The 57,671-nt window shown below is 61.7% G+C and carries 50 protein-coding genes, 5 tRNA genes and 1 riboswitch (1 of these 56 running past the window's edge); of the genes, 14 read left to right on the top strand and 41 right to left on the bottom strand.

The annotated features are described in order from the left end of the window. A protein-coding gene (locus tag AOC05_RS07920) for a class I SAM-dependent methyltransferase (protein ID WP_335337613.1) crosses the window boundary here: on the bottom strand, positions 1-1,111 show its 5' portion. 71 nt of this gene lie to the left of the window's left edge; 1,111 of the gene's 1,182 nt are visible here — the first part of the coding sequence; its start codon is at positions 1,109-1,111; its stop codon lies beyond the left edge, outside the window. A gap of 184 nt (positions 1,112-1,295) precedes the next feature. Here AOC05_RS07920 and AOC05_RS20315 point away from each other — a divergent pair, with 184 nt between their 5' ends. Both AOC05_RS20315 and AOC05_RS20320 read left to right on the top strand, forming a co-directional pair. Next, on the top strand, positions 1,296-1,772 hold the full coding sequence (locus AOC05_RS20315; protein ID WP_250636039.1) for an MIP/aquaporin family protein: 477 nt from the start codon (positions 1,296-1,298) through the stop codon (positions 1,770-1,772). Between the two features lie 62 nt (positions 1,773-1,834). Next, complete coding sequence (locus AOC05_RS20320; protein ID WP_250636040.1) at positions 1,835-2,248, top strand: MIP/aquaporin family protein; 414 nt, start codon at positions 1,835-1,837, stop codon at positions 2,246-2,248. 3 nt (positions 2,249-2,251) lie between these two features. On the opposite strand, the gene AOC05_RS07930 is transcribed toward AOC05_RS20320, so the two are convergent. The 16 genes from AOC05_RS07930 to AOC05_RS08005 all read right to left on the bottom strand — a co-directional run bounded on the left by AOC05_RS07930 (position 2,252) and on the right by AOC05_RS08005 (position 18,058). Next, positions 2,252-2,647, bottom strand: coding sequence for a YchJ family protein (locus AOC05_RS07930; protein WP_062006767.1), 396 nt, complete (start codon positions 2,645-2,647; stop codon positions 2,252-2,254). Further along, complete coding sequence (locus AOC05_RS07935) at positions 2,644-3,396, bottom strand: FadR/GntR family transcriptional regulator (RefSeq protein ID WP_062006768.1); 753 nt, start codon at positions 3,394-3,396, stop codon at positions 2,644-2,646. The genes AOC05_RS07930 and AOC05_RS07935 overlap by 4 nt, the downstream gene beginning before the upstream one ends. 191 nt (positions 3,397-3,587) lie before the next feature. Then, a tRNA-Ala gene (locus AOC05_RS07940) sits at positions 3,588-3,663 on the bottom strand. A 51-nt stretch (positions 3,664-3,714) separates the two neighbouring features. Beyond that, a tRNA-Ala gene (locus tag AOC05_RS07945) sits at positions 3,715-3,787 on the bottom strand. Between the two features lie 103 nt (positions 3,788-3,890). Next, positions 3,891-4,646 (bottom strand): histidine phosphatase family protein, encoded by a 756-nt coding sequence (locus AOC05_RS07950; RefSeq protein WP_062006769.1) that lies wholly within the window; start codon positions 4,644-4,646, stop codon positions 3,891-3,893. 33 nt (positions 4,647-4,679) lie between these two features. Next, entirely contained in the window at positions 4,680-5,135 is a 456-nt protein-coding gene (gene rsfS / locus AOC05_RS07955; RefSeq protein ID WP_062006770.1) for a ribosome silencing factor, read from the bottom strand. Positions 5,136-5,160: 25 nt separating this feature from the next. Further along, positions 5,161-6,699, bottom strand: a complete 1,539-nt coding sequence (locus AOC05_RS07960; RefSeq protein ID WP_157374934.1) for a hypothetical protein — start codon at positions 6,697-6,699, stop codon at positions 5,161-5,163. Between the two features lie 7 nt (positions 6,700-6,706). After that, entirely contained in the window at positions 6,707-7,315 is a 609-nt protein-coding gene (nadD, locus tag AOC05_RS07965; protein WP_062006772.1) for a nicotinate-nucleotide adenylyltransferase, read from the bottom strand. Positions 7,316-7,373: 58 nt separating this feature from the next. Continuing rightward, positions 7,374-7,622 carry a hypothetical protein gene (locus AOC05_RS07970; protein WP_154605490.1) on the bottom strand — a complete coding sequence of 83 codons (249 nt, stop codon included), beginning with the start codon at positions 7,620-7,622 and terminating at the stop codon, positions 7,374-7,376. A 157-nt stretch (positions 7,623-7,779) separates the two neighbouring features. Continuing rightward, positions 7,780-9,069, bottom strand: coding sequence for a glutamate-5-semialdehyde dehydrogenase (locus AOC05_RS07975; protein WP_062006774.1), 1,290 nt, complete (start codon positions 9,067-9,069; stop codon positions 7,780-7,782). Positions 9,070-9,089: 20 nt separating this feature from the next. Then, positions 9,090-10,241 (bottom strand): glutamate 5-kinase, encoded by a 1,152-nt coding sequence (proB, locus tag AOC05_RS07980; protein WP_062006775.1) that lies wholly within the window; start codon positions 10,239-10,241, stop codon positions 9,090-9,092. Positions 10,242-10,245: 4 nt separating this feature from the next. Continuing rightward, positions 10,246-11,838, bottom strand: coding sequence for a GTPase ObgE (gene obgE, locus AOC05_RS07985; RefSeq protein WP_062006776.1), 1,593 nt, complete (start codon positions 11,836-11,838; stop codon positions 10,246-10,248). 165 nt (positions 11,839-12,003) lie between these two features. Beyond that, positions 12,004-12,261: a 50S ribosomal protein L27 gene (rpmA, locus tag AOC05_RS18830; RefSeq protein ID WP_082357843.1), complete on the bottom strand. Its 258-nt coding sequence runs from the start codon at positions 12,259-12,261 to the stop codon at positions 12,004-12,006. A 60-nt stretch (positions 12,262-12,321) separates the two neighbouring features. Then, a complete protein-coding gene (rplU, locus tag AOC05_RS07995; protein ID WP_062006778.1) occupies positions 12,322-12,630 on the bottom strand; it encodes a 50S ribosomal protein L21 in 309 nt (102 codons plus the stop codon). A gap of 315 nt (positions 12,631-12,945) precedes the next feature. After that, positions 12,946-14,535 carry a bifunctional hydroxymethylpyrimidine kinase/phosphomethylpyrimidine kinase gene (locus tag AOC05_RS08000; RefSeq protein ID WP_062009527.1) on the bottom strand — a complete coding sequence of 530 codons (1,590 nt, stop codon included), beginning with the start codon at positions 14,533-14,535 and terminating at the stop codon, positions 12,946-12,948. Next, positions 14,526-14,624, bottom strand: a riboswitch (TPP riboswitch). Its footprint overlaps the gene before it by 10 nt. 110 nt (positions 14,625-14,734) lie before the next feature. Continuing rightward, positions 14,735-18,058, bottom strand: coding sequence for an Rne/Rng family ribonuclease (locus AOC05_RS08005; RefSeq protein WP_062009529.1), 3,324 nt, complete (start codon positions 18,056-18,058; stop codon positions 14,735-14,737). A 386-nt stretch (positions 18,059-18,444) separates the two neighbouring features. Between AOC05_RS08005 and AOC05_RS08010 the strand changes: the two genes are divergently transcribed. Beyond that, complete coding sequence (locus AOC05_RS08010) at positions 18,445-19,074, top strand: vitamin K epoxide reductase family protein (RefSeq protein ID WP_062006779.1); 630 nt, start codon at positions 18,445-18,447, stop codon at positions 19,072-19,074. 67 nt (positions 19,075-19,141) lie between these two features. On the opposite strand, the gene ndk is transcribed toward AOC05_RS08010, so the two are convergent. From ndk to AOC05_RS08045, 7 genes are all read right to left on the bottom strand, one after another. Continuing rightward, positions 19,142-19,558, bottom strand: a complete 417-nt coding sequence (gene ndk, locus AOC05_RS08015) for a nucleoside-diphosphate kinase (protein WP_062006780.1) — start codon at positions 19,556-19,558, stop codon at positions 19,142-19,144. Positions 19,559-19,607: 49 nt separating this feature from the next. After that, entirely contained in the window at positions 19,608-20,039 is a 432-nt protein-coding gene (locus AOC05_RS08020; protein WP_062006781.1) for a DUF4233 domain-containing protein, read from the bottom strand. Positions 20,040-20,042: 3 nt separating this feature from the next. After that, complete coding sequence (locus tag AOC05_RS08025) at positions 20,043-21,425, bottom strand: bifunctional folylpolyglutamate synthase/dihydrofolate synthase (RefSeq protein WP_062006782.1); 1,383 nt, start codon at positions 21,423-21,425, stop codon at positions 20,043-20,045. Next, on the bottom strand, positions 21,426-24,698 hold the full coding sequence (gene ileS, locus AOC05_RS08030; protein ID WP_062009531.1) for an isoleucine--tRNA ligase: 3,273 nt from the start codon (positions 24,696-24,698) through the stop codon (positions 21,426-21,428). 334 nt (positions 24,699-25,032) lie between these two features. Continuing rightward, on the bottom strand, positions 25,033-25,788 hold the full coding sequence (locus tag AOC05_RS08035) for an SDR family oxidoreductase (RefSeq protein ID WP_062006783.1): 756 nt from the start codon (positions 25,786-25,788) through the stop codon (positions 25,033-25,035). Positions 25,789-25,797: 9 nt separating this feature from the next. Continuing rightward, on the bottom strand, positions 25,798-26,145 hold the full coding sequence (locus AOC05_RS08040; protein ID WP_062006784.1) for a DUF488 domain-containing protein: 348 nt from the start codon (positions 26,143-26,145) through the stop codon (positions 25,798-25,800). A 134-nt stretch (positions 26,146-26,279) separates the two neighbouring features. Then, positions 26,280-26,831, bottom strand: a complete 552-nt coding sequence (locus AOC05_RS08045; protein WP_197277912.1) for a MepB family protein — start codon at positions 26,829-26,831, stop codon at positions 26,280-26,282. 70 nt (positions 26,832-26,901) lie between these two features. On the opposite strand from AOC05_RS08045, the gene valS reads away from it, so the two are divergent. The 3 genes from valS (at position 26,902) to AOC05_RS08060 (ending at position 30,959) form a co-directional block, all read left to right on the top strand. Further along, positions 26,902-29,523: a valine--tRNA ligase gene (valS, locus tag AOC05_RS08050; protein ID WP_062006786.1), complete on the top strand. Its 2,622-nt coding sequence runs from the start codon at positions 26,902-26,904 to the stop codon at positions 29,521-29,523. Positions 29,524-29,806: 283 nt separating this feature from the next. Beyond that, positions 29,807-30,061, top strand: coding sequence for a hypothetical protein (locus tag AOC05_RS08055; protein WP_062006787.1), 255 nt, complete (start codon positions 29,807-29,809; stop codon positions 30,059-30,061). A gap of 10 nt (positions 30,062-30,071) precedes the next feature. Continuing rightward, the gene (locus AOC05_RS08060; protein WP_157374935.1) at positions 30,072-30,959 is read left to right on the top strand and encodes an FHA domain-containing protein; all 888 of its coding nucleotides are present in this window, start codon (positions 30,072-30,074) and stop codon (positions 30,957-30,959) included. 59 nt (positions 30,960-31,018) lie between these two features. Here the strand turns inward: AOC05_RS08060 and AOC05_RS08065 are convergent, their stop codons facing one another. From AOC05_RS08065 to AOC05_RS08095, 7 genes are all read right to left on the bottom strand, one after another. Then, entirely contained in the window at positions 31,019-32,650 is a 1,632-nt protein-coding gene (locus tag AOC05_RS08065) for an MFS transporter (RefSeq protein WP_062006789.1), read from the bottom strand. A gap of 183 nt (positions 32,651-32,833) precedes the next feature. Then, positions 32,834-33,457 (bottom strand): DsbA family protein, encoded by a 624-nt coding sequence (locus tag AOC05_RS08070; RefSeq protein ID WP_062006790.1) that lies wholly within the window; start codon positions 33,455-33,457, stop codon positions 32,834-32,836. A gap of 65 nt (positions 33,458-33,522) precedes the next feature. Further along, on the bottom strand, positions 33,523-34,809 hold the full coding sequence (gene clpX / locus AOC05_RS08075) for an ATP-dependent Clp protease ATP-binding subunit ClpX (protein ID WP_062006791.1): 1,287 nt from the start codon (positions 34,807-34,809) through the stop codon (positions 33,523-33,525). 182 nt (positions 34,810-34,991) lie between these two features. Then, a complete protein-coding gene (locus tag AOC05_RS08080) occupies positions 34,992-35,666 on the bottom strand; it encodes an ATP-dependent Clp protease proteolytic subunit (protein ID WP_062006792.1) in 675 nt (224 codons plus the stop codon). 33 nt (positions 35,667-35,699) lie between these two features. Beyond that, positions 35,700-36,320: an ATP-dependent Clp protease proteolytic subunit gene (locus AOC05_RS08085; RefSeq protein WP_082357844.1), complete on the bottom strand. Its 621-nt coding sequence runs from the start codon at positions 36,318-36,320 to the stop codon at positions 35,700-35,702. A 280-nt stretch (positions 36,321-36,600) separates the two neighbouring features. Continuing rightward, positions 36,601-37,974, bottom strand: coding sequence for a trigger factor (gene tig / locus AOC05_RS08090; RefSeq protein ID WP_062006793.1), 1,374 nt, complete (start codon positions 37,972-37,974; stop codon positions 36,601-36,603). Positions 37,975-38,062: 88 nt separating this feature from the next. Then, positions 38,063-38,135, bottom strand: a tRNA-Pro gene (locus tag AOC05_RS08095). Between the two features lie 150 nt (positions 38,136-38,285). Here AOC05_RS08095 and AOC05_RS08100 point away from each other — a divergent pair. Continuing rightward, positions 38,286-38,356: transfer RNA gene (locus AOC05_RS08100), tRNA-Gly, on the top strand. Positions 38,357-38,413: 57 nt separating this feature from the next. Here the strand turns inward: AOC05_RS08100 and AOC05_RS08105 are convergent. From AOC05_RS08105 to AOC05_RS08115, 3 genes are all read right to left on the bottom strand, one after another. After that, complete coding sequence (locus tag AOC05_RS08105) at positions 38,414-39,391, bottom strand: Fpg/Nei family DNA glycosylase (RefSeq protein ID WP_062006794.1); 978 nt, start codon at positions 39,389-39,391, stop codon at positions 38,414-38,416. 47 nt (positions 39,392-39,438) lie between these two features. Further along, on the bottom strand, positions 39,439-39,912 hold the full coding sequence (locus AOC05_RS08110; protein ID WP_062006795.1) for a ribose-5-phosphate isomerase: 474 nt from the start codon (positions 39,910-39,912) through the stop codon (positions 39,439-39,441). A 71-nt stretch (positions 39,913-39,983) separates the two neighbouring features. Next, positions 39,984-40,976 carry a hypothetical protein gene (locus AOC05_RS08115; RefSeq protein ID WP_062006796.1) on the bottom strand — a complete coding sequence of 331 codons (993 nt, stop codon included), beginning with the start codon at positions 40,974-40,976 and terminating at the stop codon, positions 39,984-39,986. A gap of 243 nt (positions 40,977-41,219) precedes the next feature. On the opposite strand from AOC05_RS08115, the gene pepN reads away from it, so the two are divergent. From pepN to AOC05_RS08140, 5 genes are all read left to right on the top strand, one after another. Beyond that, on the top strand, positions 41,220-43,769 hold the full coding sequence (pepN, locus tag AOC05_RS08120) for an aminopeptidase N (protein WP_062006797.1): 2,550 nt from the start codon (positions 41,220-41,222) through the stop codon (positions 43,767-43,769). Between the two features lie 228 nt (positions 43,770-43,997). Then, entirely contained in the window at positions 43,998-44,816 is an 819-nt protein-coding gene (locus AOC05_RS08125) for an SGNH/GDSL hydrolase family protein (RefSeq protein ID WP_062006798.1), read from the top strand. Between the two features lie 55 nt (positions 44,817-44,871). After that, entirely contained in the window at positions 44,872-45,342 is a 471-nt protein-coding gene (locus AOC05_RS08130) for an OsmC family protein (protein WP_062009533.1), read from the top strand. Positions 45,343-45,473: 131 nt separating this feature from the next. After that, the gene (locus tag AOC05_RS08135) at positions 45,474-46,214 is read left to right on the top strand and encodes a mechanosensitive ion channel family protein (RefSeq protein ID WP_231687226.1); all 741 of its coding nucleotides are present in this window, start codon (positions 45,474-45,476) and stop codon (positions 46,212-46,214) included. 125 nt (positions 46,215-46,339) lie between these two features. Then, a complete protein-coding gene (locus AOC05_RS08140; protein WP_082358155.1) occupies positions 46,340-46,858 on the top strand; it encodes a globin in 519 nt (172 codons plus the stop codon). Between the two features lie 91 nt (positions 46,859-46,949). Here the strand turns inward: AOC05_RS08140 and AOC05_RS08145 are convergent, their stop codons facing one another. Then, positions 46,950-47,618 (bottom strand): hypothetical protein, encoded by a 669-nt coding sequence (locus AOC05_RS08145; protein ID WP_062006799.1) that lies wholly within the window; start codon positions 47,616-47,618, stop codon positions 46,950-46,952. Continuing rightward, positions 47,615-48,193 (bottom strand): acyl-CoA thioesterase, encoded by a 579-nt coding sequence (locus AOC05_RS08150; RefSeq protein WP_082357847.1) that lies wholly within the window; start codon positions 48,191-48,193, stop codon positions 47,615-47,617. Before AOC05_RS08150 ends, AOC05_RS08145 begins: the two co-directional genes overlap by 4 nt. 115 nt (positions 48,194-48,308) lie before the next feature. Here AOC05_RS08150 and AOC05_RS08155 point away from each other — a divergent pair, with 115 nt between their 5' ends. Next, positions 48,309-49,217, top strand: a complete 909-nt coding sequence (locus AOC05_RS08155; protein WP_062006800.1) for an acyl-CoA thioesterase — start codon at positions 48,309-48,311, stop codon at positions 49,215-49,217. A gap of 144 nt (positions 49,218-49,361) precedes the next feature. On the opposite strand, the gene ettA is transcribed toward AOC05_RS08155, so the two are convergent. The 3 genes from ettA to AOC05_RS08170 all read right to left on the bottom strand — a co-directional run bounded on the left by ettA (position 49,362) and on the right by AOC05_RS08170 (position 52,316). Continuing rightward, positions 49,362-51,044, bottom strand: a complete 1,683-nt coding sequence (gene ettA / locus AOC05_RS08160) for an energy-dependent translational throttle protein EttA (RefSeq protein WP_062006801.1) — start codon at positions 51,042-51,044, stop codon at positions 49,362-49,364. A gap of 63 nt (positions 51,045-51,107) precedes the next feature. After that, a complete protein-coding gene (locus tag AOC05_RS20090) occupies positions 51,108-51,611 on the bottom strand; it encodes a DUF6993 domain-containing protein (protein ID WP_231687203.1) in 504 nt (167 codons plus the stop codon). Positions 51,612-51,641: 30 nt separating this feature from the next. Further along, on the bottom strand, positions 51,642-52,316 hold the full coding sequence (locus tag AOC05_RS08170; protein WP_082357848.1) for a single-stranded DNA-binding protein: 675 nt from the start codon (positions 52,314-52,316) through the stop codon (positions 51,642-51,644). Positions 52,317-52,493: 177 nt separating this feature from the next. Here AOC05_RS08170 and AOC05_RS08175 point away from each other — a divergent pair. Further along, positions 52,494-52,566, top strand: a tRNA-Arg gene (locus tag AOC05_RS08175). A 451-nt stretch (positions 52,567-53,017) separates the two neighbouring features. Here AOC05_RS08175 and AOC05_RS08180 read toward each other — a convergent pair. Both AOC05_RS08180 and aspT read right to left on the bottom strand, forming a co-directional pair. Next, a complete protein-coding gene (locus AOC05_RS08180) occupies positions 53,018-54,613 on the bottom strand; it encodes a bifunctional aspartate transaminase/aspartate 4-decarboxylase (protein ID WP_062006803.1) in 1,596 nt (531 codons plus the stop codon). 22 nt (positions 54,614-54,635) lie between these two features. Then, a complete protein-coding gene (aspT, locus tag AOC05_RS08185; protein ID WP_062006804.1) occupies positions 54,636-56,345 on the bottom strand; it encodes an aspartate-alanine antiporter in 1,710 nt (569 codons plus the stop codon). Positions 56,346-57,671 lie beyond the last annotated feature (1,326 nt).

The following is a 57,671-nucleotide window of genomic DNA, read 5'->3' on the forward strand; positions in this document are numbered from 1 at the left end:
GTTGCTCGAGCTGGGCACGGTAGTCCAGATGCCGGTTGTAGACGGTCCACAGCTCCCCACCCGGCGCCAGCACCCGGGCCGCGGCGTCAAAGAGTTTCAAGGCAATGCCTGCGTGGACCGTAGCACCCACATGGAAGGGCGGGTTGAGCACCACGAGTTCAGCCGATGCGGGCGCGAAACCTTCCATGGCGTCATCGCGGACGGACGTGATCCTCCCGTCCAGTCCATTGACCAGCGCCGTCGCCTCCGTGGAGGCCACGGCGGAGGCCGACTGGTCCGTTGCTGTGACCTGCAGCCCCGGCCGCGCCGTTGCCAGGGCTGCGGCAATGGCACCGTTGCCGCAACCTAGGTCGATGGCGGTCGCGGCACCCGGGCGCATCTGCGGTTCAAAGTCCAGGAGGAAGCGGGTGCCGATATCGAGTTTAGTGCCGGCGAACGTCGCCCCGTGGGCGCACAGGGTCAGGCCCAGGGCCTGGTTGAATTCGCTGTGGGGGAAGCTCGACGCCGGCGCATCCTCTCGCGGGCCGCTCACCACCAGTGGGCGGGACTTGCGCCAGGCCCTTCCCGGGATCACCTGATTGAAGTAGTGCCCGAGCACGGTGTTCATGGCCAGTGTCATGTGCTTGATCCGGCCGCCGGCGATGATCTGTACGTCGGGGGCAGCGTGGGCGTTGATGAGCTCGGCGGTCTCGGCTAGTTCCTCCAGGCTGCGGGGCAGTTGCCAGAGCACCACCGTGGCACCGGCGAAAAGTTCGCCGTTCAGGGCCATAGAGGTGAAACTGCCCTCGAGTCCAAGTCGTTGGGCATTGGCGGCTAGTGCCAGCTCCCCGGAAATTCCATCCTGGTTCACTTTGATACCGGACAAGCCATGGATTTCCGCCGCACCCAAAGTCAGCGCGCCGTACCGCTCCCCCACAATGGCAACCGAACCCACGTCGGTCCCAGCGGCCACAGCGGCAAGGGCCGAACTGGCCGTGGTGAGGATCAGCTCGTCGGTGGCGTCGTGGGCAAAGAGGTTCTCCGCCTCAATGTCGGGGAAGCGGCGCAACTGGGCAAAGTCGAATCCTGCCAGGTCCGGTGTGCCGGGTTCGCGGTCCTGCATGCCGTCCATGGTGCCCTCTCGTCGAACCCCTGCGCGGGGCACCCCTCCAGTTTAGCCGCGCCGGGCCCAGACACGGGAAGGTGGCGGTGTGACCAAGGGAACATGTGCGTTGACTCACATTTGGCTTAGAATCAAGGCAATCACTTCAGTCACGGATATGTCGCCACCATCGACGACTCAAGGGATGGAAGCCATGAGTGAAATATCGCCACTGCGCAATGCTATTCGCAACGGGAGCGGCCTGAAACGAATCGGCGGCCTATGGGGTGAGGTGCTCGCCGAGTTTCTGGGCACCTTTGTTTTGATTTGTTTTGGTGATGGGGTGGTGGCTATGGCTGTCGTCGCCCTGCCGGGCAGCGGCCGCACCGCCACGGACACCACCATTTTTGCCGCAGCCGGGGACTGGCTGCTGATCACATGGGGTTGGGCGTTTGCCGTGGCATTGGGCATCTATGTGGCGGGTGGGGTGACCGGCGCACATTTGAACCCTGCGGTGACACTGGCGTTTGCGGTACGCAGAAAGTTCGCGTGGAAGAAAGTGCTTCCCTACGTCGGCGCGCAGGTGGCAGGCGCCTTTGCCGCCGCCGCCCTGCTCTACCTGCTGTACTTCAACGCCATTGATGCGTTCAATGCAGCGGCCAAGACGGGCCGATCGGATCCCGGGGGCTGACCACGTTCTCAATTTTCGCAACTTTCCCTGCGCAGTACTTCAACGGAAACCTGACCATCCCGTTGGTCGATCAAATTGTTGGCACAGCGTTTCTGGTGCTGTTGATAGCGGCCATCGTTGATATGCGGAACCTGGCCGTCCAGGCCAATCTGGGGCCGCTGATGATCGGCCTCGCCGTTGCCGCGATTGGCATGTCGTTTGGGGCCAATGCCGGATACGCCATCAACCCCGCCCGTGATTTTGGCCCGCGGCTGTTCGCGTGGATGGCCGGGTGGGGGGACGTGGCCTTGCCAGGTTCAGTGGATGGCTCGTTCAGCTGGTACTTTTGGGTGCCCATCGTTGGGCCGCTGATCGGAGGCGTGATTGGCATCGTGCTCTACGACTGGTTCATTGGGGATGTTCTCCACGCACGCCGGGTATTGGCCGAACAGGCAGAACCTGGTCCCGGCACCCCGGAAGTGCCGGAGAGCCTCTAGGGTTCATGCCAGCGAGAGGGCTTGGACGTACAGCCATTGCCGGCCCGTGCGCACAAAACTGCTCGTCTCGCTGAAGCTCTCCCGGAGGTTCCGGTACCTGTAGTGTGCGCGGAAGCTCACCTCACCTTCGGTGTCCAGCGGGCCTCCGGCACAGGTGTCAAGGATGTCCAGTCGATACCATTGCTGCCCCGGATCCAGCTCAAGCACCGCCGGACGGTACGCCGGGTGCCAGGTCACCAGCAAGTAGTCCACATTACCCGTGGCGAAAGCCGTGAAGCGCGAACGCATCAGGGCCTGCGCCGTGGGCGGAAAGGATGTGCCCACTGCGTTCAGGAATTTGGCGCAGCAGTCACCGAAGGTATCCCCGCTTTGGCAGGGGCAGCGGTCCTCGAGGTTCATTTCAGTTGCCTTCCCTGAGGCTGTTTCTGGGCACTTGTTTGGGTGTGGAACCACTCGATGTGGTTACTCAGCGCTGCCGCGGCGCCATCGCCGTCGTGCCGTTGCACTGCGGCCATGATCTGCTCGTGCTGGGCGCGCAGGGTTGGCACAGTTCGCTGCCACTTCTCATCGCTGTCGATGGCCTCACTGACGTAGCTTTGCACGGCGAAGCGTAGTGACTCCATCATGGCCGTGACAACGGCGTTGCCAGCCAGTGAACTGAGCAGCACATGGAATTGTGCATCCAGCGCATGGAAATCCTCCCTCCCCAGTTCGGGTCCGGACATGGCCTCGAGGAGTTCGCGCAGCTTGGCCAGTTTGCCGGTGTCGTGCTCCTGCCCGGCGGCTTCCTTCGCGGCCCAGCTTTCCAACATGGTGCGGGTCTGGACGATGTCGGCGACGGGAAAGTGGCTCGTGGCCATGTGCATCCGCAACGTCGAGCCCAGCCCCGCCGACGGGTTGGCTATCACGACGGTGCCGGAGGTGGGTCCGGAGCCGACGGCCGTGCGCACCACGCCCATGACGTCCAGGATGCGGATGGCGTCGCGCACGGAGGCCCGGGAGATGCCGTGGATCTGGGCCAGGGCGCGCTCCCCGGGAAGCTGGTCCCCGACCTTGATCTTGCCGTCCCGCAAATCAGCCTCGATGCTGTGGAGCACGGACTCATAGCTGCGGGCAGTGGGGGCGGGTTCGGGATCTGGCGTGGACACTGCACCATTGTGCCATTTTTTGATGACCGCGGGGACGAAAAGTGCCCGCCGGATTCTGGGGCCGCCTCGACGCAATCCTGGCCGCGGCGTCAGGATGGCTGGCCGGGGCGTTGCGCCTCACATTCTCCGGCCAGGGCAAACAAAAGGCTCCGGCCACTCCCGTAAGGGAATGGCCGGAGCCTTTTTCGTATTGGTGGAGCTGAGGGGACTCGAACCCCTGACCCCCTGCATGCCATGCAGGTGCGCTACCAGCTGCGCCACAGCCCCCAACACTTACTATCTTTCACAAAAACCACCACAAAACACTTGCGCGTTTCGTGGAGCTGAGGGGACTCGAACCCCTGACCCCCTGCATGCCATGCAGGTGCGCTACCAGCTGCGCCACAGCCCCAAACTTGCTGCATTTCCACCCTTGACCAATCGGTCGTAGCCGGAGCAACTCGTCTATCCTAGAACACGTGTTGGCCCGGTGCCAAATCGAGGACGTCCGGGTGTCAATCCTCGACTGGTTCGGCCAGGTCCTCAGGAGCCTCGTAAGGTTCCGGCAGGGTGCCCACGTTGTGTTCAGTCAGGCGCCAATGCCATTCGTGGGCAGCCGTTGAGGATGTCTGGACGGCCTCTATCACCGACCAATGACAGTTGGAAAGCCCCGAAAGGGTCCGCCAAAGATGTTCGGGCAAGCCCATGATCTTTGCCAACGCCACACGTGTTGCCCCGCCATGGGTTGTCACCACCAGTGTGCCGCCCTCGGGAATGGTGGAGGCGTGTTCAAGAATGGCGGCCACCATGCGCTCAGCCACTTCCACCCTCGTCTCTCCCCCACCAGCCCGCACCTGCGGCTCGTCCCGGGACCAGCGTTGGATCTCCTGCGGATAGGACCCTTGGATCTCCTCGAAAGTCAGACCCTCCCATTGGCCGCCAAATGTTTCACGCAACCGCGAATCCACCACCACCTCACCTCCTGTCAACTCGGCGAGCGACTCGGCGGTACTCCGGGCTCGGGACAAGTCTGAGGAGAGGATCCGCACAGCGGGTTCCACCGCGCCCATGCTGCCCGCAAGCTTGCCTGCCAGCAGTCTTGCCGCCCTGCTGGCTTGAAGAACTCCCACCTCGTCCAGGGGTATGTCCCTTTGCCCCTGAAATCGCCGTGCAGCGTTCCAGGACGTGCGTCCGTGCCGCCAAAAGATAACCCGCCGGCGTAAACCGGCGGGCTGCAGAATTGACGACGTTGCTGAAGCGGAACCAGTCATGGTCAAGCAACTTTCTCTCGTCGCGTAGGCAAACTACTTTGCGTCTGCGGCTTCGTTCGCTGCGGCTTCGTTGGCATCTTCCGCGTTTTCCGTGTCTTCTGCGGTGGCGCGCTTGATCGACGGGTCCGACTCGGGCAGCTGCAAGTCGATGACAGGGCAGTCGGCATAGAGTCGCTCGAGGGCGTAGAAGATCCTGTCCTCTTCGTGCTGGACGTGCACCACGATGTCTGCGTAGTCCAACAGGACCCAGCGGCCACCTGAACGTCCTTCACGGCGGACCGGGCGCATGCCGAACTTGTGTAGCTCATCCTCGATGCCATCAACGATGGCATTGACCTGACGCTCCGTGGACGCCGAGGCGATGAAGAAAATGTCGGTAATGGCTAGGCGTTCGCTGACATCCAGAGCGATCAAATCCTGTGCCAATTTATCCGATGCCGCCCGCGCTGCTGCGCGAACTACTTCGATGGAATGTTCTGTTGCGGTCACTAGCGTTCCTTTGATAGATCCGGCACTAGCGGACTAGCGCGGTGATAAACACGACGGCGCCGGCGACAAGCGCCGCACCGCCAAGAATGATGCTGCCCCATTGAAGGAGCATGTTCCGGTGTGTTCTGCCCAGACCGGCCGTGACTGCGTCCAGGGGTTCAAGTCCGTGGGCGTATTCGGCAGGTATGGGTGGCATTTGCGTTCTTGTGACGGACTCGGCCGGGGCACTGTCCTGTCCCGGCACAACAGAGACCATCTCTTCCGCACGCTTGAGCGTGCTGCTCCGCCCACCCGTGAGTGGACGGTTTCCCGGCCCTGGCCTGTGCACCGCCCTGGGCGCCATGGCCGCATCAAAACGTTCAGCTTGGGGGTCGGTTGCCGGACGCTGGCGGGGTGTGGATCGGGTGATGATGGGCACGTGCGTGGTGACCGGAGGGCGCAGAACTGGCCTGTCCACCCCTGGAACGTCGACGAATTCCAGCGGGGTGACCATGGCCAGGTTGTTGGTCGCGGTGGGGTCGCTGGGAGGGCGGCGGCTCTTGGCGCTTTCCTGAGCAAGGCGTTCACGCGCCTGGGCGCGCTGGTTCAAAATGGCTGTCCGCTCAGCCTGCGCCCGTTGTTCGGCTAGCGCCTGCAACTCTGCGTTGCTCGGTGCCTGGCCCAGTTGTGCAGGTGGCCCAGCAGACACGGGATGATACGCCCCGCCAGGGACCAGCCCCTCGGTTGGCGGGTAGTTTCCCGTCGCCGGAGGCTGCCCTGCCGGAGGTTGCACTGCCGGAGGCACGACGGCGGTTGGCCCGGCGGCAGCGGTACCGCCGACCGTGGCACCGACTGTGCCGGTGGCGGAAACGTCCCCGGCGGTCTCGGGTGCTGCGGGTGCTGCGTGTGCTGCGACCGGCTTCGTTGCCGGCTGTGCGGGCAGGGTCGGGGCAACAGCCTCGACGGCTGCCGGGGACGGTGCAACCCTCCGCCCGGCCCGTGAGCGGGTGGTGTCCGGCACGGCAGGGGTGCTGGGTGCTTGTTTGGGCGGAAGCGGGGGGGCCGTCACCGCGGCCTGCTGTGCGGGCGTGGTCGGCTCCACAGCCGGAAGGGCGGGTGCCTGGACGGGCGGCAGGGTTGCGGCAGGAGGAACCACGGGATTGACACTGGTGATGGGCGCGCGTTCGGCTTCCAGTTGGGCCTGTCGCAGGGCACGCCGGGAAGGAAGCGGAACAACCGGCTGCGGGCCGGGATCCAGAAGTTCCTTGTAGGCTCGCAGGGCGGCGCGGTCCCGGGCACGGGTTTGTGAGGAGCGTTCGCGCACGACGCCGTCACCGACGGCGTTCGGCCGGGCTGCCGGCGTCGGCTCATCAAGCTGCGCCTGCGCTGCGTCGTCAAGAACGCGAACGTCAGGTGCCGGTTGGGGCGACGGGGTGGATGTGCGGCGGCCGGTCCTGTCCACTGGGGGAACTGGCGGGGCAGCCACCATTGGCACTGACGGATATCCCGCAGCGCCTGTTGATTGCTCCGGCTTGGCAGACCGCAACTCTCTGCGACTGCGGACCGGGTCCGTTTCCTTACTCATCACTTACTCATTCAGTACTAGAATTCGTCGGCAGGACACTTCCGCCCACTTCGCCATCCGCTTGAATATACAGTCCATACTTGGCAATGTATTGCACCACACCGTCAGGGACCAGGTACCAGACCGGATTCAATTCCTGCACCCGCTTCCGGCAATCTGTCGAGGAGATCGCCATGGCAGGCACCTCCAGCAAACTTACGTCGGACCGGCCCAGGTCGTCCAGCACATGCCCGGGCCGTGTCACACCTACAAAATGTGCCAAATCCCACAGCTCATCATTGTCCTTCCACGACATGATCGCGGCCATGGCGTCCGCTCCGGTGATGAAGAACAGCTCCGCGTCGGGACGCATCCGCCGCAGATCCCGCAAGGTGTCAATGGTGAACGTGGGCCCGGGCCGGTCGATGTCCACCCGGCTGACAGTGAAACGCGGGTTCGCGGCCGTGGCAATGACGGTCATCAGGTACCGGTGCTCGGCTTCACTGACTTTCCACTTTGCCTTCTGCCACGGCTGGCCCGTGGGTACAAAGATTACCTCGTCAAGCTCAAATACACTCGCAACCTCACTGGCTGCGACAAGGTGTCCATGGTGGATCGGATCGAACGTGCCACCCATGACTCCAACACGGAGACGCTTTCCGCTGCCAGCCGAAGCCGGCAGCAGGGATGTCGTCCTAGTGATGGGAGGACGCCGAATCGTCGTGAGGGCTGTGCTTGTTGGTGTGCTGTTTGTGCGGGTCATCTGTGGTTTCAACGGCGGCGTGGCGGTTGCCTAGGTTCATGAAGGAGACACACACAAACATCAACAGCAACAGCGCTGCCAGCATCACCCCTCCAACAACAAAAGGCGGCGCAATCAGCGGCGCCAATTCTTCATGGGCGGCTGCTTCGGCAAGGACGACGCCGGCGAGCTGGGTCAGCATTATTTCTCCCTATGGGTGGGCGGCTGGGCACAAAATATTTACAGCCCGGCCACAACGGCTTGGATTCCCTCTAATGGTACGCGGTAACTGCCGGCACTGGCACACCGACCCGCGGCCGGACCGGCCAGACCGGCCGTTTGGGCCACGGGCCCGGGGACTACGCCCGGATCTGGCCTTCACCCTGGACGATCCATTTGGTGGTGGTCAATTCGCCCAGTCCCATGGGGCCGCGGGCGTGCAGCTTCTGTGTGGAGATGCCCACCTCCGCCCCGAGTCCCAGCTCTGAACCATCGGTGAAACGGGTGCTGGCGTTGACGATGACGGCCGCCGAATCAATTTCGGCGATAAACCTCTCAGCGTTGGCAAGATCGTTGGTCAGGATCGCCTCGGTGTGGCCGGTGCTCCATGTACGGATGTGCTTGATGGCGTCGGGGAGTGAATCAACCATCTTCACGGCCAGGTCAAGGTCCATGTACTCGGTGGCCCAGTCCTCATCCGTGGCGGGGAACCCTGTAACGCCCGCCGGGAGCACCGCCTGTACCCGTTCATCCACATGAAGTCTCACACCGGCGTCGGACAACGCTTTCAAGACAGCCGGCAGGACGGTGGCGTCCTTGTGCACCAGGAGTGTCTCCACCGTGTTGCAGACGCTGGGGCGCTGGGTTTTGGAATTGAGTAAAATCTCCACGCACATGTCCTCAGGGGCACTGCTGTCAATGAAGATGTGCACATTGCCTTCGCCGGTCTCAATGACGGGCACGGACGCGTTCCGGACCACTGTCTGGATGAGCTCGCGCCCGCCGCGCGGAATCAGGACATCCACTTCTCCGCGTGCGCGCATCAGCACGTTGGCGCCCTCACGGCCATACTTGTCCACCGATTGCACGGCATCCGCCGGGAGGCCGACAGCGTCAAGCGCGTCGCGCAGGATGGTCAAAAGGGCTTCGTTGGTGTGGGCCGCGGCAGTCCCGCCGCGCAGCACCACGGCATTGCCGCTCTTGAGAGCCAGACCGGCAATGTCTACGGTGACGTTGGGGCGTGCCTCGTAGATGGCTGCCACCACGCCCAAGGGGACGTTGACCTGGCGCATGCGCAGGCCGTTGGGCAGGGTCGCACCGCGCACCACGTTGCCAACAGGGTCAGGCAGGGTGGCGAGGTTTTCCAACGCATCAGCCAGCCCCTGGACCCGCTGTTTTGTCAGTGTGAGCCGGTCAAGCATGGCAGCCGAGGTGCCGTTGGCTTTGCCGGCCGCCAGGTCCTGAAGGTTAGCGGCCAAGATTCGGTCCTGGTTGGCGAGGAGCGCCTCGGCAATGGCCCGCAAGCCCTTGTCCTTCCACGCACGGTTGGCGCCGGCCATGCGACGCGAAGCGCGCCGGGCACGTGCCAAGATGGCGTGGACGTCATCGGAAAGCTGCGTGGCGCTTTGTTCAACAATCTGCTCGGTCATGGCCCTAGTCTAGGGCACACCTAGTTGTTGAGCAGGACCAGGTCATCCACGTGAACCACTTCGCGTTCGTACTGACGACCCAATTCCTTGGCGAGGTCCTTGGTGGAGCGTCCCAGCATTTGCGGCAGATCCCCGCACGGGTAGTTCACCAGGCCGCGCGCAATCACGTGCCCGGCGGAATCGGCGATCTCCACGGCGTCCCCCGCTTCAAAGTCTCCGGTGACCGCGACGATGCCAGCGGGCAAAAGCGACTTGTGCCGTTCACTCACGGCCCGAATGGCGCCGTCGTCGAGCACCAGTCGCCCGCGAATGTCCGCCAGGTGTGCCAGCCACAGCATCCTCACGGGACGTTTGTTGCCGTTGATGCTGAACCAGGTTCCCACGTCCTCGCCAGCGAGTGCGGCCGCAGCGTTCCCGGTGGAGGTGACCAGGGCGGGGATGCCGGTCTCGGCGGCAATCAGTGCCGCCTGTACCTTGGTCGCCATCCCACCGGTGCCGATGCCTGCTGCGCCAGCCGTGCCGATGACAATGCCTTCGAGGTCTTCCGGAGAATCCACCTTGGCGATGCGTTGAGCACCCTGCGACGGCGGTCCGTCGTAAAGGGCATCCACATCCGAGAGCAGTACCAGGGCATCAGCCTTCACCAGGTGGGCTACCAGGGCGGCCAAACGGTCGTTGTCACCAAAACGGATCTCGTGGGTTGCCACCGTGTCATTTTCGTTGACGATCGGCACTACGCCCAGGTGCAACAGCCGCTCCAACGCACGGTGCGCGTTGACGTACTGGTGGCGCCGAGTCAAGTCCTCCGCCGTCAGCAAAACCTGTGAAACAACTACACCATGGCCAATGAAGGCATGATTGTAGTGGGCCATCAGCAGGCCCTGGCCCACGCTGGCCGCAGCCTGTTGCGTGGCCAGGTCCTTGGGGCGCCGGGCCAGACCAAGCGGGCGCAACCCGGCTGCGATGGCACCGGAGGAAACCAAAATGACCTCCGCCCCAGCCAGACGGCGTTTGGCCAGCACTTCAACCAAACTATTCAGTGCCGGCACTGAGATTCCGCCGGCCACACTCGTCAACGACGACGAACCAACCTTGACCACGATCCGCGCCGCTGAGGCGATCGACGAACGTGAACCGCCAGCGGACAGAACCGTTTCCCCGTGTGAGCCCATCCTTCTAGGACGCACCACCTTCAGCGTCGAGCTCCGCTTGAATGACGGCAGCCTTGCTGTGCTTGGGGTTGGTTGATTCGGTCCAGATACCGGCTTTACGCTCCGACTCAAGTTCCGCGCGGGCTGCCGCCTTGGCGTCACGGCGGTCCTGCTGCTCTTCACGCTTCTGCGCCCTGGTGGGGCGGTCGCCCAAGTCGAGCAGTCGCAGATCGGTGCCGCGAGGGGCAGCCAAATGCTCGGCGCCACCCATCATGGTGGGCTCCCAGTCGAAGATCATACCGCCGTCTTCACCAATGATGACGGTGTCCCCGGGTGTGGCACCGGCCTTGAACAGGCCAGCTTCCACGCCAGCCTTGGCCAGGCGGTCCGCCAAATAGCCAATGGCTTCCTCGTTCTGGAAGTCCGTCTGATGCACCCAACGCTCAGGCTTTTCGCCCAAGACCCGGTACAGCGGCTGCAGGTTCTTCTCTTCCCTGCGGATGGTGAAGGCTGTTTCGTTGACGGCGCGGGGGCGCAACACCACAGGTTTTGCCTTGAGCGGCGCGCTGGCGATGGCGTCGCGGGCGCTCTGAACGATCTCGGCCATGGCAAAACCGAGCTGGCGCAGGCCTTCGTGGCTCGTGGCGGAGATTTCAAAGACCCGGTAGCCTCGGGATTCAAGGTCACCCTTGACAAATTCGGCCATGTCCCGGCCGTCTGGGGAATCAATCTTGTTCAACGCCACCAGCTTCGGGCGCTGATTCAGGGGCACCACGTCGCCGTCGGATCCGGCGAAGCTCATGTCTACGGCGTAGTTGTCCAGTTCACGTTCAATCACGGCCAGATCCGAGAGTGGGTCCCTGTCGGCTTCCAGCGTGGCGCAGTCAAGGACGTGCACCAGGGCTGCGCAACGCTCCACGTGGCGCAGGAAGTGGTGACCTAGGCCCTTGCCTTCGCTGGCACCTTCGATCAGGCCCGGAACATCGGCGATGGTGAAGCGGACGTCCCCTGACTGCACCACGCCCAGGTTAGGGATCAAGGTGGTGAAGGGGTAGTCAGCGATCTTGGGCCTTGCCGCCGACATCGCAGCAATCAGGCTGGACTTGCCGGCGGAGGGGAAACCTACCAACGCGATGTCGGCTATGGATTTCAGCTCTAGGACGATGTCCCGCTCGTCGCCATCCACACCCAGCAAAGCAAAGCCGGGCGCCTTACGTTTTTGTGAAGACAGGGCCGCGTTACCGAGTCCGCCTTGGCCGCCGGCTGCTGCAACAAATTCGGTGCCCTCGCCCACCAAATCGGCAATGACATTGCCGGCTTTGTCCTTCACGACGGTTCCGTCGGGGACGTTCAGGATCAGGGTTTCCCCGATCTTGCCGTCACGCCAGTCACCCATGCCCGGGCCACCGTTGGTGCCGTGGCGGTGCGGTGCGTGGTGGTAGTCAAGGAGCGTGGTGGTCTGGGCGCTCACGCGCAAGATGACGTTGCCGCCATCGCCGCCCTTGCCGCCGTCGGGACCACCCAGGGGCTTAAACTTTTCGCGTTTTACCGAGACGCAGCCATGGCCACCTGTCCCGCCGGATACGTGTAATACAACCCGGTCAACAAAGCTGGCCAATGGATTCTCCTTGATTAGTACTACTTTGATTCACACTGCAGTTGCACACTTATTCTAGTCCGCTGGAGGGACTGTGGCCTGGTGCCGGCCACACGCAAAAACACGGCGTGTTAAAACACAGTGGAGCGAGCCAGGCGGCCCGCTCCACTCGCGAAAACTTTGCTATTAGACCGCAGCTGCGACGATGTTCACGACGCGTCGTCCGCGACGCTGACCGAACTCGACCGCGCCTGCATCCAAGGCGAACAATGTATCGTCCTTGCCACGACCAACACCCTCACCGGGGTGGAAGTGGGTGCCGCGCTGACGAACGATGATTTCGCCTGCCTTGACAACCTGACCGCCGAAGCGCTTTACACCCAAGTACTGAGCGTTTGAATCACGACCGTTGCGAGTGGAACTCGCACCCTTTTTATGTGCCATTTGAAATGCCTACCTTTTGACTAAAAGTAACTGTGAAAGAGGACCTACTACGACGCGCAATTACGCGATCGAGGTGATCTTGACCTTGGACAGTTCCTGACGGTGGCCCTGACGCTTCTTGTAACCGGTCTTGTTCTTGAACTTCTGGATGACGATCTTCGGTCCACGAAGATCCTCCAACTTCTCAGCCGTAACCTTCACATTAGCCAGGTCCTTTGCGGCGGTGGTGATTTTCTCACCATCAACCAGCAGCAAAGCGGGCAGCTCAAGCGTGCTGCCGACTCCACCGGGGACGCGGTTCATGGTCACGTGGTCTCCAACGGAAACCTTTTCTTGACGGCCGCCTGCGCGGACAATCGCGTACACCACTGGGGAACTCACTTCTCTCGACGTTATTACAAAGAATTAATGTGCCTCAACGCCGTGGACCTCAATGGAGTTCTACCATGGAGTGGTTGCCCTAAGTGTTGGCGTAAGCACCGAAGATCAAGAATACGCTAACTCTTGCCCCGGCCGCAAATGAGACTGATTCCGTACCGCTGGGATCGGTCAGGGCGAACATTCATCCGCCTGTTCCAATCCCGCTCAACGGAACCGTGCACCACTACTTTAGCGTGCTTTGGCGCCAACAGTTTCCCATACGCGTTTCCCGGGCCGTGTCGTGTGCTACTGATGCCAGTGGCGTTAATCACGTGCGACCCTGTGCGGGGTGCTGTCAGCGTGCAGACGTGGCGCATCAAAGAAGTCCACTTCGAACTGGGCGGAGTGCGCAAATGCCGCCCGCATCCGCTGGCGCTCACGCTCCGATCCCCGGCGTGCGGCGGCATCGGCAATCTCCACGGCCGTCCTGGTGGCCTCGGCGAATTCCTCGTCGGCATACGTTGCAAGCCACTCGCCGTACGGGTGTGCACCCTCCCGCCCGGAACCGACGGCGTCCAAGGCTACCGTGCCGACGCCGTCAAAGATTTCCTTTTCGGCGGCCACAAATTGTGCGTGCAGGACCCTGCCCACCTCCGCGTACAGCCAATAGCAGGGCAGCACCGCTGCCACCACTTCCCCATAGCTGCCGCTGAAGGCCGCCGCTGCCAGATGGTCAACGTAGTGCTTAGTCACAGGCCCCATCAGGTGCTTGTGCGGGTTTTTGGACAACCACACCTTGTGCAGTTCCAGCTCTACCGCGAGGCAATTTTGTGCGCCCTGAGCCCAAAAGCGTTGCTCCTCCTCGGTGGGAGCGAGGGCGCTGGCATGGGCCAGGACACGCGAATATGCGCCAAGGTAGAGCGCGTCCTGGACCAGATAGTAGCCAAAGTGTTCGCGCGGCAGCGTCCCCGCGAGTAGTTCCTTGATGAAATCGAGTTCAAAGATGGCCGCCCGCTGCCCGGAAATCTCGGCCCACAGGCTGGCACTGAACTCGCCACCCTGAGGCGCCGCGGTCGCCCACAGCGCATGAAAGTGATTCAGTGGGCCCCTGCCCTGCCCAACATTTAGTTCGCCGGAGGCCTGTAACGCTTGCGTCAGCCAGGCCTTGGCCTTCCCCACGCTTGCGGACCATTCCCCGGTTTGCGCCTGCAACGTGGCCACGGCAGCCGAGAGCGTGCACCCTGTGCCATGTGTGTTGGCAGTGTCCACCCGTGCCGCGGTGAATTCAACCAGCGAACCGTCCGGGGCAATGAGCGCGTCCGGGCAAACATCCGAGGCAAGGTGCCCACCCTTGACCAACACCTGGACGTTCCTGGCCGCGGCCAATATTTTGCCTTGATGGAGGGCTTCCTCCCACGTGCGGGCTTCCGGCTCGCTCACCAACACTGCCAGCTCGGGCAGGTTGGGTGTGACCAGGTGTGTGTGGGCCAACAGCTCGAGGAGAGCCTCCCTAGCCTCTCCTGAAATCAGCGAATCCCCGCTGCTTGCCACCATGACCGGGTCAAGGACCACCACGGCAGGCCGGGTTTCCTCCAGCCAGTCCCCTACAGCCCTGATCACCTCCGCATTGGCCAGCATGCCGATCTTGACGCTGTCAATGGCGATGTCCTCGCTGAGTGCTTCCAACTGCTGCATGAGGAAGTCCACGGGTGGGATGTGAACGCTGCGCACACCCTGCGTGTTTTGCGCCGTCAACGCCGTGATTACGGTCATTGCGTACCCGCCATGGGCACTGATGGCCTTGATGTCCGCCTGGATGCCGGCGCCTCCGGAAGGGTCGGAGCCGGCAATGCTCAGCACTCGCGGATGGTCGGGACGGCCCTGGAAAGGTGTGGTTAAAGTGTCGTACGTCAAAAGGACATCCCTTCGCCGGTATTAACCGGGCAGGTTCAACGGGTCTTTTCTCAGCCGGACCGATTGTCTAGGCACCCCGTGTCGATCTCCACCCTAGCCTTCCGCCGCCCACTTAAAAAACCAGGTACCAGAAGCTGCCTTCCGTCAACTGAACCACGTTGCTGGAAAGGCGTTTCTGGTACCTGGTGCCGACGTTCGGCTAGAGTTCGGAGGCTGGAACCCCGACACCGAGCATGATGATGGGCGCCGCGTCCTTCTTGCTCGCCACGGCCGGCGTTGGTACGACGGCGGCGGCGCTGCTGTGCTGGGCCGGGCCATGCCCTGCTGTGGCACCGTCAGAGGTTTCCACTTTCATGTCTGCTCCGCCCTGGGCGCTTCTGGCGCTTCGGTTCCGGCGTCCACGCCGTGAGCGCTGGCGGTTATCCGCGTGGGCCTGATCAGGGGCTCCCCCATGGCTTTCCGACAGCTGGTCAAGGGCAACGGCGAGTTCGGCCAGCTGCTCGGCATGGTCTGTGTCGGTGGCGGTGTCGTGGTGGTGTCCGCGCGGCAGTTCAATGGCTTCCCCGGCAAGTGTCAACGTGGCGGTGTCAACGACGCTGGCTGTCAGGGGCTGCGCCGGGGCAGGCTCGGCGTCGTGGTGCGCCGCGGCCGCTGCTGCTGCAATGTTTGCTAGGGCCGCACGGGCCTCGGTTGCCTTGTGTGCCTTCTGCGCTTCAGCAGCCTCGTCAACGACAGGTACGTGAGGCACATGGGTCTGCTCCGCTTCGGTCGCCATGTCCTGCTCGCCGTCGTGGCCCGGCTGTGAACGGTTGCGGTTGCGCTTGCGTTCGCTTCGGGTGGAGCGGTTGGCCATGCGTTCGCCGTCACGGCCCTCACTTTTGACCACATGCGCCTGCTGCGCCACGTGCGCCTGGTGCGACTCAGCGGCAACAGTGTGGACGCGGCGGTGCTCAACAGGGATCTCATGGGTGACCATGCCGCGTCCGGCACAGGCCTCACACTGCTCACCAAAGACTTCCAGCAGGCCGGTGCCCATGCGCTTGCGCGTCATCTGGACCAGGCCAAGGCTGGTCACCTCGGCCACCTGGTGCTTGGTCCGGTCGCGGCCCAGGCACTCCACCATGCGGCGCAGCACCAGGTCGCGGTTGGATTCCAGGACCATGTCGATGAAGTCGATGACGATGATGCCGCCAATGTCGCGCAGGCGCAGCTGGCGGACCACTTCCTCGGCAGCTTCCAGGTTGTTCTTGGTGACGGTCTCTTCCAGGTTGCCACCTGTCCCGGTGAACTTGCCTGTGTTGACGTCAACCACTGTCATGGCCTCGGTCCGATCAATCACCAAGGAGCCGCCCGAGGGCAAGAACACCTTGCGCTCAAGAGCCTTGGAGATCTGTTCGTCAATGCGGTGGGCCGCAAAAATGTCATCGGGCTTGCTCCACTTTTCCAGGCGGTCCAACAGGTCCGGGGCCACGTAGGTCACGTAGGCCTCAATGGTGTCCCATGCCTCCTCACCGGAGACGATCAGCTTGGTGAAGTCCTCATTGAAGACGTCACGAACCACCTTGATGGTCAGGTCCGGTTCACCGTAGAGCATTTCCGGGGCCGGCGTCTTGTGGCCGGTGGCACGGGTGTTGATGCCTTCCCACTGGGCCCGCAGCCGGTTGATGTCGTTGGTCAGTTCCTCTTCGCTGGCGCCCTCGGCAGCCGTGCGCACAATGACGCCGGCGTTTTCTGGCAGGTGGTCCTTCAGGACGCGTTTGAGGCGGTTGCGTTCGACGTCGGGCAGTTTGCGCGAGATTCCGGTCATGGAACCCCCCGGGACGAATACCAGGTACCGTCCGGGCAAGGAGATCTGGCTGGTCAGGCGGGCACCCTTGTGACCCACGGGGTCCTTGGAGACCTGCACCAGCACCGTGTCCCCTGATTTCAGTGCGTTTTCAATGCGGCGCGGCTGACCGTTGAGGTTGGCGCCGTCCCAGTCGACCTCGCCGGCGTACAGCACGGCATTGCGGCCGCGCCCAATGTCGACGAACGCAGCCTCCATGCTGGGCAGCACGTTCTGGACCTTGCCGAGGTAGACGTTGCCAATCAGGGAGTCCTGCTGGGTTTTGGAGACGAAGTGCTCGGCCAGGATGCCGTCTTCCAGGACCCCGATCTGGATGCGCTCGTCGTTTTGGCGCACCACCATGACCCTGTCTACAGATTCGCGGCGGGCTAAGAACTCCGCTTCGGTGATGACGGTGCGACGACGGCCGGAGTCGCGTGAGTCGCGGCGGCGTTGCTTCTTCGCTTCCAGCCGGGTGGAGCCGCGCAGGCTCGTGACCCGGTCGCTGGAGGTACTGGTTTCACCCGGCGTGCGGGGGGCCCGGACCTTGGTGACGGTGTTGGGCGGGTCCTCGTCCGTGCCACCGCTGAGTTCCAGGTCAGCTTCGCCACGGCGGCGGCGACGACGACGACGCGATGTCACGCCGTCGTCGTCGCTGTCCTCGCCGTCCTCGCCATGGGCGGCGTTGGCAATGGCGTCGCCTGACTCCGATGCTGTGCTGGAACTGCGGCGGTTGCGGTTGCGCCCACGGCCACGGCGGCCATCGGCGGACTCGTCAGCATCTGTTGCGTCATGGACGTCGGCGTCGCCGTCCGCATGGGCAGCAACCGTGGCGGGGACAACCACGCTGAGGTCCGGGGCCAGGAACAAGGCGGACATACCGGCGCTCGGGGACAGGAACAGAGACTCGGTGGCGCTTGGCGCGGCTTCTTCCTCGGTGGGCGCGGCGGCATGAGCTGCGGGCGCCTCGACAGGGGTTTCGACAGGAGTTTCGGCCGGGGCTTGGGCCGGGGCTACCTTCACTGCCGGCTTGCGACGGCTGCGGGTGGTTTTTGCTTCGGACACGGCTTCCTCGCCGGCCAGCTGTGCGGGCGCTTGAACAACGGCGGCCTCCACAGAATCCGCCTCGGTTGCGGGCTCGGTCTTCTTGACCGCACGCCTGCGTACGGCGGCCTTCTTGGCGGGGGCCTGGGCAGCCTTGGCGGGGGCCTGGGCAGCGGGCACCTCTGAGGCGGCCGCCAGTTCCAGCTCCCCCAGCGCTTCCTGGGCAACGGATTCCTGCGCCACGGATTCCGCAGCGGTGCTGGCCAGGGGACTCGCCACAGGAGCGCTGGCCTGGGGCGCCGTGACGGGTGCCGTGGCGCGGCGGCGAGGCGCCTTCTTCGCGGGGGCAGCCACGGCAACAACCTCAACGGCGGGCGCGGCCACCTCGACGGCGGGGGCCTGGACGGTGGCATCGATGAGGCCGTCGAGCAGGCTCGGCTCCGCCTCAATCTTCTTAGCACGGCTGCGGCGCACGGGCGCCTTCTTCACAGGGGCCTCGGCGGCAGGCGCAGCTTCGGCCAGTTCTTGCACAGTCGCGGTGACGGCCTCAACGCTAGCGGAGGGGGAGGTGACCTTCGCGGTGGCCCTGCGGCTGCGCTTGGCCTTCACAGGGGCTTCCGCCGTTGTTGCTTCCACTGATTCTTCATTAACCATTGCGGCATTACTTTCGCGCCATGAAAACATCCCCACATCGGATGCCTTCATAGCAGATGTGTCAACACCCGCAGGCGCTGACGGAAGTCGTCTGATTTCCCCTTAGGCGGCACCAACTCCTGGGTGCTGCAAGCTCTAAGAAGCCGCTGGCCCGCCGCATCCGCAGCATTCTGCGTGAAAACCGCCGGTGGATGGCTGCCAAGTGCTGGAGCCTCATCACCGGCAGCCCCTTGGGCGTGCCATCGGACTGAGCAACGAATGTGGATCGCCGGCCAGCCACCTATATTGTCTCACACACACCTCGCCTCCGCCCCGTTATACGTACGGCGCGCCAAGTTTCACAAGCTACAATCAGGACACAATAGCCCCGGATAGAAAAGGCCCTCATGCCTCTCCCCCGCGTTTCCGCTTCCCTCTCGCAGGAAGCCGCACTGCCCTCCATGGTGCGGGCACGGCCTTTCGGCTGGTTCCTAATCATCACCGGCGCCATTGGCTGGCTCGCCTCGGCAACACTGGTGCTGGAACGGATCCACCTGTACAACAACCCCGATGCCAAGGTCAGCTGCGACTTCAACTCCTGGATCTCCTGCGGTGACGTCATGAAGACCCCCGAGGCTGCCATCCTTGGTTTCCCCAACCCGTTCATTGGCGTCGCCGCGTTCGTCATCCTCATCACCACCGGCGTGGTTTTGCTGGCCGGGGCCACACTCAGCCGCTGGTACTGGGTTTCCCTGCAGGTCGGCATCACCGCCGGATTCGCTTTGGTTTGCTGGTTCTGGTTCACGGCCGTGTACACACTCGCCATCTTGTGCCCTTACTGCATGATCGTCTGGGCCGTGATGATTCCGCTGTTGGTCTGGATCACGCTCCGCAACCTCCAACATGGGGTCTTCCGTGCTCCCGCTGCCCTGACCAAGTTCCTCACTGACTGGGCCTGGATCATCGTCGGCCTGATCTACGTCGCAGTCATCGCTTCAATCTTCTTCAAGTTCATGTACGCCATCTTCGGCGCCTAAACCATGGGCCGACGCGCGAAAGGGCACCTCCTGATGGAGGTGCCCTTTCGTTTTACTTCAGTTTGGCTTAGCCGAACCAGATGCCGATCTCGCGTTCAGCGGAGAGCACCGAGTCGGAGCCGTGTACCAGGTTTTGCTGGACCTTCAGGCCCCAGTCGCGACCGAAGTCACCGCGGATCGTGCCGGGAGCGGCGACTGTTGGGTCTGTTGCGCCAGCCAAGGAGCGGAAGCCCGCAATGACGCTGTTGCCTTCAAAGATTGCCGCAACAACCGGGCCGGAGAGCATGAACTCAACCAGCGGTTCGTAGAAGGGTTTGCCAACGTGCTCCTCATAGTGCTGCTCGAGCACTTCACGGGTCGCATTGACCATTTCCAGCTGGGCCAGCGTGTAACCCTTCGCTTCGATGCGGGCCAGGATGGCACCGGAGAGGTTGCGGGTGACGCCGTCGGGCTTGATCAGGACAAGGGTGCGCTCAATGCTCACAGAAACTCCACTTCTTCGTTTAAATTGTTTTCATGACCATTCTACGGGTTTACACTTGCGCATCGGGGTGAGCGGCGTCCCAGTGCGCTTGTTGGCGGGCCCGCTCACGGTTGTCCCGGTCAATACGGGAACCTGCATGCAGGGCGTACCACCAGGAGACACCAAACAGGATGCCCACAACGAACATAGACGGTTCCCAGAAGCCGCCAGCAAGTAGCAGCAGCTGCAAAACCCAACCGAACCCCGCACCCCACTTCTTGCCCATGAAGGCGCACGCGGCAACGAACAACACCGCCATGATGCCCGCCACTACTAGGTAGGCGGGGTTCTTCCCGTTCAGGCCGAACAGGGCCAAGCCTAAGAACAACGCCACAAAGGCCTCAAGCAGAAGCACCGTGGAGGCGAACATGGTCTTGGTGGAGCGCAGCTTCTTGGGCATGCCTGGGCGCCATTCGCGTTGCGCCTTAGTCAGTTTCGCCATGTCCTAGGCCTCTTCCTTCTCGCCGGGACGGCCCAACAGGATCCGGGCCTCCCCCACAACGGTGATGGAGCCGGTGATCAGCACGCCGCCGGCCAAATCGTTGTTGGCCTCGGCGCGTTCCACCGCCCATTCGATGGCGTCGTCAAGTTTCAGTGCAATGTGGACGTCGTCCTCGTCCCAGCCCAAGTCCAGGGCCATTTCGGCCAGCTCGTCGGCAGGGATGGCACGTGGCGAGTTGGATTGCGTTAGGCAAATTTCCGCAGCCTCATCCCCGTACGCTTCCTTGAGGGAACGCAGGATCCCCTCAGCGTCCTTGTCTGCCAGGACGCCCAGCACCACCACAAGCTTGCTGAAGGCGAACGATTCCTGCAGGGCAACTGCGGTGACGGCGATGCCGGCCGGGTTGTGGGCGGCATCCACCACAATGGTAGGCGAGGTGCGCAGCACTTCCATCCGGCCAGGTGAGCTGGCATTGCCGAAACCTTCCTGGACTAGATCCAGGTTCAGTTCCTTCTCGCCGCCGCCAAGGAATGCTTCCAGGGCGGCAAGGGCGACGGCGGCGTTTTCTGCCTGGTGTTCCCCGTGCAGTGGAAGCAGGATATCCGGGTAGCGACCGGCCAGCCCCTGCAGGGTGATCATTTGCCCGCCCACGGCGATGGTGCGTGATTCCACCCCGAACTCCACGCCCTCAAACCGGAATTGGGCGTGCATTTCGCGGGCCTTGTCCAAAATGACTTGGGCTGCGTCTGCTGGCTGTGCCGAACTGATCAGGAACGCGCCTTCCTTGATGATGCCTGCCTTTTCACGGGCGATCTGACCTGTCGTGTCACCTAAGAGCTCCACATGGTCCAAGGAGATGGGGGTGATGACGGCCACCTGGCCGTCGCCCACATTGGTGGCGTCGGTAATCCCGCCCAGGCCCACCTCCAGAACCGCCACGTCAACCGGCTCGTCGGCAAAGATGGCGTACGCCAGGATCGTCAGGGCCTCAAAGTAGGTCAGGCGCACCTCGTTGGCGGCCTCCAGTTCCGTGTCCACAATCTGCAGATAGGGGCGAATCTCGTCCCAAATCCTCACAAACGTGGCGTCGTCCACGGGCGCGCCGTCAATGCTAATGCGCTCGGTCACCTTGCTCAGGTGCGGGCTTGTGTACCGGCCCGTGCGTAGCCCGTGGGCGAGCAGGCCGGACTCGATCATCCGGGCTGTGGAAGTTTTTCCGTTGGTGCCGGTGATGTGGATGATGGGGAAGGCCTTGTTCGGCTCACCCAGGATGTCCATGGCACGGAACAGTGGGGCAAGACGGGGTTCCATCTTGTTTTCGGGAGCACGGCCCAGCAGTTCCGCATACACGCTCTCGACTGAAAATTCGTCGTGGTCGGTAGTCATTTAAGCGATCGTCCGTTCAACAGTGATGGTGGTTTCAACGTCACCAGGGATAAGTTCAAGCTTAAGCGTCAAGGTCTCCTTTTTGACCAGCTCGGCGTTGGCGTGCAGGGCATCCACAACATCCTGCGGTGCGCTGATGATGGTGCGGATGCGGTCGCTGACATTGAGCCCGGCGTCCTTGCGGGCCTGCTGGATGGCGCGCACCATGTCACGGGCGGCGCCTTCGGCCTCAAGTTCGGGTGTCAGCTCGGTGTCCAACACCACGAAGCCGCCGTGCGGCAGCATGGCGACGGCACTCTGCCCGCCGTCGGACGCCTCGGTCACCATGGTCTCCAGCGTGTACTCGGAGGGTTCCAGGGCTAGGCCTCCGGCGGTGACGACGCCGTCGGTGATGGACCAGTCGCCGCTCTTGGAGCCCTTGATGGCCAGCTGGACGTTCTTGCCCAAGCGCGGGCCGGCCGCCCGTGCGTTGACCACCAGCTTGGAGGTGATGCCAAATTCTTCCGGGGAGGCGTCAGAGGCATCGACGAAGCGGACGGTGCGGATGTTCAGTTCCTCCGCGACGATCGCGGCACCGTCGTTCAGCAGTGCCGCGTTCGGGGCCACCACCGTCAACTCCTGCAGGGGCAGGCGGACGCGCAGCTTCGCGGCCTTGCGCAGGCTGGAACCGGTGGAACAGATCTGCTGGATCTTATCCATCTGCTCCACGAGGGCGGCATTGGAGACGAAAAGCTCGGCGTTGGGCCAGTCGGTCAGGTGCACGGAGCGCCCACCGGTGAGCCCGCGCCAGATTTCTTCGGTGACCAGCGGCAGCAGCGGGGCGGCAACCCGGCACACGGTTTCCAACGCCGTGTAGAGCGCGTCGAAGGCGTCGGCGTTCTCATCGAAGAAGCGGCCACGGCTGCGGCGCACGTACCAGTTGGTGAGCATGTCCAGGTAGTTGCGCAGGGAATCGCAGGCCCCCGAGACGTCGTAGTCATCTAGTTTGGCGGTCAGCTCCCGCACCAGGTCGCCGGTGTTGGCTAGCAGGTATTGGTCCATGGTGTCGGTGTAGCCGTCAAACCGCAGTTTCGCGTCGTAGCCTTGGCCGTTGTTAGCGGTGTTCGCGTACAGGGTGAAGAAGCTGTAGACGTTCCACAGGGGCAAGATGACCTGGCGGACGCCGTCGCGGATGCCTTGTTCGGTGACCACCAGGTTGCCGCCGCGCAGGATGGGGCTGGACATCAGGAACCAGCGCATGGCGTCGGAGCCGTCGCGGTCCAGGACCTCGGAGACGTCCGGGTAGTTGCGCAGCGACTTAGACATCTTCTGCCCATCCGAGCCGAGCACGATGCCGTGGCTGATCACGTTCCTGAACGCCGGGCGGTCAAAGAGGGCCGTGGAGAGGATATGCAGCATGTAGAACCAGCCGCGAGTCTGCCCGATGTATTCGACGATGAAGTCGGCCGGGTTGTGGGTGTCGAACCAGTCCTGATTCTCGAACGGGTAGTGCACCTGGGCGTAGGGCATGGAGCCGGAATCGAACCAGACGTCCAGGACGTCCTCAACTCGGCGCATGGTGGACTTGCCTGTGGGGTCATCCGGGTTGGGCCGGGTCAGCGCGTCGATGAACGGACGGTGTAGGTCCACCTCACCGTCGTTGTTCACCGGCAGGCGGCCAAAGTCGGCCGCCATCTCTGCGAGGGAGCCGTACACGTCGGTGCGCGGGTACTCGGGGTCATCGGACTGCCACACGGGGATGGGGCTGCCCCAGTAGCGGTTGCGGGAGATGGACCAGTCGCGGGCGTTGGCCAGCCACTTGCCGAACTGGCCGTCCTTAACGTTGCCGGGGATCCAGTTGATGTCCTGGTTCAGCTCCACCATGCGGTCCTTAAACGCGGTGACTTCCACGTACCAGGAGGAGACGGCCCGGTAGATCAGGGGTGTGCGGCAGCGCCAGCAGTGCGGGTAGCTGTGCACATAGCTGGCCTGGCGGACCAGGCGCCCGGCGTCCTTCAAGACGCGTGTGATGCTCTTGTTGGCGTCGAAGACCTGCACGCCTGCGATCTCGCTCAGCGGCCCTTGCGCAAACAGGGGTAGGAAGTTCGCACCCTCATCGACCGAGAGAACCACGGGGATGCCGTACTGCTCGCAGACCTTCTGATCCTCTTCACCGTAGGCGGGGGCCTGGTGAACGATTCCGGTACCGTCGGTGGTGGTCACGTAGTCGGCGAGCAGGAACTGCCAGGACTTGGCCGTACCGTACTTTTCGTCATCGGCAAAGTAGTCCCACAGCGGCTCGTATTTCAGGCCCTCAAGTTCGGCACCCACGTAGCTGGCGGTGACCGCGGAGGTCGCGGCAGCAGCGTCGTCGTACCCCAGATCCTTGGCGTACGCGCCCACCAGGTCCGCGGCCAGCAGAAATTTTCCGGCGCCAGCTGTCGTTCCGTGGGGTCCCACCGGCACGACGGCGTAGCTCACCTGCGGCCCCACGGCGAGGGCCTGGTTGGTGGGCAGGGTCCAGGGCGTGGTGGTCCAGGCGATGGCGGCAACCCCGGCCAGTTCCTGCGAGAGTGCGGATTCGCCGGCCAGGATGGGGAAGGTGACAGTGACGGTCTGGTCTTGGCGGTCCTTGTAGACGTCCTCGTCCATGCGCAGCTCGTGGTTGGAAAGCGGCGTCTCATCCTTCCAGCAGTACGGCAGCACTCGGTAGCCGTTGTAGGTCAAGCCCTTGGTATGGAGCTGCTTGAACGCCCACAGCACGGACTCCATGTACTCGACGTTGAGTGTCTTGTAATCGTGTTTGAAGTCGACCCAGCGGGCCTGGCGAGTGACGTATTCCTGCCATTCGCCGGCGTATTTCATGACGGAGGCACGGCAGGCGTCGTTGAACTTGTCGATGCCCATGGCCTCGATCTGGGCCTTGTCGGTCATGCCCAGCTGCTTCATCGCCTCCAACTCGGCGGGAAGCCCGTGCGTGTCCCAGCCGAAGCGACGCTCCACGCGGCGCCCGCGCTGTGTCTGGTAGCGGGCCACCAGGTCCTTGGCGTAGCCGGTCAGCAGGTGCCCGTAGTGGGGCAGGCCGTTGGCGAAGGGGGGGCCGTCGTAGAAGACAAACTCGTTCGAGCCATCCTCACCTGCGTCGCGGGCGTCGATGCTTGCCTGGAAGGTGTCATCCTCTGCCCAGTATTTCAGGACGAGTTCCTCCACCTTCGGAAAACTCACGGAGGCGGGAACGTGGTGGGAGTCGGCGTGCAGGCCGGTGGCGGCGGTTGCCTTCGGGAAGTGGGTCATCACATCATCCTGGTTGTTGGCGTGCATTTCAGGATGCAAGGACGGCTTGCGCCGCGGTACCACCTCGCTTACCGTCCCTGGTTCCAGGTGCGGCCGCTCATTAACTGCTGTGACGGGCTTACCCGTCCGGTTCTACTGGCTTTGCTATTGCTGTTTGCAATTGCGCCGCGTTCTTCCGGAAGCTCACCGGTGATGGCCGGATCATAGCTTTGTTGCCCATTCTACGGGATGCGCGGAGCTGGTGTGCGCCCCGTTCGTGGCGGGTGTGGCGCACAACACTGCTATGCGCCGCATCCGGGGTGGGCGGGGCGCATAGCAGTGCAGTGGGTGGCGGTTATTTGCGGATGAGCTTGTGGTTGGCGGCCTGGGCCACGGGTCGGATCACGATCTGGTCCAGGTTGATGTGGTGGGGAAGTCCGACGGCATAGCTGACCACCCCGGCCACGTCATCGGCAGTGAGGGGTTCGGCCACGCCCGCATAAACTTTTTCGGCTGCGGCCTGATCGCCGCCAAGCCTGTTGAGGGCAAATTCCTCGGTGTGAACCAGGCCGGGAGCCACCTCGATGACGCGCAGGTTATTTTCGACTTCCTCAAGGCGCAGCGCATTGGTCAGCGCGTGCTGGGCAAACTTCGCGGCGTTGTAGCCCGCCCCGCCTTCATAGGCCACGAGCCCGGCGGTGGAGGTCAGGTTCAGCACCGTGCCGCGGCCGTGGGCACGAAGGGCAGGAAGGAACGCTTTGGTCATTTTCAGGGTGCCCATGACGTTGGCCTGGAACATCCATTCCCAATCGTCGTTGTTGGCCGAGCCCACCGTGTCGGCCCCGCGGGCTCCCCCAGCGATGTTGATCAGTGTGTCGAGGCCGCCGTTCTCGCTAACGAACACGGCCAAGGCGTCGATGTCTTCGTCCTTGGTGATGTCTGCGGCGAACACCTGCGCACCGGTTTCCCCGGCCAGACGTTCTAGGCGGTCGGCGCGGCGTGCAACGGCCACCACCTGCCAGCCTTCGGAGCGGAGTTTGCGGACGGTGGCCTCGCCGATGCCCGTGCTGGCTCCTGTGACAACTGCATGCTTGGACTTGTTTTCAACCATGCATCAAATTTAGCGCCCCGACGCGTCCAGGAATTCCAGCAACACGGCCGCCTGGTTCATGATCGGGTCCTTGGCCCCGTAGAGCAGGACCACCTTGGGGTGCGCGGCCAACAAGTCCTGGAGCGTGCCCACGGCGTCGTTGGCGGCAAGTTCGGCCCTGTAGTGGCGCTGAAAAGCGAGGAACCGCTTGGCCTGGTGGTCAAATTCATTGCGAACCTCTGCGCTGGGCGCTACTTCCTTCAACCACACGTCCACCTTGTCCTTGCTAATGCCGCGCGGCCACAATCTGTCGACCAGCACCCTAAATTCCCCGGGCTCGGGCTGTTCGTACACACGCAATATTCGCACGGCGCTCATATCGGCATCCTAGTCCGGAATCCGGCCCGGTGGGGAGTTATTTTATGCGCTGAGCGGGCTGCCCACCTTGCGCATTTTGGCTAGTAGCGCACGACGCGCCGGCGGGCGATGCGCAGAATAGAACTCCCTTCGGATCACGCGCCGTACAGGCCTCGGATCCGGTCCACTTCCGGGGCGGGGGAAAAAGGCAAGAAGTACATGATCTGCCATGCCTGGGTTTTCGCCGCCTGGGCGCTTGAGGTTTCAACCCAGGGGGCATAAAGACGTATGGCCCGTTTTCCGCCCCGCCCGGCAACGGAGAGCACCCCGCGCCGTGCCAGGACGTCCGCAGGAAACACGAATTGTCCGGATTGTGTGCCGTCGGTGACGTGGACGACAAACAAGTCGACGCCGTCAGCGGTATCAAAAGGTCTGATGGGCCCCTGGCTGGTCCGCTGCCACAGGGTGACAAACTGTCCCACCTTGGTGGGCGTTGTCTTGGCCACGCGGAACCGGGCAAGGCGCCCGCCCACAGTGAACTCGCAGGCTCCATAGTCGCCACCCTCGGGCTCTGCCACAGGATCCGGGCAGCCCAGCCCGGCGGGCTCCAGCAGCAATTCCTTGGCCTTCGCCCATGCTGCGGGCCGCGGGTCGGTGACGTTCATGGTGGGTCTGTGCGTTCCTTCGCCGGGGAATGTTTGTTGCATTCATCGTAGCAAGGCACCACCGGCCCGGGGAAAATCTGCTTCCCGCTGCAACTCATGAAAGAATCGCATCATGGCTGAAAATTTTCCGGGCACAGACACGCCCGCTCCCACCACAAGCAACGTTCCCGACAAGCCCGCCCTGGAGGGCCTCGAAGAGTCCCTGACCAAGCGTTGGCTCGCCGAAGGAACCTACAAGTTCGACAGCGAGACCACCCGGGAGCAGGTGTACTCCATTGATACTCCCCCACCCACGGCATCCGGATCCTTGCACGTGGGGCACATGTTCTCCTACACGCAGACGGATGTGCTGGCCCGTTTCCAGCGCATGAACGGCAAGAACGTCTTTTACCCGATGGGCTGGGACGACAACGGCCTGCCCACGGAGCGCCGCGTGCAAAACTACTATGGTGTGCGCTGCGACCCGAAAATCGCCTACGACGCCGACTACCGCCCCCCGGCAGCACCGGCCAAGAACCAGCGTGACTTCGACGTCATCTCCCGCAAGAACTTCATCGAACTGTGTGAGGTGCTGGCCGTTGAGGACGAGAAGGTCTTTGAGCACCTGTTCCAGACCCTGGGCCTTTCGGTGGACTGGGCGCTGACCTACCGCACCATCGATGACCACTCCCGTGCCGTTTCCCAGCGCGGCTTCCTGGCCAATCTGAACAATGGCGACGCCTACATGGCCGAGGCCCCCACCCTGTGGGATGTCACGTTCCGCACCGCCGTGGCCCAGGCCGAGCTCGAGGACCGCGAAGTTGCCGGCGCCTACTACCGGTACCCGTTCTTCGCCGAAGACGGCAGCAAGATCTACATTGAAACCACCCGCCCGGAACTGCTGGCCGCCTGCTCGGCACTTGTCGCCAACCCGGATGACGAGCGGTACAAGCCGCTGTTTGGCAAGAAGGTCACCTCGCCGTTGTTCGGCGTCGAAGTGGAGGTTCGTGCCCACGCCCTGGCCAAGCCCGACAAGGGCTCCGGCGTTGCCATGGTCTGCACCTTCGGTGACCTGACCGACGTCACCTGGTGGCGTGAACTCCGGTTGCCAACGCGCGCCATTGTGGGCCGTGACGGGCGCATCCTAGGTGACACGCCCGAGTGGATCACCACCGAGGAGGGCCGCGCCAACTATGCTGCGATCGCCGGCAAGACAGTCTTCAGTGCCAAGGAAGCCGTGGTTGAACTGCTCGTTGGTGCGGACTTGCTCGACGGCGAACCGAAGAAAATCATGCACCCTGTGAACTTTTTTGAAAAAGGTGACAAGCCCCTTGAGGTTGTCACCTCCCGCCAGTGGTACATCCGCAACGGCGGCCGTGACGCGGACCGCCGCGAACGCCTCATCAACCGGGGCAAGGAAATCGAGTTCCATCCGGCTTTCATGCGCTCACGTTACGAGAACTGGATTTCCGGCCTGAACGGCGACTGGCTCGTTTCACGCCAGCGTTTCTTCGGCGTCCCGGTCCCGGTCTGGTACCCGCTGGATGCGGACGCGAACCCGGACTACGAGAACCCCATCCTGCCCACGAGCGAGATGCTACCGGTTGACCCCGCCGCGGACGCCGCCCCGGGCTACGCCGAGGAGCAGCGCAATGTGGCCGGCGGCTTCATTGGAGACGCCGATGTCCTGGACACCTGGGCCACCTCCTCGCTGACACCGCAGATCGTGGGCGGTTGGAGCGTTGATGAGGACTTGTTCAAGAAGGTCTACCCCTTCGACTTGCGCCCCCAAGGTCACGACATCATCCGCACCTGGCTGTTCTCCTCCGCCGTGCGCGCCGACGCGCTGCAGGGCAGCGCCCCGTGGAAGCACGCTGCCATCTCCGGCTGGATCCTGGACCCGGACCGCAAGAAGATGTCCAAGTCCAAGGGCAACGTGGTGGTCCCCACCGACGTGCTCAACGACTTTGGTGCCGACGCCGTCCGCTACTGGGCTGCCTCCGCCAAACTAGGCGCCGACACGGCGTACGAGATTGCACAGATGAAGATCGGCCGCCGTCTGGCCATCAAGTTGCTCAACGCCTCCAAGTTCGTGCTGAACCTGGGCGCCACCGAATCCAATGTGCTTTCCAACGACTCCGCCGCGCTCACCAATCCCCTGGACCGTGCCGTACTGGCCCAGTTGGCCGACGTCGTCCGTCAGGCCACGAGTGCGTTTGAGAAATACGACTACGCCAAGGCCCTGCAGATCACGGAGAGCTTCTTCTGGCACTTCACCGACGACTATGTGGAGCTCATCAAGGACCGCGCTTACGGCGCCGCGGGCGATCACGAGCAGGAGTCGGTGTTGGCCGCCCTGGCCACGGCACTTGATTCGCTGCTGCGCCTGTTTGCCCCGTTCCTGCCGTTCGCCACGGAGGAAGTCTGGAGCTGGTGGCGCACCGGTTCCATCCACCGCGCACCGTGGCCCACTTCAGTAGAGGTAAGCGACGGCGACACCACTTTGCTCGCGACAGTCGGAGACGCTTTGAGCGGCATCCGCAAGGCCAAGTCCGAGGCCAAGGTCAAGCAGCGCACCCAGGTGCTCTCCGCGACGGTGACCGCCGGTGTGGTGCAGGCCGCGCAGCTCACGGCAGGTTTGGGTGACCTGAAGGCCGCGGCGAACGCCGTGGAAATCACCGTAGCCCAAGGCGAGGGGGAACTGAGCGTCAGCGACGTGCTCCTAGCACCGGCCGAGGAACCTGTCCAGGCCTGATCTGCTCCATCCCGGAGACTGCAGAGCACAATCTGAAGCCCCACCGACGTTACTAGGTCGGTGGGGCTTCAACTTTTCCATCACAGCCTGTCAGAGGAAGACTCACCCCTGCCGGTGAGTAGCCCCTCGTAGTTTTGTGGCCCCGCCTCTATCATTCCGGCATTGCTGTCACTAAGGTTGCATCAAGCTCACCATCATGTTGATGAGACTTAGCTTGGGTATTCAGGCTAAATCGTCCGCCGGATCGATTGGCCCGCGCAGCAACTATTTTCGAAGGAGCGCCATGATTGAGAATGAAGCACTTGCCGAAGATTTCCGTTCAGTGCCAGTCAGCGACTGGTCCGACTTGGGCCAACAGCTTTGGTCCTATCTGACAGGTCGTGGAGCCGTGGTTAACTACAGCTTCGTCGACATGACGGTGGAGGTGCCGCGAGACATTGGACCCGACGCACCACGGGCAACATGGAAATTCAACGGCACTTTACGAGTCACGACCAGTGATAATGAAAGCGTCAACGCCGCTGATCTAAAGCCGTAGGTGAAGGCTCATGAGATTTGACATAGATTTGGCATTCTCCACCGACCTGCCTGCGGAGGAGGGCGAAGAAGCCACGGTGGTTAATGGTCGAATTACTGCTGCGGGCCAAGAAATTCACATCCATGCCGATAATGCAGCATTATTCAGGCTCGGCTCCCGGAGGCAGTTGCCAGCGCTTAGGAAACTCGCACACTCATTGGCCCAACGCGGGATCGTGGTGAGCGTTTCAGTTCCGGAGGGGGTCATTGTCACCCTCGGTGCTGTGGAGTTATCTGCGTTGCAGCGCTTGCTGACCAACTCTTCCTATATTAAGCCAGGCAAGGCGAATACTTGGGCTACGTTGATCAAGGCGCAAGCATCCGGTGGTACCCGGGGCAGCTTACTGCCACCTGCTACACCACTGCCCATCTCACCGACGTTCCAGCGGCGTTACCGAATGAAACCAACCACCACGCACTACGCCCGCGGGGGCGGTCGGCCGCGTTTGATTTTTGTCAGGGATAGCGAAACGTGGGATGGGCGCCCGCCCAACGAATACAACCTCACCGCCGAAAATACCATCATTGGCAGCGGCGCAGAGGCTGACTTCAGGCTGCCAGACCTGTCTGCGGACCACGGGCACGTGGTCCACACAGCAGATGACGAATATGTTTATCTGCCCGGCGAAGGTGACACTCATCAGCGCCACGAACAAATACTGCGCACCGGCGCCCGCCTACTGCTCGGGCCTTGGCGAATGGTCTATTTCCGTGAGGAATATGCAGACCACGGGCGTCCCTTTGGTGGCCGGACGGCAGGTGAATTTGCCAAACTTCAACGGCCGCAGTTTGACCCCCGTTCCAACCAGATTGAATATGACGCCGTATCCGGCTTGGGCGATCCGCGCCGCCCCAAGTAGGTACTGAGTCCATGGCAGCTGCGCGGAGTATGCTCTCTGCGCAGCTGCCATGGATGCGACTAGGATTGGTGTGCAGTATCCCGGACATCATCACTGTCCACACCTCTGGATGGATTTGTTCGCGAACTATCGCCGTTGAGTGAGAGCGTTGCAACCAGTCCCAGTGTTAGGAATCCTGCTGCGAAGAAAGCCGAATACTTCGTCCCGTTTGAAAAAGCCGTCCGTGCTGCTTCCGCCGAGGATTGGGTTGCGGGATCATTTTGTAGGCCTCTAATGGCTGCGCCAGAACTTTCCACCACTTCCGTGACAATTTTTTCACGTGTGGCAGCAGGCACATTGGCCTCTTTAAGCGAATTCCCCAATTGCACGGTGGCCGTGGTGAACAGGACCGTACCCAAGATCGCAATTCCCAAGGCCGAACCAATTTGGCGGGCTGTGCTTTGAGTACCGGATGCCTGCCCGCTTTTAGGTTGCGGCACGTCTTTGAGGACCACTCCTGTAAGTTGTGCTGTGGCCAGTCCGACGCCGATCCCGTAGATGAAAAGGGCCGGGACCAGAAGAGTCCACGGTGTAGTTGAACTAATAAGAAATCCCAACATGGCCACGCCAGCAATTTCTAGCCCGATACCCACCCGGACAATTGTTACCGCTGCGACCTTGTTCCCGAACGCGCCAGCGAAACCACTGGCGGCGAAGGAACCCACCGCAAGCGGAAGTAGCAACAATCCTGTTTGCAAGGCGGAAAAACCTAACACATTCTGAAGCCAAATCGGCAAGGACAAAATAATGCCGAACTCGCCCAAGCTGACAATCATCGCCGCAATATTGCCGTTGCGGAATGAGGGAATGGAGAAAAGACTGAAGTCCAGCATGGTGCTGGCACCCCGGTGTGCCCGTGCCCTTCCCCAGAGGATAAACAGTGAAGCCGAAAGTACGCTTATGGCAAAGGCTACCGGTACCGGGGAGAGTTTCAGCGGCCAGGTCCAAGCGCCCGCGGTCAACGAATTGTGTACTAGCCACCAACCATAGTTGCGCCCCTCGATCAGACCAAAGACTAAGGTGACGCTAGCTAGAACCGTCAGGAAAGCACCTGCACCATCGATACGCCTACTGGAAGCGGTATCACGTGATTCATCCACGACGATGACGGTTCCCACCACAATGATGATGCCCAAGGGAACGTTGATACCAAAGGCCCAGCGCCACGAATAAGCCGTGGTCAGCCAACCGCCAAGCAATGGACCAAGTGCCGACATTCCGCCAATGGTCGAACCCCAGACAGCAAAAGCCACCGCCCTTTCTTTGCCGCGGAAGGTGGCGTTAATGATCGAGAGCGTGGCGGGAAGGACCATCGCCCCACCTATGCCCTGCAAGATCCTTGATCCGATCAACAGGTTGCCGCTTTGACTAAGGGCGGCAAGTATAGAGGCGATGGCAAAGATGCTGACACCAAGGAGTAAGAGCCGACGGCGCCCGAACCGGTCCGCCAAGACACCAAAGACAAGAAGAAACGCGGCAAAGACAAGGGTGTAGGATTCCTGGATCCATTGCACTTGCGTGGAACTGGCCTTCAAATCATCCACGATTGAGGGGATAGCGACATTGACTATGGTGGAGTCAACAATAATTAATGAAACGGCCAGACTGATGAAAATCAGCCCGAGCCATTTCCTTTTTAAGCTTGAAGCCATCAGCTTGCTCCTTTTCATCACGACCAGAGAGTTAATACTACGATAATCGTATTACTAACTCTTCGAAGTATCAATGAGATTCTGGCCGGCATCCCCCAACTGGCTGCAGTGAGCAGGTGGCAGCAAAAAGCCCCTGACACAAACTTTTTCTAAAGTTTTCATCAGGGGCAATCGAGATGGTGACTACCCGAACTGGGGATCTTCGGTCCGGCTGCGCTTGATCTCGAAGAAATAGGGGAAGCTGGCAAGCGTAACCGTGGCGTCCCACAATTTCCCGGCTTCCTCGCCACGCGGGATGCGGGTGATGACGGGCCCGAAGAATGCCGTCCCGTTGAAGGCTACGATAGGCGTGCCAACATCCTGACCAACCTGGCCGATGCCGTCCTGGTGGCTGGTACGCAAGGCGGTGTCGTAGGCGTCGGTGCTGGCCGCCGCAGACAGTTCGGCGGGCAGGCCCACCTCTGCAAGAGATTTGGCGATGACGTCGTCGAGGTCCTTGTTGGAGTGGTTGTGAATCTGGGTGCCCATGGCGTCGTACAACTCTTTAATGACCTGCTGGCCGTGCTCCTGTGCGGCGGCGATAATCACGCGGACAGGCCCCAGAGCCTTGACCATGTGCTCCTTGTATTCTGCAGGTAGCTCGTCGTTGTTTTCGTTCAACACCGCAAGGCTCATGACATGCCAGTCGACCTTGATGTTGCGGACCTGCTCTACTTCGCCGATCCACCGCGAGGTCGCCCAGGCAAAGGGACAGATGGGGTCAAACCAAAAATCGGCTGTTTCAATGGCGGCAACATTTTCAGACACAGGGATCTCCTTGATTGGCTTTCTCGAGCGGCGCGGATTACCCGCACATAGTGAACAACAGCGAACTACGCCGACTTGTTCCGTCGTTTTGCGGCGACTTCGTGCGGGATCAGGCCCGGCTCGGATTTCTTGTTGACTGTGTCCGCGGTGATGACCACCGTGGCGATGTCCTCGCGGCTGGGCAGCTCAAACATGACGGGCTGTAGCACTTCCTCCAGGATGGCACGCAGGCCCCGGGCCCCGGTGCCGCGTGCCAGGGCCTGGTCGGCGATGGCCTCCAGCGCCCCGTCATCGAACTCAAGGTCGACGCCGTCGAGCACGAACATCTTTTGGTACTGCTTGATCAGGGCGTTCTTCGGTTCGGTCAGGATCTGTATAAGAGAGGTGCGATCCAGCTGGGTGACTGTTGTGATGATGGGGAGCCTGCCGATGAACTCCGGGATCAAGCCAAACTTGAGCAGGTCCTCGGGCATGACGTCGGCATAGCTTGCCTCTGCCTTCTTCAAGGAACTTAAGGGGGCCCCGAAGCCGATGCCCTTTTTGCCCGCCCGAGAACTGATGATCTCTTCAAGTCCGGCAAAGGCCCCGGCGACAATGAAGAGCACATTGGTGGTGTCGATCTGGATGAATTCCTGGTGCGGGTGCTTGCGCCCGCCCTGCGGCGGCACCGAGGCCACAGTACCTTCCAAAATCTTCAGCAGCGCTTGCTGCACACCCTCCCCGGAGACGTCACGGGTGATGGAGGGGTTCTCGGACTTGCGCGAAATCTTGTCGATCTCATCGATGTAGATGATGCCCTGCTCGGCCTTCTTCACGTCGAAGTCGGCTGCCTGGATGAGCTTGAGGAGGATGTTCTCGACGTCCTCGCCCACGTAGCCGGCTTCCGTGAGCGCCGTGGCGTCGGCAACGGCGAAGGGGACGTTCAGCCGGCGTGCCAGGGTTTGCGCCAGGTAGGTCTTGCCGCAGCCGGTGGGGCCGACCAGTAAAATATTGGACTTAGCGATCTCCACGTCGTCGTGGATGCCCCCGACCAGCGTATTGGATTTGAGCGCATGGCCGGATTGGATGCGCTTGTAATGGTTGTAGACGGCGACGGCGAGCGAGCGTTTGGCCGGTTCCTGGCCGATGACATACTCCTGCAGGAAATCAAAGATCTCCCGCGGTTTGGGCAGTTCAAACGCATCCAGGTCGGCCACTTCGGCCAGTTCCTCGTCAATGATCTCGTTGCACAGTTCAATGCATTCGTCGCAGATGTACACGCCGGGTCCGGCAATGAGCTTGCGAACTTGCTTCTGACTTTTGCCACAGAAGGAACACTTCAGCAGATCGGTGCTTTCGCCCATCCTGGCCATGCGGGTGTCCTTCCGTAAACGGCACTGGCCTGGGGCCGAACCATTCATACTTACCGTGCAAGGCAGCGAAAGCTGCCGTGCCTTGATCTATGCTTCCACTCTAAGCCACGCCACTGACATTGACAGGAAAGCAAACGCCGGGGCGAGGCAAAACTACCCTGCCCCGACGTCCGAAAAGGGCACTAGCGTGTGATGGACTGTGCCTTCATCTTGCGCGGCGCCAACACTTCATCGATTAGGCCATACTCCTTGGCCTGTGCCGCCGTGAGGATGTTGTCACGCTCAATGTCATTGCTGACCTGCTCAGGCGTGCGCCCGGACAGGTCTGCCAGGGTGTTCTCCAGCCATTCACGCATACGCATGACCTCGTTGGCCTGGATCTCCAAGTCGGAGGCCTGGCCTCCCTGGCCGCCGGAGAGTGCCGGCTGGTGGATCAGCACACGGGCATTGGGCAGTGCCAGTCGCTTGCCGGGGGCACCGGCGGCGAGCAGTACGGCTGCTGCGCTGGCGGCCTGACCCAGGCAGACCGTCTGGATTTCCGGGCGAATGAACTGCATGGTGTCATAGATGGCCGTCATGGCCGTGAACGAACCGCCGGGTGAGTTGATGTACAAGGTGATGTCGCGGTCGGTGTCGTCGGCCTCAAGGACCAGCAGCTGTGCCATCACGTCGTCCGCGGAGGCGTCGTCAACCTGGACACCCAGGAAGATGATGCGGTCCTCGAACAGCTTCGTGTACGGGTCCTGACGCTTGAAACCGTACGGGGTACGTTCCTCGAACTGGGGAAGGACATAGCGGCTGGAGGGGAGATTGCCGGCAGTTTGGCCGAACGCTGTGCTGCCAAAGTTGTAAGTCATGGTCTTTGCTCCTGAAATTTTTTTCTTCGGCGTTTACTTGGCGTTGGTTCCGCCGCCACCGGCGACGGTGCCTGCGTGACGGGCGATCTTGTCGAAGAAGCCGTATTCCAGCGCTTCCTCGGCTGTGAACCACTTGTCACGGTCGTTGTCCTTGAGGATCTTCTCCACAGTCTGACCGGTTTGCTCGGCCGTCAATTCCGCCATGACCTTCTTCATGTGCAGGATCAGCTCGGCCTGGATCTTGATGTCCGACGCCGTTCCTCCAATGCCGCCTGAGGGCTGGTGCATGAGGATGCGTGCGTTGGGCGTGGCGTACCGCTTGCCCTTGGTGCCCGAGGACAGCAGGAACTGGCCCATAGACGCTGCCAGGCCGGTGGCGACCGTGACGACGTCGTTCGGGATGAACTCCATGGTGTCGTAGATGGCCATGCCTGCTGTCACCGATCCGCCGGGAGAGTTGATGTACAGGTAGATGTCCTTGTCGGGATCCTCTGCCGAGAGCAGCAACAGCTGAGAGCAGATCAAGTTGGCGTTGTCATCGCGAACTTCCGAACCCAACCAAATGATGCGTTCTTTGAGCAGGCGGTTGTAAATGTACTGGTCCGAGCCGGACGGATCTGCGCCGGCCATCGTCGGTGTGGTGTGCTGTGCCATGGTGGACTTACCTCTCCTTCGTGCGATCCGTTGGACCATAACCGTGACTGGCAAATACCCTCACGCCCGGCCCACTCCGGGTCATCACTAATCTTCACTACTTGGACAGTAGCCGTTATTGGCCCCGAATTGTTTCCCAAAAGCGCACTGTTCGCTGACGGCGCACGATTCCCACAGCCGCGCCAAAGGGCACAAAAATGCCGTTGCCGGCTCCTTGAAAAGGAATCGGCAACGGCATGAGTGAAAAGCGTTCCCTAGGTGGGAATTCTGGTTCGGAGAACTAGATCCGGGCCTCGCCCGGATCGACGACGGCGGTGGGCTCGATGGCCTCGTCGTCGGCAACGATCTCTTCTTCTTCTTCGGAAGCCACGGAGACGAAGTCGGTCAGATCGACGATCTCGCCGTTGGTGTCCTTGACAACAGCCTTGGCCAGAACCGCGGCCAGTGCCTTGCGACGTCGAACTTCGCCAACGATCATGTTGACCTGGCCCGAGGAATCGAGCATCTGGGCGAACTGGTTCGGGTCCATGCCGTACTGGCTGGCGGAGGAGACGATGTAGTCGATCAGCTCGGCCTGGCTGACACCGACTTCTTCCTTCTCGGCGACAGCGTCGAGGACGATCTCGTTGCGGAACGCCTTTTCGGTGTTTTCCTTGATCTCCGCGCGGTGCTCTTCGGTGTCGTGCTCCTCGGTGCCGTGGGCGTTCTCCGGCTTGAAGTGCTGCTCGAGCTGCTCGGCAATGACCGATTCCGGAACCGGGACCTCGACGAGGGCAAGGAGCTTCTCCAAAACCTTGTCGCGGGCTTCAACGCCCTGATCCATGATCTTGGAATCGGCTGCCTGCTTGGCCAGATCTTCCTTCAACTCCGCGATGGTGTCGAATTCGGAAGCGAGCTGGGCGAAGTCGTCGTTTGCCTCGGGCAGTTCGCGAACCTTGACCGCGGTGACCTTAACGTTGACCTGCGCGTCCTGGCCAGCGTGCTCGCCTCCGGCCAGCTTGGTCTCAAAGATTGCTTCCTCGCCGGCGGACAGGCCGGTTGCCGCCTCATCCAGGCCATCGAGCATGTTGCCCGCACCGATCTGGTAGGAGAGGTCGGACGCGGAGTCAACCTCTGTGCCGTCGATGGTGGCGGTGATGTTGATGGTGAGGAAGTCTCCCTCGGCAGCCGGGCGGTCCTCAGCCTTCAGCGTGCCGAAACGGCCGCGCAGCTCATCAAGGGCCGTCTCGGTGTCGGCGTCGGATGCCTCAGCGGCTTCAACCTCGACCTCGATACCCTCGTACTCGGGAAGTTCGATCTCCGGGCGAATGTCCAGCTCGACGTGGAACTTCAGTTCGCCGTCAGTGGCCGTGGGGTCCGGAACCTCGGTGATTTCAACCTCGGGACGGCTCAACGGGCTCAGCTTGTTCTCAACAACGGCTTCCTGGTACCAGCCGTTGAGGCCTTCGTTGATGGCCGTTTCCAGAACGTAGCCGCGGCCAACCTTCTGATCGATCATCCGGTTGGGAACTTTGCCCTTACGGAAACCAGGCACCTGCACCTGTGTGGCAATCGTCTTATAAGCCTCCGCAATGCTGGGCTTCAATTCCTCAAAGGAAACCTCAACGTTGAGCTTTACCCGAGTGGGCGTGAGGTTTTCGACAGCGCTCTTCACAGCGTGGTACTCCTGATGGTCTGTTGATGGATTTATAGGCCCAGCACAGGGGCAGTCACTGACCAAACGTGAACCGGATAATGCTGAGTCGGGGCGACAGGACTCGAACCTGCGATTTCCTGCTCCCAAAGCAGGCGCGCTAGCCACTACGCTACGCCCCGTAGTTGCCCGGAACAGTCTACGGGCAAAAGTTCCCAGATGCACAATTGAGGATTCGACCAGCTGCGAGGTGGAAGCTTTTCGCACCGATTTGCCCCCGCCCGTTGGCGTTGCTATTATCGAGGAGTTGTTCGGCTAGAAGCCGAGATGACGGGGGCGTAGCTTAATGGTAAAGCCTTAGTTTTCCAAACTAATGACGCGGGTTCGATTCCCGTCGCCCCCTCCCTATATGAGAAAAACCCCGGTCTCGCGACCGGGGTTTTTCGTTTAACGCCGATGGTTAGCCACCTTGGCAGCCGGGGCACCAATACAATTTCCGGCCCGCCAATTCCGCCATGGCAACTGCCGTGCCACAGTGCCGGCACGGCCGCCCCTCACGCTTGTAGACATAGTGAGCGTCCTCCACGGGGACTTCCTTGTTGGGGTTGGTGCCGGCACGGTTCGACGCCGTTCCCAGGTACCGAGCATCGTCCGGCCGTCCGCAGACAAAGCCAACAGCGATCCCGAGTCCCGAGGGCCTGTCATCGAGTTCGGTGGTGATGATGCGGCCGTCGCGCACGCCGTCAGCCATGACCGCGGCAATGTCCTCCCACAAAGCACAGGCCCGATCTTGTGACAGGGCCTTGCCTGGCAGCATCGGATCAAGACCGAGCCGGAACAGCACTTCGGCCCGGTAGACGTTGCCCACGCCGGCCAAGACTTCTTGTTTCATCAGCTGCTGGCCGATGCCAGTGGCGCTTTTGCGGATGCGGCGAACAAACTCGTCCCGATCGCCGGGGAGGTTGTTCAAGGGATCCGGGCCCAGCTTGCCCCGCACTGCCGCAGCTTCCTGGTGTGTGAGCACCTCACAGGCTGTGGGGCCGCGCAGATCGGCCCAGCCGTGGTCGGAGACCAGCCTGACCCGCACGGCCCCCTTCGGTTCCGGCGGGCCGGTTTCAGCCCACGCGCCGGATTCGCCGGATAGCTCCTGCTCGCCGATTCTTCGCGGGGCGCCGATGCTGGAGGCGCCGGTAAAGGTTGCGTCCCCGCCAAAGTCCCAGGCTCCGTAAAGGCCAAGGTGCACGCGCATCACCCGGTCCCCGGAGAAGGACAGGAACAGTTGCTTGCCGTGCGCATGTGCGCGCTTCAAAACGTGCCCGTCAACCAGCAAAGCTCCAGCAGTGAACTTGCCCTGCGGACTGGACACGGCCAGCACCGCCCCGCCAAAGACGTCGTTGAACTGGCGGGCTAGGCGGTGAACGGAATGACCCTCAGGCATAGGTTTTCCCGGTCCCGCGGCGGGGCATTCCCCGGCGAGAGGCCACGTTAGTCGACGACCTCGCCGGTGGTCTCATACGTGGCGATCTTGCCAATGCGGCGCACATGGCGCTCGGCGTTGCTAAACGGCTCGCCCAGGAACGCCTCGATGATCTCGGTGGCCTCGGCAACGCTGTGCTGGCGGCCTCCGACGGCCACCACGTTGGCGTCGTTGTGCTCGCGGGCCAGCTTGGCGGTGGAGAGGTTCCAGGCCAAGGCCGCGCGGACGCCCTTGACCTTGTTGGCGGCAATCTGCTCGCCGTTGCCGGAACCGCCGAGCACAATACCGAGTGCGTCGACACCGGCGGCCTGGTCGGCCACCACTGCCAGGGCGGCGTTGATGCAGAAGGAAGGGTAGTCGTCTTCGGCGTCGTAATTCTTGGGACCGTGGTCGAGCATCTCGTAGCCCTTGGCGGCCAACTCGGTGATCAGGTGGGCGCTGAGCTCCATGCCGGCATGGTCGGTTGCGATGTGAACGCGCATGAGGATTCTTTCTTCTCGGTTTTCAGTACTGCTTCAAGCCTACCCATGACGGCGGTGTGCCATGGCCGCCGCTAACGGTCCTGCTGCGCCTTCCCGGCCCTGCGGTTCAGGATCGCGGCCATCTCATCGGCAACGTCCAGGTTGGGCGCGCTCACAACAAGTCTGCCTCCGCCGCTTTGCCGAAGTACGACGGCGGCCCCCGAGTGGGTGAGGAAGCTGGCGGATCCGCTGTGCTTGCGAAGGCCCCAACCCCCATAGTCCTTGGCGACGATGTCCAGGGACACTGCCGCCTGGACCTCCTCGCACGGGGCGACGAGGACGGCAATGACACCGGATATTTTCACTGTCAGCTGGCGGCGATCAACCTGGACGGTTGCGCACAGCGTGGCAATCACCAGCAGTGCAACACCCACGGTGGCTAGAAGGAGCCATGGTGTAAGAAGTGTCAGCAATGCCCCTGGCAAGAGGGCTGCGAGCAAGATCATCATGATGACCGAACTGCGCGGATGGATGACATAGGCCATCCGGTCATTGACGGCGTCGGGGTCCGCCGCGGCTTCCAGGGCCCGGATCAGTGCCGTGTCATCGGCGGCACCCCATTGCTCGTCAGGCTTGAATGTCAGCGACAGCACCAGCCCCATGGCAACTGCCAGCCCGCAGCCCATGAGCAGCACATAGCCATCCACCCGCAATGGCACCAAGTCCCCCCGGCCGGCCTGCCCCAACAAGGTGGCCACGAAGAGTGTGAAGGCCGACAATTGCAAGGTCATGGCCGTGCCGAGTAGGACCCTGCGAAGCGTACGTGGCACGGTGGTGCGGGCGCCTTGGCTGCCTATCCCTGCCCCGAGCACCACAATTCCGGCCACCCCCACCGCCAAGAAGCTGGGCAGGGAAACAGGGTTGCCACCCCACGGCAGCACCATGGAGCCGTGCTGGTGCCCCACAAGGAACGCGCCAGCCACCAGTGCCGCGGAGAGTAGTCCCGGGAAGATCAGGGCAAAGCGTAACGCCCGGACGTCAATGTTCGGTTTGCCTTCGGTGCCGTGACCGCGCTTGGATGCCATGCCCCTAGCCTGTCACCGATGCGGCATGGACGTAAGCATTACCGTAAGCACTGACCAGCGCGACGCCGCCGCCACGGCTGAACGCCTAGGACCAGCGGCCCGGGCAGCAACGCCATCTGCCCGATCCGCCGCCGCTGGTTGTAGGCCTTCCCGTATCCATCGCGCGGCCAAGTTCAATTCCCGCCCGGCCAGGCGTAACGTGGATCATCCAAGTCCCAACGGAAGGTACTTATCTTGCCTGGCATGAACCTCACCCGCGCCGAAGCCATTGAGCGCACCGCCACCCTGACAGTCAACAGCTATGACGTCACCCTTGACCTGACGGCCTCGGAGACCACTTTCCCCTCCACCACTACGGTGACCTTCAGCGCGCAGGAGGGTTCGTCGTCGTTCATTGACGCAGTGACCGCGGCCGTTCACCAGGTGACTCTGAACGGGGTGGAGCTGGACCCGGCGGAGGTCTCCGACGGCGTGCGCATCCAGCTGCCGGTCCTGGCCGCAGAGAATGTGCTCACCGTTAAGGCCGATGCGCTTTTCATGAACACCGGTGAGGGCCTGCACCGCTTTGTGGACCCCGTGGACGGCGAGGTTTACCTTTACAGCCAGTTTGAGGTCCCGGATTCCCGGCGCATGTTTGCCGTCTTTGAGCAGCCCGACCAGAAGGCCACCTTCACATTCCACGTGACGGCGCCGGCACACTGGGACGTCATTTCCAACTCCCCGACCCCCGCGCCCGCGGCCGCCGGCGAAGGCAGGGCCACCTGGCACTTTGAGCCCACTTTGAGGATGTCCAGTTACATCACCGCCCTTATCGCCGGCCCGTACGAATCCGTACGCAGCGAACTCACCAGCTCCAACGGGCGGATCATCCCGCTGGGCGTTTTTGCCCGGAAGTCGCTCATGCAGTACCTGGATGCCGAGAACGTGTTTGAGCTGACCCGGCAGGGCTTTGAGTTCTTCGAGAAACAATTCGGCACCCCGTACCCGTTCCCCAAGTACGACCAGCTTTTCGTGCCCGAGTTCAATGCCGGGGCCATGGAAAACGCTGGCGCCGTCACCTTCCTGGAAAGCTACGTGTTCCGTTCCAAGGTGCCCGACGCCACGGTGGAACGCCGCGCCATCACGATCTTGCACGAACTGGCCCACATGTGGTTTGGCGATTTGGTGACCATGCGCTGGTGGAATGACCTGTGGCTCAACGAGTCCTTCGCCGAGTTCATGTCCACCCTGGCCGCCGCGGAGAACACCAAGTATGTGGATTCCTGGACCACGTTCTCGTCGCTGGAAAAGTCCTGGGCCTACCGCCAGGACCAGCTACCCTCCACCCATCCCATCAAGGCAGAGATCAATGACCTCGAGGACGTGCTGGTCAACTTTGATGGCATCACCTATGCCAAGGGCGCCTCGGTGCTGCGCCAGCTGGTGGCCTGGGTGGGTCAGGAAGAGTTTATGACCGGGGTGCGCGCCTACTTTGCCAAGCATGCCTGGGGCAATACCGAGCTGCCGGACCTCATGGTGGAGTTGGAGGCCGCCAGCGGCCGCGACCTTTCTGATTGGACGCAGAAGTGGCTCGAAACCGCTGGCGTGAACACCTTCAAGCCGGCCATTGAGGTGGACGACGACGGCCTCATCACCTCATTCTCGATCCTCCAGTCGGCTGTTGCCCAGTTCCCGATCCTGCGCCCGCACCGGGCCGCGGTGGGTTTCTACAACGTTGCCACCTCCGGTGACGATGTGGGCAAGCTGGTGCGCACTCACCGGGTGGAACTTGACGTGGATGGCGCCGTCACGGAGGTTCCCGAGCTGGTGGGCCTGGAACGCCCGGCCCTGGTTCTGCTCAACGACGACGACCTCGCGTACGCGAAGATCCGCCTCGATCCAGCCTCACTGGCCACGGCCAAAAAACACTTGAAGGACTTCCGCGCCTCCCTTCCACGTACTTTGGTCGCGGCGTCGGCCTGGGATGCCGCCCGCGACGGCGAAACTCCCGCCCGCGAGTACGTTGACTTTGTGCTGGCCAACATTGGGCATGAAAGCGACTCCACAGTGGTCATGGTACTGCTGCGCCAACTGGCAACAACACTGCACTTCTACGTGGCCCCGGAACGCCAGCACACCACCTCCGTAGCGGCAGCGGATGCTCTATGGGTGCTGGCGCAGGGTGCCGCCGCAGGATCCGATGCACAATTGCAGTTTGTGAAGGCGTTTGCCTCCCATGCCCAAACCAGCGCACAGCTCGACGCCGTGCAGGCCCTGCTTGAGGGGGCGTCGTCCTTACCGGAGCTGGTCATCGACGCGGACCTGCGCTGGGAACTGCTGACGTCCCTGGTGGCCGGTGGCCGCCGTGGCTCGGAGTCCATTGACGCCGAGCTTGCCGCAGACAACACCCAGACCGGGCAGCTGGCCGCTGCCACCGCACACGCGGCAGCCCCCACCCCGGAGGCCAAGGCGCAGACCTGGGAGTCCGTCGTCGTCAGGGGCGAGCACGCCAACGCCGTACAACGGGCATCTATCGCCGGCTTCAGCCACGTCTGGGACAGTTCATTGCTGGAGCCATACGTTGCCAAGTACTTTGCCGCAATCCGCGGGGTGTGGGCGCAGAAGTCCTACGAGACGGCCTCCACTATCGTCACCGGGCTCTACCCCTCCCAGCTCGTTTCGGCTGCCACCTTGGAGGCCACGGATGCGTTCCTGGCCGAGCTCGGGGACCAGACGCCGGCACTGCGACGGCTTGTGATGGAAAGCCGCGACGGGGTTGCCCGGGCGTTACGGGCCCAGGCAGCGGACGCTTGACCACCCGTTGACTTGACCACCCGTTGACTTGACCACCCGTTGAGGGGACACATCACCCCGCCACGGATCCAAGGTGACCTTGGATCCGTGGCGGGGTGATGTGTCCCCTCAACGGGGTCGGGACGCGTTTTTTCCTGCGTTCATTCTCGCCACCACGGGGGTGTCGGTGGCAAATTATTCGTGCCAAGAAGTCTACCGCAGCCGGTCATTCAGGAGTACCTTCAGGGCATGAACTCGCTAGCTTTCAGGAAGTTGACCGCGCGCACAGGCGCTGCGGTTTTGATGAGTCTGGGGCTCATTGCGGGGTTCGCCGGCGTGCCGGCTACAGCCCAGTCAGCACCACCAGTCACCCTCACGGTGCTTGGTGATTCGTACTCTGCCGGGACCGGCGGAGGGCAAGAGGCGCTTCCCTGCTTGCAAAGCCCCAACAGCTATGGCACTGACTATGCAGATGCCACCGGGCAAGCCATGGCCAACCTGGCCTGCTACGGTGCCACCACCGGCGACGTCCAAGCGCTTCAGCTACCGCAGATTCCCGCCACCACCAAACTCGTCACCTTGACAGTGGGCGGCAATGACATTGGCACCGGCGATGTTTCCGCCGCCTGTGTGGCCGCTCCCCAAAGTGCCACATGCACCGCCGCTTTAACTGCGTCGTTGCAAAAGTTGACCCAGCTGCCACAAAAGATCAAGGCCCTGGTGAACGCCATCAAGGCCAAGGTACCGACGGCGAAGATAGCGTTCTTGGGCTACCCGAACTTGTTTGAGCCAAACAACATGGCTCAGCTGGGGTACCCGGCCGAGCAAGTCAGGGCCGCCAGGATCATGAACGGTGCCGCCGATTTGCTCAATGGAGTCATTGCCATCTCGGCACTAGGCAACGGTGCCCGTTTTGTTCCTGTGGCATGGGCTTTTGCCGGGCACGGCATTCCCTCGTCCACACAGTGGATAGTGGGGCCAGGGGACACAAGCAACCCGTTCGTCTTCCATCCCACCGCCGCCGGCTACTCAAATGGTTACACACGGGCCGTGCGGGCGTTCCTGTAGAACTGCGGGCGCGGTAGGGCTTGCGCCCTTGCCAATGCTGGCTACGCTTAGCCTCATGGCTTTGAACGAACATCATTTCTCAACCAGCGTATTCTGGACGGGCAATCGCGGCACCGGGACTTCCGGGTATCGGGACTACGGCCGTGACCACTCGGTCACGGCCGCCGGTGTGCCCGCATTGCTCGGCTCGGCAGATCGTTCCTTCCATGGGGACCGGGACCGGTGGAATCCGGAACTGCTGCTCATCGCGGCCTTGTCACAGTGCCACATGCTCTCCTACCTGCATGTCGCGGTCCTTCACGGTGTGGCGGTCACCCAGTATGAGGACAGCGCCACGGGCACCATGGTGCTCAACGCCGACGGCAGTGGACAGTTCAGCTCCGTCACACTGAACCCGCGGATCGCCGTGGCCGAGCCCGCCGTGGGAGAGCTCGCCCTGAGCCTGCACGCCGAGGCCTCGCGGAAGTGCTTCATTGCCCGCAGCGTGAACTTCCCCGTCCATCACGTGCCCGGGATGCTGCTCTGAGCTGTCCACAAACGAGCAACCCCGTGCCGGGACAGCCACGGGAAGCTACAAGGAGACCCTGGCCGCGCTAGGGTTAAAGGGACGCTTCCCTACCCAACCCCCGAAAGACGCCAGGTATCCAGCCCGTGCCCCTGCAAACCCTAGAAGACACCAGCAACACAGTCTTAGACAATCTGCTCCATGCCAGCATCTATGTCGGCGTTGCGCTCGTTTCTTGGCTGATCCTGCACTATGTGGTCCGGATTGTTGTCAAACGTGCCGAAAAAGGTACCTTGGCCCAACGTGGCCTGGGTTGGATGAAACCGGTTTTCCGGAACCTGGATCCTGTGATGCGGGCGCTGGATATGGAACGCCGTGTCCAACGCGCCAGGACCATCGGGACATTGCTGAACTCCCTGCTGACAGTGATCGTCGTCGTCATCACGGCGTTTTACGTTCTCTTGGCCTTCCACGTGAACATTGCGCCGCTGCTGGCCAGCGTGGGCGTGGTGGGCATCGCCATCGGTTTCGGTAGCCAGCAACTGATCCGCGATTTCCTGGCCGGCATCTTCATCACGCTCGAGGACCAGTACGGAATCGGCGACGTCATCCAGACCAGCGAGGTCATTGGTGAGGTGGAGTACGTCGGATTGCGCATCACCCGGGTCAAGGGAGAGGACGGCACGCTCTGGTACCTGCGCAACGGCGAAATCCTGCGCCTGGGCAACCGCTCCAAGGGCAACTACGTGGCACCCATGGACGAACCTGAACCAAGCCCACTACCCGTGGCCGCACCTCCCGGCACCCCGGCGACGGCGGCCAGAACACTGCCAGCCGGCCACCCGGCGTCGTCCGGGCCACTGTTCAATGAACCCACCGCCGCGTCAGAATAGAAAGCAGCAACCACCCCATGAGTGCCCAGCACAACCCCACATCCCCGTTTGCCAGTGGTCCCGCAGCAAATGATGCCGCCGAAGGCATCCCGATCCAGTCCCGCTTCGGCGAGACGCTCTCGGTCATGCTGCCCGTCCCGGTCCGCCAAAGCCGGCCATTGCAGCCCACGTCCGGGCCCGCCACCACCGCACTGGATCCCGCTGGCACGGCCGCCGACGGCGCTGAAGTTACCACCGAGGCTGACTACTCCGACACCTTCTACGGACAGGTGGGCGGGCATGAGACGTTCAAGAAGATCATCCACGTGTTCTACCAGGGCATTGCGGCCGATCCGGTGCTGCGTGCCATGTACGCGGAGGAAGACCTGGGCCCGGCCGAACACCGCATGTTGATGTTCATCGAGCAGTACTGGGGTGGGCCGCGCACATACTTGGAGGAACGCGGCCACCCGCGCCTTCGCATGCGACACGTCCCCTTTGCCATCACGCCAGAAGCCCGGGACCGTTGGCTGGCCGCCATGCGGGCCGGCTTGGACGCAGTGGAAATCTCACCCTTGCATGAGGCCACGCTCTGGGACTATCTAGAACGCGCCGCCGCATCGCTGGTCAACGCACCCTCGGACCCGTCCCAAACACTCCGCTGATCGAGCCTGCCGAGATCCGCCCACTTCCGCGGCCGCCGGAAGCGGACTCCGCGTCTGCGGGGAGCGGGCTCGGTTTTCGTGTGAGGGGTTGCTAGAGGATCGACTTCGGGCGGACAAGAATGTGGCCGCGGCTGGTGCTCAGGCGCAGCCACTTGTGGGAGCGGTACACCGTTCCAGTCTCCCCCGGCGCCACGAAACCCAGTGCGTAAGCGGCAAACGCCGCACCGCCGGGCAGGTCACCGGCGATGCCGGCCATGGGGCGGCCCCAGACGGCGGCACGGGCATTGTTGACAATCAAGGCGCCAGGGTTGATCGGAATGATCTGGCCGATTTCCTGAACGCCGTCCTTCGCCACCTGGATCAGCTCCTCCGCCTGGACGGTGGCCATCTGCTCCCACGCACTTCGGGGGGCGCTGACTCCGGCCCACGATTCATGCACCGTCATGGGCGGCGCGGGCAGGGCCGTATCGTCGGCGTCCATGCGAGCAAGCCTGTCGGCAACCGACGCCAAGCTCACGGTCACGTCGAGGGTTGATGCAGCGTTCAACGCCATAGTGCGCAGGCCTAAAATCGTGGGTGTTCCTTCGCCCAAAAGCTTCGGGCGCATGAGGCACACATAAGCCGCGAGGACCCTGCCAGCCCCCTGCAGCCGGATGGCGCCGTCGTCCGCTGTACGGGCACGGGTCACAAAGGTCCGCAAGTCAGCGACGGTTCCCGCGTCGGCTAGCCGAAATTCGTCCGTGTTGGTGGCCGTAGTCATTCGATGCGCTCCTGCTGGGGTGTTGGGGGTTTCGGGGTGGAAGGATCGACGTCGGAGTTCGGCGCCGTCGAGTTCGGCGCCGTCGAGTTCGGCGCCGTCGGGTTCGGCGCCGTCGGCCGGCGTTTGAAGGGCACGGGGTCACCACGCCAGATGTCCAGGGCCGCGCGTTGGGCCTCGGTGAGGCGAACGGGGCGCCCGGTGGCGCGGGAGACCAGAACCATAGAGGTGGCTGCTAGGGCATAGACCACCGCGGTGTCGGCTTCGGTGACGGAGTAGCCAAAGTCGTAGCTGGACCCGCCAATGTTCGTCACCCAAATATTGACGAACACAGGTTCGGTGCGGAAGGCGATGGGGGCAAGGTATTCGATCTCGTTGCGGCCCACCAGGGTGAAAAACGCTTCACCAATGAGGCTGTCAAAGCTGCCTGTCGTGCCATCCTGGACCTGCACTTGGGTGTGCATGAGTTGCACACGGGCGTCCTCCAGGTACTGCAGATAGACCACATTATTGACATGGTGATATGCGTCGATATCGCCAAAACGAACTTGCAGGGGGATCTGAATTGCCTGAGCCATGCCTTCATCATGTCAAAGCTGGTGGGCCGCACCAAGCTACGCGACGGCGGTCACGTTCTTTCATGCCGTAACCCCCATTTGTTCCGGCGTACAGCTGACACATAGAGTCGCATTCATGAACGTGACATCAGCCGATTTTGATCCCATGGAAACCCTCCTTCACATTTTGGAACTCTCCGATGCTGGCGGCGCCCTGACAGACGAGGATATTTTCGTTGGCCCCGGCGATGCAAATGCGCCCCGACCCAGGCTCTTCGGCGGGCAGGTGCTGGCCCAGTCGCTGGTGGCGGCCGCGAAAACGGTGGGACCTGACCGGCTGGTTCACTCGATGCACGGCTATTTCCTGCGCCCAGGCGACGCCGCCAACGCCATCACCTTTGGTGTTCAGAGGCTGCGGGACGGGCGCTCATTTTCGGCCCGGCGCACCCACGCCTACCAAAACGGAACCCCAATCCTGTCGTTGATCGCCTCATTCCAAGTTCCCGATACCGGGATCGAACACCAGGAACCGATGCCAGCAGGGATCCCGGCACCTGAGACCTTGCCCACCTCCGCCGAGCTGCTGGGTGGCATCAACCACCCAGTGGCACAGGCCTGGGCCTATGAGCGGCCCTTTGACATCCGCCATGTGGGTGACAATATCTACTTCGACGTCAAGGGCGAGCACGTGGCCCACCAGGCCATCTGGCTGAAGACGTTGGGGCCAATGCCGGAGGACCAGAACCTTCACCGGGCGGCCCTGGCTTATGCCAGTGACTACACGTTGCTAGAGCCGTCGCTGCGCCGGCACGGCATCAGCTGGGCCACGCCCGGCTTGAGTGTGGCGAGCCTCGATCACGCCATGTGGTGGCACCGTCCGCTGCAGGTTGACGAGTGGCTGCTGTATGTTGCCGAGTCACCAAGTACTTCCGGGGCCCGCGGGCTGAACCTAGGCCGTTTTTACAACCGCGACGGCGAACTGGTCGCCTCCGTGGCCCAAGAGGGCATGATGCGACTGCCCGAAGGGACGCCGGGGATCGACTGATCTGATCTTCTTATTTCCTGATTCCTGAGGCAAGCTGACTGCTGAGGCACAGAAGAGCCCGCCACCACCGCTTTTGAAGCGGTGATGGCGGGCTCTTCTCAGCCGTTCCGAGTCGGAAGGACAGCACGTGGACGTGCGTAGTGCCTAGTCGCGGGTCAGGCGGCGGTGTGTGACACGGTGCGGACGAGCAGCGTCTGCACCAAGTCGCTCAACCTTGTTTTCCTCGTAGGCATCAAAGTTACCCTCGAACCAGTGCCAGTTGGCCGGGTTCTCGTCGGTGCCTTCGTAGGCGAGGATGTGGGTGGCAACTCTGTCGAGGAACCAACGGTCGTGCGATACGACCACGGCACAGCCAGGGAATTCCAACAGGGCGTTTTCTAGGCTGCTGAGGGTTTCCACGTCAAGGTCGTTAGTGGGTTCATCGAGGAGCAGCAAGTTGCCGCCCTGTTTCAGGGTCAAGGCAAGGTTCAAGCGGTTGCGCTCACCACCGGAGAGCACACCTGCCTTCTTTTGCTGGTCCGGGCCCTTGAATCCAAAGGCCGCAACGTAGGCGCGGGAAGGCATTTCAACCTGTCCGACCTGGATGTAGTCCAAACCTTCGGAGACAACTTCCCACAACGTTTTGTCCGGGTCGATGCCGCCACGGCTCTGGTCAGCGTAGGAGATCTTGACGCTCTCGCCCACCTTGAGGGTGCCGGCGTCGAGCTCTTCCAAGCCGACAATGGTTTTGAACAGGGTGGACTTGCCCACACCGTTCGGGCCGATGACACCAACAATGCCGTTGCGGGGCAACGTGAAGCTCAAACCGTCAATCAGGACTCGGTCGCCGTAACCCTTTTTCAAGTTCTCAGCTTCGAGCACGATGCCACCCAGGCGAGGGCCCGGGGGAATCTGGATTTCTTCGAAGTCGAGCTTGCGTGTGCGGTCGGCCTCGGCAGCCATTTCCTCGTAGCGGGCCAGGCGGGCCTTGGACTTGGTCTGTCGGCCCTTGGCGTTGGAGCGGACCCAGTCGAGTTCCTCGGTGAGGCGCTTGGCCTGCTTGGCGTCCTTTTTGCCCTGGACTTCCAGGCGGGCCCGCTTCTTTTCCAGGTAAGTGGAGTAGTTACCCTCGTACGGGTACAGCTTCCCGCGGTCAACTTCAGCGATCCATTCAGCAACGTGATCCAGGAAATAACGATCGTGGGTCACGGCAAGGACGGCGCCAGCGTAGTTCTTCAGGTGAAGCTCGAGCCACTGCACGCTCTCAGCGTCCAGGTGGTTGGTGGGCTCATCCAAAAGCAACAGGTCCGGCTTCTGTAGCAGAAGCTTGCACAAAGCCACACGACGGCGCTCACCACCGGAAAGGACTGTGACATCCGAGTCGCCCGGCGGGCACTGCAATGCATCCATGGCCTGTTCGAGCTGGGAGTCAATGTCCCAAGCGTCGGCAGCGTCAATGGCTTCCTGGAGCTTGCCCATCTCTTCAAGGAGTGTGTCAAAGTCAGCGTCCGGGCTGGCCATTTCCTCGGAGATCTCGTTGTAACGGGTGATCTTCGCGTAAATCTCGCCAACGCCTTCCTGGACGTTGCCCAGGACGGTCTTTTCCTCGTTTAACGGCGGCTCCTGGAGCAAAATGCCCACAGTGTAGCCGGGACTCAAACGAGCCTCACCGTTGGAGGGAGTGTCCAAACCAGCCATGATCTTCAAAATGGTGGACTTACCGGCACCATTGGGCCCCACAACGCCAATCTTGGCACCCGGGAAGAAGGACATGCTTACGTTGTCAAGAATGAGTTTGTCGCCAACAGCCTTGCGGGTGTTGGACATCGTGTAAATAAATTCCGCCATGTCCTAAGGTTAGTGGCTGCACGGCGTTAACTCACATTTGCTGGTCGGAGACAAGCCGGAGCTTTAGTGCTGGTCGCCCACAAAGCATCGGCCAGAGGCGAGAACAGGCAGGATTGTCACTGTGACTTTGCCATCCCGGACTTGGCCAATGACACATGCAGAGTCCACTGGTGCAGCAGCTTCGATGGCATCCACAGGCAACCCTGTGGGAGTGATATCAACAGACACCTCGACCTTCTCCTGAACCGCACCGGCTTCGACCATGGCTGCCAACATCTGATCGCGTTTGGGGGCCTTCGTGGAAGCACCTAATTTGTCGAGGGACGCCTGCATTCGTTCCGCGAAGGCTTGCTCCGCCGTGGGCGGCTGCGCCGGAGTGGCAGGGTCGGTCCCAGTTCCTGCGACGCTCGGAGACTGGGTCGAATCCGTGGTGGCACGCTCCTGCGGCAGGAGCGAACAACCTGTGGTGGTCAAGGTTGCGGCCAATACGATAAACACGGCGACCGCACGCGTGCGCCGATACAATGGCGCCAAAGTCGGGCGGGGTGTCATGTTATCCAAAGTCACCCCGCCATTCTGCCACGGCAACACCAAGCATCAGTATGGCGGCTGAACTGAGTCGACAAGCTCACCCGTGCTGAGATCTGCGACGAGGCCATCGCCGGCATCCACCTGGTTGCTATTGGCTTCACCGGGATCAGTCTTGGAGCCCGCGTCATCAGTTGCGTCAGGATCATCGAGCATATCGTCCGCATCCATCGAGTTCGTGTCCTGAAGCGGAGGCATCTGCTCCCCTTCGCCATGAAACTCCGGTGCCACAGAGGGCACCGGCGGTGTTGCGGAAGATACTCCGTCGGACTGTCCTTGCGCATACTGGCCCTGGCCATTTATGCGCGGCGACGCATTGCGGTGATAGGTGCACGTGCCAAACTTCAGATCGTTTCCCACTGTTTCGGCGTCGATTTCGACGGCCATTCCCTGCGATCCGTCAAGCCTCAACCAGGTCTTGATCCGTAACTTTCCCGACACGACGATGTGGTCGCCCTTGTGGACGCTGGCGGCGACATTGTTGGCCAGGGAGCGGAACAAATTCACACGGAACCAGTTGGTGGGTCCATCGCTCCACGCCTTAGTCACGGGATCCTGGACGCGATGCGTTGATCCCATTCGGAACTTTCCGATGAGCAAGCCCGATTCCTTCGTGTCCAGTTCGACATCCGAGGAAGCAAACCCTTGGAGAGTCACGTAGTTCGACATGATCTGTCCTTCCATTAGTAACTTGAGTTGGTATTGTTCGGCTACTTCTAGACAACTCCGGTCCGTACTTCATTTATAGGGGGTCGGACGAATCTGTGGACAATGTCCGCAGGCGTTATGGCTGTGGAGGAGGCTAAGCCGCCGCAAACCTGATAATTTAGATAAGGTTCGTGTCAGGCTGACGCGAACCACGCCTCGGTAGCTCAGCGGATAGAGCAGGAGCCTTCTAATCTCTTGGCCGCCGGTTCGAGTCCGGCCCGGGGCACAACGGGCCTCTGACCTGCGGTTATACCTCGCAGGTCAGGCCCATTTGGGACCAACTCCCCTTTTACTCCCCCAATTCGTCAAAATTTTCTTCAAATTCCACTCCCCCTTTTCAAAATGACCAGCTCCCCTTTTTCGCTCCAAGACAGGCATTTGCGGCGTCATCCCAGACGATTGCCGGGCCGCTCAGGCGGTCGAAGTACGTATTCGGCTCCGCTGCCGCTGGCCGGTGGACGAGACGTGTCGTTGCCCTGAACAGCTGAGACTCTAGGGTGTTGCAGTTAGGGCACGTTCACCGGGCATTAAGTCGGGCGGGGTAATCGCGAATCTGACGCCCCTGGAAACACGTAGTTTGGAAAGAATTCCGAAGTTGCCTGCACACGCTCCGGTGGTGGACCCGGTTACGGGACCGCTCAGTTCGCGGTCGGGCGTGAAATGCTCGTCGATATGGGTCAGTCAGACGTGTGGGTGAAAGCGTCATGGTACTCGTCTACGATACGTCGAGTCGCTGCACCAATCGCTCGATACTCGTGGTCAGTGAGATTGGCTAGGGAGACCCGGGCGGAGGTATCCACAACCTCGAACCCTCTGCCGGGTAGCAGCACCACCCCCGTCTCGTCTGCGAGGCGAAAGAGAAATTCGGTGCCCAGACCTTGTTTGATGAACCAGGCCTCAAATTCGGCGCCGTAGAGCTGACCTCCCAGCTCCTGAAGGTCGATCAGACTGTAATAGTTCACATCGTCGGGTTCGAACGCAGCAGTTACACCCATGCTGCGGTAGAGGGTCTGGTAACGCTGGCGGATGAGTTGTTTGGCCGCAGCCTTGTAGTGACCCAGACGGTCCATCAGCCCGTTGAGGGCCAGGAGGCCCATCTGGAACTGCTGTGGGGTCGATAGCCCCGCGGTGTGGTTAAGGGCGACAGCACGGCTGTCGCCGACCAAACGGTCGATGAACGCGAGCTTGCCAGGCTCGGCGGTCAACGACGCGTATCGCGTACGCAATCGCGTTTTCTCGGCCTCCGGCTGAGCCGACAGCATTTCGTCGATGATGTTGCTGGTGTGTAGGGCTATGGTCCCTAACCGCCAGCCGGTAGCCCCGAAGAATTTGGAAAACGAGTAAACAAGGAGCGTGTTGCGCGGTAAGACGGCGAACAGCGAAACGAAGTCGTCTGCGAATGTGCCGTAAACGTCGTCCGTCACGATTATGAGATCCGGGCGCTGTTTGGTCACCAACTTGGTGAGTTGATCGAGCCCGGCAGTAGAGATCTTCGACGACGGCGGATTGCTCGGGTTCACCACACAGAAAACCTTGACCTCGGGATCAAGAAGCTTATCGATTTCGCTCTGTGGCAGCTGCCAGTCGGCCGTTCGCTCCATACGAATGTCGACGATCTCAAGTCCGTACTCCGCCAGCACTGGGATCTCCAAATAGGGAGAGAAGACGGGAGTTGCAATAGCGATCTTCTCTCCCGGGTGGATCAATCCGTTGACCGCAAGGCTTTGGAAAATGTAAGCCATCGCGGCTGTACCGCCCTCGGTAGCGAAGAGGGAGAAGTCGCCGTCGGACTTGATCGGCCCGAACATCTCGTGCATCAGATAAGCCTTAACGATCTCTTCCACGTGACGGAGCATTCGCGGCGGGGTCGGATAGGTGCATCCCAGGAATGCGCCGACCATCTCGAAAAGGAATTCGTCGCCGTCGAGGCCAAGCTGGTCTTTGACGTAGGAGAGCGCCGACCGCAGGAACGTGATCCCCGGGCTGTGATCTTGGTGGGCGGCGAAGGCTTCGAAACGCTGCACGATGCCCTCCGGTTCGGGCAGCCCGCCGAAGCCGCTGTCGAGATAGGAGTACGACCGTTCGGATTCCCTCATGGAAAATTCACCCAGTGCGAGAAAGGCAAAACGCGGAAGAGTGGCAAGAAAGTTGGGATTGCCGCGACCCGCATTGAGCATCAAACGCTGCGCGTCAGAGGAGGCAACTGAGATGAGTTTGTCTTTCAGCTCGAATGGGCTGAGATTGTTGAGGCTGGAGTAGTCCTGCGTGGTCATTGAAGTCACTTTCTGGGAATGGTTACGCGGAGGCATTTTTGGTGATAATCCCGATGATTACCGGACCCCAGAGGGTGAGGAACACGTTGGCAACGGCGTAGGTAATGGTGAAGGAGACCACCGGAGTCGAGTTTCCGGCCTTCGCCAAGAGGGCGGCGAACGCCGGGTTTGAGCTTCGACCTCCGGCCACACACGCCAGAGCTTCGATCGGGTTGCGGATCCTAAGCACGTAGTAGGAGAAGAAGAACGTCAGGATCGGCGGGATCAAGGTGACGCCTACCCCGAGGAGGAACAGGGTGATTCCGTGCTGCTGGATTGCCACGAGGGCCTGCGGGCCAGCCGTGATTCCAACGATTCCCACAAACACGGCAAGCCCGAAGTCCCGCAGAAAATTGGAGGCGCCAATGGGGAGGGCTGCGTACCGCGGGTGAACGCTTCGTAGCCATCCGAACAACAGGCCGGAGAAGAGACATCCGACGCCGCTTCCTAGTGAGATTGGTACACCCCACAGTTTGAAGGTGATTAGCCCGAGCAGCAGACCGATCGTCATTCCGATGCCGAAGAAGACGAAATCGGCCATGGCGGCCGCACTGATCTTGTAGCCGAGTTTTGACTGGACTCGATCTAGGTCGCTGGGACGGCCGACGAAATGGAGCTCATCGCCTCGGTCAAAGGTGACCTTGTCCAGCAGCGGCAAGTCTTTGCCCATCCTCAAAGCCTTCGTCAGGTAGACACCATGGCGCGTATCCACATTGACATGCTCGTGAATTTCGCTCATTGACCGGGATGTCAATGCCTTGTTCGTGAGAATGATCTCTCGGGATTCTTCGACCAACCGGAACCCGGTCGGTGCTGGCACTTCGTCACCGAGAAGTGTTCCGCCCACCTTCATCGCTTCAGGTGTTCCAGAGAGCGCGACAACGTCACCGGCTTGGAGAACCGTTTCGTTGGTGAAGGAAATGGCTTCTCCGGAGCGCACAACCGCGTCCACTGCGGCATCGGAGAGAGCCTCGTCCAGTTGGAGAGTGGTTTTCCTAGTCGAGCCCTGTGCCTCACTGATACTGAAAAATCGCGTCACCACGGGACGGACAGCGTTGAATTGTCCGGGCTCGAGTTCGGCATGACCGCCGGACATCGCGGCCGCGAGCTTTAACGCTTCCGCTCGAACATTCCAACGTTTGATCGCGGGCAGGAACCAAGTCACCAAAAGGATCGGTCCGAGCGATCCGAAGATATAGGTGACGGCGTACCCGACAGCAACATTGGTCTGCATCGTCTTGGTTACAGCGGACGACAGCCCGAGGTGCGATATGGCATTTCCCGCCGTGCCAATGATCGCAGACTGGGTCAGCCCGCCGCTGGCAAGACCGGCTGCCAACCCACGATCCAGACCGAACATCCACGCACCGACAAGCACGGTGATCAACCCCACCACAGTCATCACGACGGCGGACACAAGTTGGTTGAGAGAACGACGGTTCAGAGCGTGGACGAACTGCGGCCCTCCCTGGAAACCCACGGCGTAGATGAACAGGGCGAAGAAGATAGTTTTGATGCCAGGGTCTATAGAGACTCCGATTTGGCCAATGACCACACCCACTAAAAGTGTTCCGGCGATCCCACCAAGAACAAAACTACCGATACGAATTTTACCAATTAGATAGCCTAGAGCGAGTGTGATGAACAACGCCAATAGTGGTTCGGCAGTGAAAAGAGCGTTGAGAATGCTCATCGAACTCTCCCCGCGATTGCTGGCAGCATCGGGCCTTTGCTGAGCCGGAACTTTGATGTCACGACCGTGAGTGGTTTGGTCGGTGCCGTCATGAGCGACGCCTCGTTTCTATTGGTCCTCAGCTGGCGATGAGATTGGCGGAGATGCAGCAGAAGCCACCATGTAAGGGGACTGCAGCCGTGTTTATTGTTGGAAGAACCCGACCAGGTGGACTCCAGAGTAATGTAGCCGGCCCTCGGGCACGGTTCCTGAGCTTCCCTCAGACCGTCAGAGTCCACCGTTGATTGAGGTGGCTGTTGACCCGACGGTCGAATACCACCGTTAGGTTGTTGGCCCAGACCTGCTGTGCATACAGAGGCTTCTATCAACGCCGCATTACCCACGGGTCGCGTGGGGAAGGCTGATGAGACGTTCACGGCACTGTCGGCCGCTTCTCGTAACCCACGCCTGTACCTCGAAGGAACGGATCGGGACATTCGTGCGTGGTTACCGCTGATGATTTAGTCATCTAATCCCTCTAGACACATTTTTCCCACTCTTAGCACATCTGGTGGCCAAATGACTGGCCGCAACTTCAAGGATGGACCTGTATCGGCCCGCAGTCTAGGGGTGAAAGACCCTAAAAATTGGTAGAGACAATGTGAGCTCCATGCGCCGTTGCTTGCCATCGAGTTCTCAGCATCAAACGCGAAGAGCCCGTTTATCGGACGGATCGACAGAATTTGTCAAATCAAACGAGACGTAGTGGTTATCGCTAATGAATCGCGGCATAGCTCTTTTCGCCGTGTCGACGATGCCGCCTTGGGGCCAAGGGTCCATCCTCCTAATAGATGTCTTTGGCACCGGACCTTTGGCGTTGGAAGGCATGGTAACGCTGGTAGCAACGCACAAAAGGGCCTGCCGGTCATGGACCTTTTGCACACATTCCCCCTCGTCGCTTTTTCGGACCGGTGACTGGAGTAACGCCGCGATCGTAGAGCTCGCACGGCACACACCATACTTCGAGCGACTAGCCCGGACTCCCATCGGAACGGATGCTTGGCAGCCAATCAATCTCCGCACCTCGTTGGTGACGGCTACTCTCTGGGAAGCCAGGACGGGCAAGCGAGGTCCGCCGCCTCACCCACCCCTGACATGTAGAGCGTTGAAACCGACTGCGCCAGTGAAGGTTCCCCTGCGGGCAAACCCAATCGACCTCACAGCCGCGGTTGTCTCAGGCGAAGCGACCAACCTGTGGTGGACCGGCGATCTGGATGACGAGCTCTATTCCTCACGGCTATACGGTGTGCTGCTCGCTGCAGGGTCCTGCGAGACAAGCCTGTATGC

This window comes from Arthrobacter alpinus (genome assembly GCF_001294625.1).
GTDB classification, from domain to species: domain Bacteria; phylum Actinomycetota; class Actinomycetes; order Actinomycetales; family Micrococcaceae; genus Specibacter; species Specibacter alpinus_A.

Coding starts and splice junctions, on each gene's coding strand:
- AOC05_RS08005 (WP_062009529.1), bottom strand. CDS start 18,058: ATGGTTAATGAAGAATCAGTGGAAGCAACAACGGCGGAAGCCCCTGTG.
- AOC05_RS08110 (WP_062006795.1), bottom strand. CDS start 39,912: ATGCGCGTTCACATCGCAACCGACCATGCCGGCATGGAGCTCAGCGCC.
- ileS (WP_062009531.1), bottom strand. CDS start 24,698: ATGACCCACTTCCCGAAGGCAACCGCCGCCACCGGCCTGCACGCCGAC.
- AOC05_RS08065 (WP_062006789.1), bottom strand. CDS start 32,650: ATGGCTTCAAGCTTAAAAAGGAAATGGCTCGGGCTGATTTTCATCAGT.
- rpmA (WP_082357843.1), bottom strand. CDS start 12,261: ATGGCACATAAAAAGGGTGCGAGTTCCACTCGCAACGGTCGTGATTCA.
- AOC05_RS08140 (WP_082358155.1), top strand. CDS start 46,340: ATGCTGCCCGTCCCGGTCCGCCAAAGCCGGCCATTGCAGCCCACGTCC.
- ettA (WP_062006801.1), bottom strand. CDS start 51,044: ATGGCGGAATTTATTTACACGATGTCCAACACCCGCAAGGCTGTTGGC.
- AOC05_RS08080 (WP_062006792.1), bottom strand. CDS start 35,666: ATGACTTACAACTTTGGCAGCACAGCGTTCGGCCAAACTGCCGGCAAT.
- AOC05_RS08085 (WP_082357844.1), bottom strand. CDS start 36,320: ATGGCACAGCACACCACACCGACGATGGCCGGCGCAGATCCGTCCGGC.
- AOC05_RS08115 (WP_062006796.1), bottom strand. CDS start 40,976: ATGGCATCCAAGCGCGGTCACGGCACCGAAGGCAAACCGAACATTGAC.
- AOC05_RS07950 (WP_062006769.1), bottom strand. CDS start 4,646: ATGACTGGTTCCGCTTCAGCAACGTCGTCAATTCTGCAGCCCGCCGGT.
- AOC05_RS08040 (WP_062006784.1), bottom strand. CDS start 26,145: ATGAGCGCCGTGCGAATATTGCGTGTGTACGAACAGCCCGAGCCCGGG.
- AOC05_RS08020 (WP_062006781.1), bottom strand. CDS start 20,039: ATGGCGAAACTGACTAAGGCGCAACGCGAATGGCGCCCAGGCATGCCC.
- AOC05_RS07960 (WP_157374934.1), bottom strand. CDS start 6,699: ATGAGTAAGGAAACGGACCCGGTCCGCAGTCGCAGAGAGTTGCGGTCT.
- AOC05_RS20315 (WP_250636039.1), top strand. CDS start 1,296: ATGAGTGAAATATCGCCACTGCGCAATGCTATTCGCAACGGGAGCGGC.
- nadD (WP_062006772.1), bottom strand. CDS start 7,315: ATGGGTGGCACGTTCGATCCGATCCACCATGGACACCTTGTCGCAGCC.
- AOC05_RS08155 (WP_062006800.1), top strand. CDS start 48,309: ATGAACGTGACATCAGCCGATTTTGATCCCATGGAAACCCTCCTTCAC.
- AOC05_RS08145 (WP_062006799.1), bottom strand. CDS start 47,618: ATGACTACGGCCACCAACACGGACGAATTTCGGCTAGCCGACGCGGGA.
- AOC05_RS08105 (WP_062006794.1), bottom strand. CDS start 39,391: ATGCCTGAGGGTCATTCCGTTCACCGCCTAGCCCGCCAGTTCAACGAC.
- AOC05_RS08125 (WP_062006798.1), top strand. CDS start 43,998: ATGAACTCGCTAGCTTTCAGGAAGTTGACCGCGCGCACAGGCGCTGCG.
- AOC05_RS08150 (WP_082357847.1), bottom strand. CDS start 48,193: ATGGCTCAGGCAATTCAGATCCCCCTGCAAGTTCGTTTTGGCGATATC.
- AOC05_RS08130 (WP_062009533.1), top strand. CDS start 44,872: ATGGCTTTGAACGAACATCATTTCTCAACCAGCGTATTCTGGACGGGC.
- AOC05_RS07970 (WP_154605490.1), bottom strand. CDS start 7,622: ATGCTGACCCAGCTCGCCGGCGTCGTCCTTGCCGAAGCAGCCGCCCAT.
- AOC05_RS07975 (WP_062006774.1), bottom strand. CDS start 9,069: ATGACCGAGCAGATTGTTGAACAAAGCGCCACGCAGCTTTCCGATGAC.
- AOC05_RS08170 (WP_082357848.1), bottom strand. CDS start 52,316: ATGGAAGGACAGATCATGTCGAACTACGTGACTCTCCAAGGGTTTGCT.
- valS (WP_062006786.1), top strand. CDS start 26,902: ATGGCTGAAAATTTTCCGGGCACAGACACGCCCGCTCCCACCACAAGC.
- aspT (WP_062006804.1), bottom strand. CDS start 56,345: ATGAGCATTCTCAACGCTCTTTTCACTGCCGAACCACTATTGGCGTTG.
- AOC05_RS08055 (WP_062006787.1), top strand. CDS start 29,807: ATGATTGAGAATGAAGCACTTGCCGAAGATTTCCGTTCAGTGCCAGTC.
- AOC05_RS08010 (WP_062006779.1), top strand. CDS start 18,445: ATGCCTCTCCCCCGCGTTTCCGCTTCCCTCTCGCAGGAAGCCGCACTG.
- AOC05_RS08180 (WP_062006803.1), bottom strand. CDS start 54,613: ATGACCACGCAGGACTACTCCAGCCTCAACAATCTCAGCCCATTCGAG.
- AOC05_RS07930 (WP_062006767.1), bottom strand. CDS start 2,647: ATGAACCTCGAGGACCGCTGCCCCTGCCAAAGCGGGGATACCTTCGGT.
- clpX (WP_062006791.1), bottom strand. CDS start 34,809: ATGGCCAGGATGGGCGAAAGCACCGATCTGCTGAAGTGTTCCTTCTGT.
- pepN (WP_062006797.1), top strand. CDS start 41,220: ATGAACCTCACCCGCGCCGAAGCCATTGAGCGCACCGCCACCCTGACA.
- AOC05_RS08045 (WP_197277912.1), bottom strand. CDS start 26,831: ATGCAACAAACATTCCCCGGCGAAGGAACGCACAGACCCACCATGAAC.
- AOC05_RS08060 (WP_157374935.1), top strand. CDS start 30,072: ATGAGATTTGACATAGATTTGGCATTCTCCACCGACCTGCCTGCGGAG.
- AOC05_RS08035 (WP_062006783.1), bottom strand. CDS start 25,788: ATGGTTGAAAACAAGTCCAAGCATGCAGTTGTCACAGGAGCCAGCACG.
- proB (WP_062006775.1), bottom strand. CDS start 10,241: ATGGGCTCACACGGGGAAACGGTTCTGTCCGCTGGCGGTTCACGTTCG.
- AOC05_RS08025 (WP_062006782.1), bottom strand. CDS start 21,425: ATGACTACCGACCACGACGAATTTTCAGTCGAGAGCGTGTATGCGGAA.